The following is a 57,671-nucleotide window of genomic DNA, read 5'->3' as shown; positions in this document are numbered from 1 at the left end:
CAAAAGCATTAGTTGTTGATCGTAGTTATTTAGCACATTTTTTTGATACAGTTAAGCGTGAATATGGTCAATTTGAGACATATTTGCGTGAGGGGCTTCAGTTAGAACCTGGTTACGTCGATCAGCTACGATCTTTATATGTCACCGAATCTTTTTGATGAGTTAACTTCCGAGTTCAAATGATTGCTTGAAGTGACAACTGGCACTAAAATGACCTTACTTAAGTGAAGTGTGTCATCGATAATGAGTTGTCGAGGCATGTTTTAAATTTAAAAGGGGAGTTTTATTATGGCTAAATTAAATCAAGCAATGAAAGACATGATTGCCGGTGAATTATCGTACATTGCCACTGTTGATGGCGAAGGTAATCCGGATGTTGGTCCTAAAATTTCAATGCGGGTCTTAGATGATGAACATTTAATTTATAATGAAATGACAGGTGGTCAGACCCAAGCCAATATTAATAATAATGGCAGGGCAATTGTGGCAACTGCCAACGCAAAAGCTTTAAAGGGATTTCGTTTTGGTGGTCCGGCGAAGCTCTATACTGATGGTCCTTATTATGAGCAAGCCAAAGAATGGGCGACCGGAAAGTTTCCTGTTCCTAAAGCTGCTGGGATTATTACCATTGAAAAGATTTGGACGTTGGATCCAGGACCTAAAGCCGGCAAGATTTTTGAGGAATAACGGTTAAAAAACTGAAGCAATAAAAATACCGTCAAAGTTAAAGTGACTACTTTAATTTTGGCGGCATTTTTCATGTTCGAAAAATTTTTGAGACAGCCAATTTCTTCGGATTTTTAATTTAAAAGTGCCACGCCAAGGGTTAAGTAGGTGGCGAAACAAAGCCATAGAAAATAAGGAATAAGTAGAATACCGGCGGCTTTGCTTACTGAGTAAAATTGAGCCATACAAATCCCAACCAGCAGGTCCATCATTAGGATAATAATCAACCCGATCCAATAGAGGTTACCGTTGAAGAAGATAATACTCCAGATGAAATTTAATAGGAGTTGAGAATAAAAAATAATCAGATTCGGAGTTCGAAGCGAGTGAGCCGATCGATAAATTAAATAACCTGAAATGGCAATTAGCAGATATAAAATTGGCCAAATAATGCCAAAAACAACGTCAGGTGGTGAAAATGGCGGTAATGCCAAATCATGGTAAACGGTCTTAATGTCTCCAGCAAGCAATGATGAAAGAATTCCCAAGCCCTCGATTCCGACAATCGATCCGACCATGATTCCGAAATTCTTAATCTTTCCTGATTGCATCAAATCGCCTCCCTTTGTAAATCTATCGTAGCAAATGTACCGACTGAGCCAAAATTTGACGCTTCGAGGTATTATTTTCAGATTGGTGATATGACAATGATTAAATTTTGATGTTGGTGTCCTGATTACGCCGATAATAACAATGACGATTTTGGGGTTTTGTTCCTAGTGTAACGAAAAAGATCCAATCAAAAGCTGATTTTTGTCAGTTTCTAACTGGCTCTGATATTAGATTGGTTATAATCATATTAATCCTAATAAAAACATGATGCAACACCCGTGGTCATTACATTTCTGATTGATTAATCGGCCAACGTAAATCTGCTCTTGAAGGTGCCACAGTTACAAGCAAAACGATGATTGGGCCAAGAATTGGAATAAGACTGACTAAGACCAGCCAATTGCTGATCCCAACATCATGAAAACGACGAGCTCTTAGCGTAAAGTCTGCGATTCCTACAAACACAATAAATGTAAAAAATAACAAAAGCAAAATGCTGTGCCAGATAGAATCTGGGATGATCCCGAGGTGACACTTGAGGGGTTGGAGCAGTAATCCAGATCGCCATTGATGGGTGACAAAACAGTACGTTTCAAAAATGCCTGTGTTAATTATCCATGGGATAAAATACTGTAAGCGAGTGGCTTTGCCGGTAAAGACGAATGCCGTCGTCCAAAATTCTATGTAGCTGCGAATCATAGTTATTCCTTTCTTGGATCAAATGCGTTTGACATTATTTTGAGGCCAAGTGATCCCAATTACTTATTTGTGAGCTGCTTTGCCTGAGATTAAAGTGGCATCGTCCATAATCCAACCGTGTTTTTGAACATAAAGCCAATGGACATTTTTAGTGTCAATCTTTTTGGTTATTTTGTAAGTGGTATGCGTCTTGGTAACATTATTCGTAAAACTAATGGGCGTAAACGTCACTTTTTTTGAATGATCAAAGAGGTGAGCGTTATAGAGAATAAAATGGCTCTTATTAGAATGAACGAGTTTTGGTGTTTGATAAATTTGGTGTTTGGTTACAAAAAGAGTCACAGATCCCAGCGCGTTTGTCCGTGAACTTGATTGTTGGGCAGCCTTTGCTGATAGTGGTGTCACTGCAAAGGCTGACAGGGTGAGCGTAGTAAGGATAAGTAATTTAGCGGCTTTCTTCATTATTTGACGTCTCCTTTAAAAACAATTTCCTTGAAAATGTTAGCGCATTAAGTAATTGCTTCTATTAGCATATGATTGATCAATTTAATTGTTAAATTCGTTTGGAAATGATTAGCAATTCAGCTATGAATCATTAATGGCACGTCAGGACGAAAAATAGTCAATCAGGCAAACCGCATACTTGTTGGCTGGTGAGCAAGGATAACTTTCAGTTATTACAGTAGATGTGCTGAAAGTATTAGATAGGGTGACTTTGTAAAGATAAACTGAATGTGTTAGGAGATACTGGGTTCAATGAATTGGCATATCTGTTGTTCCCACTTCCTAACCCTGTCACTAATTAATTAAAGGAGAGCTATCAAGAATGAAAACAACATTATTTGTAAAACCAGGAAAAGTTGAAATTGAGAATACTGATAAGCCAACGATTCAAGCTGAGGACGATGTTATTCTCCGCGTTGTCCGGGCGTGTGTCTGCGGTTCGGATTTATGGGCATATCGTGGATTGGAAGATAAAGCTGCCAACTCAATGAATAGTGGTCACGAGGCCATTGGCATTGTTGACTCGGTGGGTGATGCGATTACCACCGTTAAACCAGGCGATTTTGTGATTGCACCATTTACCCACGGTTGTGGTCATTGTGCTGCGTGCTTAGCTGGCTTTGATGGTGACTGTCAAAGCCATTCAGATAATTTTAGTGTCGGTGATCAAGGCGAATATGTCCGTTTTCAGCATGGTGAATGGGCGTTAGTTAAAATTCCAGGTCAACCTGAGGATTATAGTGATGGGATGCTTAATTCGTTACTAACGTTGGCTGATGTCATGGCAACCGGATACCATGCTGCTCGGGTTGCCAATGTTAAGTCGGGTGACACGGTGGCCATTGTCGGCGATGGTGCAGTTGGCCTGTGTGGTGTCATTGCTGCTCGAATGCGTGGTGCAAAGCGGATTATTGCAATGAGCCGTCACGAAGACCGACAGAAGCTTGCCCGTGAATTTGGCGCAACCGATATTGTCGCTGAACGTGGTGATGAAGCTGTTAAAAGGGTGCAACAACTCACTAACCAGTCCGGTGTCGATGCCGTTCTTGAGTGTGTCGGTTCGGCTCAATCAAACGATACGGCCATGAAGATTGGTCGACCGGGGGCGATTGTTGGCCGGGTTGGATTGCCTCATGAACCTAAAGTCGATTTAACCGATTTGTTTTATGGCAACATTAGTATTGCCGGAGGACCAGCTTCAGTAACGACTTACGATAAAAGCATTTTGTTGAAGGCGGTTTTAGACGGTGATATTCATCCTGGAAAAGTCTTTACGAAACGATTTGGGCTTGATCAAATTGATGACGCTTATCAAGCAATGGCTAAGCGTGAAGCAATTAAATCATTGGTGATTGTAAGTAACTAAAACTGATTGTCATTAGATCGGATTAATGGAACTGGGACATGTATTTTTTGTTTCAGTTCTTTTTCTTGTTCAATATGGGTTTAATAAATGATTTTCTCTATAAATTCCTAATATACTATTCCAAAAGGATATCGAAATAAATATAATTCGTTAAGTTTTATAAAAGCGACCGAGATTTTCAAAGCATTTTGACACAATATCCAGTCTGGACGCAATATGCTATTGAAAATATATAAATTAATAAATAGTACCATTCACTTTTATATATCAGTATTTACAAATTTAATATTCATTGGGCACATGATCCTCATGAATATCATAGGTAAAGTAATGATTTGTCGATTGCAATTTTGAGAGATTATTTTTTCTATGATAATCTTTTGATTGTAAAGTGTGTGAAAGGTTGAACAACTATTATGCTAGCTGCTAGTCAGTTTACCGATATTACATACCATACAGCAAATTTGAGTTTAACTTATCTTTTTAAAGTGAGGAGCATGACTATGACTAACGATTATACAAAAGAAAATTCAGGTTACACAATGACCACGGTCGCTGAAGAAGCTGCTCGTTGCCTTCTATGCCACGACGCCCCATGTTCAAAGGCCTGTCCAGCACATACCGATCCAGCAAAATTTATTAGAAGTGTCCGATTTAGAAATTTTAAGGGTGCTGCTGAAACAATCCGTGAAAATAATGCCTTGGGCTCAATTTGTGCACGAGTTTGTCCAACTGAAAAATATTGTGAGTTGGCCTGTTCTCGTAGTGGTATTGATTTTCCAATCGACATTGGTGGGATTCAAAGATTTGTTACCGACTTTGAGCAAAAAGTTGATATGCATATTTTAAAAAAGGGTAAATCTAATGGTAAAAAAATTGCGATTGTCGGTAGTGGTCCTGCTGGTCTTCAATCAGCAGTTACTTTGCTTGAAAAGGGGTATTCGGTAGATATCTTCGAAAAAAATACTAAGCCCGGTGGCTATCTAACATATGGAATTCCAGAATATCGACTTCCGAGTGATATTGTTGATTATGAAGTTAAACGAATCACGGACATGGGGGCCAACATTCATCTTGATACCTCAATTGGTGAGGACATCACGATGGCTGATTTAAAATCAAATTACAAAGCTGTTATTTTAGCAATTGGTGCCAGTGAAGCAAAAATGTTACCTATGTTTGATAACAACAAGTTTACAGAATCGGCAGTTGATTTTTTGGCCCATGTTAAACAGACTAAAGGCAAGGTAACCCTACCTGATAATATCGTTGTTATTGGTGGTGGCGATGTTGCAATGGATGTTTCAACTACCTTAAAGCGACTTGCCGTCAAGAATGTGACGGATGTTGTTTACGAGGAGTTTGATGAATTTAAGGCTTCCAAGAAAGAGTTAGCCGGTACTAGGAATGCCGGTGTTACAATTGTTGACGGCTACATTCCTGACAAGGTTAATGGTAACGAAGTAACTTTTAAACATCGTAAAATTGATTCAAAGTTAACTATCAAAGCAGATAAAATTATTATGGCCGTTGGCCAGCAGGTTAATCCAGATAGATTAGGAATTACGATCGAGCATGGTGAGGTTCCATTTATTGGTTATCGCACTGAGGATCCACAGGTATATGTAACTGGTGATATTGCCCATGGTGATAAGACCGTTGTTTGGGCAGTCCGCAAAGGAAAAGAAGTTGCCGAAGAAATTGACAGCGTATTAGGAGGTAGCAGTAATGATTAATAAAGATTTATCAATTGATTTTCTGGGTGTCCATTTTGAAAATCCATTCTGCCTGTCTTCATCACCAGTCGATAATTGTTACGAAATGTGTGCTAAAGCATTTGACGAAGGTTGGGGTGGGGTTGTTTTTAAGACAATCGGTCCAGCACATTTTGAAGTTGACGAAGTATCACCTCGATTTGACGAATTAACAAAAGAGGGAACACCGTTTGTTGGATTTAAAAACATGGAACAAATTGCTGAACATAGTCTTCAAGAAAATCTGGATGACTTAAAGAAGCTTAAGAAAAATTATCCCCAAAAAATTGTTATTGCATCAATCATGGGAACTAATGCTCAGGATTGGGAAGATTTGGCAGGCTTGGTAACAGAAGCCGGTGCAGATATGATTGAAATGAACTTATCATGTCCACAAATGACTTCCCATGAGATGGGATCAGATGTTGGAACTAATCCAGATCTTGTTCAAAAGTACTGTGAAGCTGTTAAACGGGGGTCCGACTTGCCGATGATGGCTAAAATGACCCCAAATATTACTGATATGATACCTGCAGTCAAGGCAAGCCTAGCCGGTGGCGCCGATGGCATTGCGACAATTAATACGGTTAAATCAATTGCCAACGTTGACCTCGATAAAAAAGTTTGCTTGCCTATCGTGAATGGTAAATCGTCAATTTCTGGATTTTCAGGAAAAGCAGTCAAGCCAATTGCACTCCGATTCATTCAGCAATTGCGCGCTGCTGCTGGTTTAGAACAGTTAGCTATTTCAGGAATTGGCGGCATTGAAACCTGGGAAGATGCTGTTGAATTCATTTTGTTAGGATCAACAACATTACAAGTGACTACAGCGGTTATGCAGTATGGTTATCGCATTGTAGAAGATATGAAAAATGGTTTGATGCATTACATGGAAGAACAAGGCGTTGATCACTTAAAAGACTTAGTCGGCTTGGCAAACAAGAATATTATTCCAGCGGAAGATCTTGATCGTGATTACAAAGTTTATCCAAAAATTGATTGGGATAAATGTATTGGCTGTGGCCGTTGCTTCATTTCTTGCTTTGATGGTGCTCATCAAGCGATTACTTGGGATGAAAAGTCTCGTCGACCATCTGTTGATTATAGTAAGTGTGTTGGATGTCAACTCTGTAATTTAGTTTGCCCGGTTGGTGCAATTTCGACTGGTAAAATTGAAATGAAACCTGGACGTAAGGGTGATCCTTCGAAAGTTGATATTGAATCAGTCAGATTAACTCATTAATCACTAGTACGTTGAGGCAAAGAATAGAATAAACTTATTAGGCTCTTTTCTTAATCACAAAGAACAGCCACCGAAGTGCAGGGACTCCGGTGGCTGTTTTTACTTTGAATTTACGTTTTTGTGATTTTGCAGCGCTCGTTTGGTTTCGCATTCATACTGACAGGCTTTGCAGCGCCCCTGTTTAGATAATCGAATTAAGCTAATCACCTGATAAAGTGCAAATAAAATAACGATAATTATAATAGTAAAATTAGCAATTAAAACCATTTTGAAAATCTCCTTTCACATGAATAAAGAACCAACTTGATAGATTAGAAACGCAATTGTATAAGCAATGGCAAAACTGGAAATTGCAGAATAAAATGACCACTTTATGGAACCGGTTTCAATCTTAATTGAAGCAAGCGTGGAGAAGCAGGGAATATAAAGCAAAATGAAGACTAGCAAACTATAAGCAGAAAGGGGAGTTAACAGCGAGCTAAAAGTGGCAATTAAATCAGTAGAGGCGGATAAATGAAATAAAACAATCATACTTGAACTGATAACTTCCTTTGCAACAATACCGGTCAATAATGCACTCACAATTTCCCAAGATGTCACACCGATCGGAATGAATAATGGCAGCAGCGCCTTTCCAAGGTATGCAGCCCAACTATGATTAATCATGGGGGTTGGACCTTGAAAGTTGAGATTAGAAATTAGCCAAATTAGGACAGTTCCTGCAAAAATAACTGTGCCAGCTTTTCTGATAAATCCTTTTCCTTTATCCCATGTTCCTTTTGCAATGATATCCAATTTAGGTAAATGATATTCAGGCAATTCAATAATAAAATCAGAATCACCCTTTATCTTGAACGTCATTTGATAAATTTTTGCCATTATAAGTGCGATAATAATTCCCAGGAAATATAGTGATAATACAATAAGTGCTTGATTTTTATTGAAAAAAGCGGAAACAAACAAGCTGTAGATTGGAAGTCTAGCAGAACAACTCATAAATGGTGAAATCAGTGTTGTCACTAATCGCTCCTTAGGTTGCTCAATTGTTCTGGCGACCATAATTCCAGTGACATTACAGCCAAAACCGATAATTAAAGGAATAAATGATTTACCATTTAAGCCGATTAATTGCATGATTCGATCCGTGACCAGTGCCGCTCTGGCCATATAACCAGAATCTTCTAAAATTGAGATACACGCAAATAAAACAAAAATTTGTGGAATGAATGTTAAAACGCCACCAACTCCCGCAATAATGCCATTAACAATTAGTGATCTTAAAAATGGTATTGCACCAATAGTCATCAGAAAATGTGAGGCGAAATTTGAAACTGGTCCGCTCAAGAATATATTTAATGTCTCAGATAGTGGCGTCCCCAGCCAATCAAAGGATAGTTTGAACATCAGATAAAAAATTCCGGCAAAAATTGGTAATCCTAAAAATGGATGAGTAACGATGCGATCAATTTGATTAGTGAGTTGGTTTGATGACTTGAACTTTGTTTGAAATCTCGCTGACCTTAATGTTTCTTCGATAAATGTCATTCTTGTTGCAAAAATTTGGGATTCAAATTTTTGCTGATCATAGAATTCCTCTTGATCAATCAGTGGCTTCAGTTTATTCTTCGCCGCATATTGCCTGATGGGTTCATTCTTATTCATAAACTGAATGGTAATCCATCTGGAAAAATCGGCAGTCATTTGAAATTTTGTCGTGAGTTGACTAACTGCTTTAAAAATTCCTTCCTCAACTTGATTTGAGTAGTTTAGTTTGAGTGTTTGAAATTGCGATGATCCGGAAATCGTTGTAAGAACCTCTTCGCGTAATTGACCGATTCCTTTCTTGTTTCGGGCGTTGGTCGTTGTAAGTTGACAATGTAATCGATCTGACAGAGTCGTTAAGTGATAACCAGAGCCTGTTTTTTTTAAATCATCAATCATATTTAAAGCAATCACGACCGGTATTCCTGATTCTAATAGCTCAATTGTGAGTAACAGATTTCGTTTCAGTTGACTAGCGTTGGTCACATTTAAAATCAGGCTTGGCTTGTGGTTTAGTAGGTATTCAACGGCAACATCTTCATCTTTTGTGATTGGGTTCAGTGAATATATGCCCGGTAGGTCGACGACTGTCGTTTTGGAATGGCGTAGTTTACCAATTTTTTTTCGACGGTGACGCCTGTCCAATTTCCGACATAGGCGTATTTATCTGTTAATTCGTTAAATAATGTTGTTTTGCCTGTGTTTGGATTTCCGAATAATGCCACAGTGGTCATTAAGAGTCTCCTCCTATGAGTGATTTAAAAATAGGATACCGAAGCGCAATCCGTTGTTGGTCCATCTTGATAACTACCGGGCCATGGAAGGGGTAGACTGAAACAACTTCAATTCGACTGCCGGATTGAATCCCAAGGCTGTGGAGTCTTCTGGTTGTGGGGCTATCTAATTGATTTAATGACTGAACAGTAAATCGAGAATGGGTGACTTTTTCAACAGATAATTGCATATAATCAAGACCTTTCTACTTGGAATATTTTTATCGTAATATTCGTTAATAGTTTAACATGCAACCAATTTATGAAATATTAGGGGAATGCCTAATATTAATTGACTATCATTCCGGATTACAATAATAGCGTGCTTAGTTAAGCTCATTGGGAGTTAATTAGAAGCATATTTAGACGAAATATAACATGCGTATATAATCACATGGATATGCCGACCAATCCTAAACATAATTACAAAAGGAATATTCCTATGGAATAAAAAATGACTAATGGGGGTCAAATTATGTCAACACTCGAAATAAAAGATTTACATGTCGAAGTTGAAGATGAAGAAAATCAAGAGTCCAAAGAAATTTTGACAGGCGTTAATTTAACAATGTCAACTGGTGAAATTCATGCCATTATGGGACCGAATGGAACTGGTAAGTCTACTTTATCGCAGACAATTATGGGGCAGCCTGCTTATCATGTTACCCAGGGAGATATTTTGCTGGATGGTGAGAGCATTATTCATATGCCTGTTGATGAGCGTGCGCGTAAAGGGTTGTTTTTGGCCATGCAATATCCAGCCGAAATTCAAGGTGTTACCAATGCTGAATTTTTGAGGGCAGCAATTAACGCACGACGACCCAGCGATGATCAAATTTCAGTTATGTCATTTTTAAAATTGCTTGATGAAAATTTAGCGTTATTGGATATGAACGAATCGATGACTGAGCGTTATTTAAATGAAGGTTTTTCCGGTGGTGAAAAGAAGCGCAATGAGATTCTTCAATTACTAATGATCAAGCCAAAGTTTGCTTTGTTGGATGAAATTGATTCGGGACTTGATATTGATGCACTTAAAGTTGTTTCAAAAGGCGTTAATTCGATGCGTGGTGCCAACTTTGGTTCTTTGATTATTACTCACTATCAACGACTGCTTAACTATATTACCCCTGATGTTGTTCACGTAATGATGGGGGGTCGAATTGTCAAAACCGGTGATGCGCAGTTGGCCAAGACTCTTGAAAAAGAGGGTTATGCTGGATTACGCGATGATTTGGGAATTAACGTCGCCCTAGTGGATGATAATTAAAGGGAGGGTGAAAAGATGCAAGCCATTAAGAGTAAAGATATTGAAGCACTAATTTCGTTTGCTAAAGATCAAAAAGAACCAGATTGGTTAATTAAAGAACAAGTTGTTGCACTCGAAAATACAAAAACTGCTTCATTGCCAAAATTTCAACGATTTGATTATCGTGGATGGCAATTAACGCCACGATTGATAAATTATCCGAATCATCAACTTAGCTCTCCAACCGTTGAAACCTCGACCACTGTTACCAAAATCGTCCAATTAGCTGATGAAACGCTTAAAATCGATCTTCCGGAGAAATTGATTAGTCAGGGTGTTATTTTAACTGATATTTTTACAGCTTTTCGTCAACATTCAGCATTGATAAAATCTTATTTCATGAATGTGATTAAAGCAGACGAGAATCAATTGACTAGCTATCATTTGGCCCATTTGAATGCAGGGATCTTTTTATATGTCCCTGAAAACGTAGTGATTGACCAACCAGTCGAAATGGAAATTATTCAAGATAGTAAAAAACAAGTCCCACTGGTTTCACATCTTTTAATTGTTGCAGGACCTAGTAGCAAATTTGCTGTTACTCAACATTTGAGTACGCGTGGGGACCATCGGTGTCTTGCTAATACAATGGTTGAGATTGTTGCTGAGAAAAATAGTGAGGTTAAATTAACGTCACTAGATGAGCTTAGTCAACGAACAACCGTGAGCTTCAACCGAAGAGCATTTGTTAGAGATAATGCAGAGGTTGATTGGACAATTGGTCTAATGAATGCGGGAAACACGATTGGTCAAACTGATACGGATTTAGTGGGTGAAGGATCAAAAACTGACACAAAGGTCATTGCAATTACTGGGAAGGATCAGCGAGTCGGGATCAATACCAAAATTACGAATCGTGGCAAACATTCGGTTGGGAATATTTTGCAGCGGGGAGTGTTACTTGGGCAATCGGAATTGATTTTTAATGGGATTGGCGACATTATCCATGGTGCATCTGGTGCAAATGCCGAACAAGAAAATCGAATTTTAATGATGTCACCAGGAACACATGGTGATGCCAATCCGATTTTATTAATTGACGAAAATGATGTTTTGGCAGGTCATGCAGCCAGTGTTGGTCAAGTTGATCAGCAGCAAATGTATTATCTTATGAGTCGGGGGATCGATAAAAGAACGGCGTCACATTTGGTTATCCGGGGATTCTTAGGTGCAGTATTAACTGCAATTCCATCGAAAAATGTTAGAAAACAGTTAATTGAAATAATTGAAAGGAACTTAAAAAATGGCTGAGGGATTTAATCAATTTCGAGCAGACTTTCCAATTTTGCAGCAGACAGTCAACGGAGAACCGTTGACTTACCTTGATAATGCTGCCACAGCGCAAAAGCCAAATCAGGTGATTAGCGCACTGACCGATTACTATCGATCTGATAATGCAAACGTTCATCGTGGTGTTCACACATTGGCAGAACGTGCTACGTTAAAATACGAAGCAGCTCGAAAAAAAGTGCAAACATTTATTAATGCCGACGAATCAGCTGAAGTCATTTTCACAAAGGGAGCTACTGACGGGCTAAATCTGGTTGCAAGTACGTATGGAGAAGAAAACGTTCATGAAGGTGATGAGATTGTGATCTCAATCACGGAGCATCACAGTAATTTGATTCCCTGGCAGCAATTAGCACTTCGAAAAAAGGCAACACTAAAGTATATTGGGTTAACCCCAAATGGAGAAATTGATTTAGATGATGCTGCCCGTCAAATAACAGATCAGACAAAAATTGTTGCAATTACTCATGCTAGTAACGTAATGGGAACAATCACACCTCTCAAGAAAATTGGTGAACTTGCCCATCAACATGGGGCGATTTTAGTTGGTGATGGTGCCCAAGCAGTTCCCCATATTAAAGTTGATGTTCAAGATCTTGATGCTGATTTCTATGTATTTTCCGGACATAAAATGATGGCACCAACCGGCATCGGGGTTCTCTATGGGAAACGGCAATTATTAGAAGAGATGCCACCCTATCAGTATGGTGGTGAAATGATTGATTTTGTTAATTTATTTGATAGTACTTGGACTCAATTGCCTTGGAAATTTGAAGCTGGTACCCAAAATATTGCTGGCGCAATTGGTTTGGGAATTGCGATTGATTATCTAAATACGATTGGCATGGCGCAAGTAACGGTGCATGAGCAGCAATTAGTTGATTATGTGTTGCCAAAATTGGTAGCAATTGACGGTGTTACGGTATTTGGGCCACATGATCCCAGCAGACATACAGGCGTCATTGCCTTTAATATTCAGGGAATCCATCCACATGATGTTGCAACCGCGTTTGATATGGACGGTGTAGCCGTCCGTGCAGGACATCATTGTGCTCAGCCATTAATGAACACACTTGGGCAGGTTGCTATGGTTAGGGCCAGTTTTTATCTATATAATACCCAGACAGATGCTGATAAATTATTGTCGGCAATCAAAGATACAAAGGAGTTCTTTAATTATGGGGCTGTCAAAGCTTAATGGATTATATCGAGAAGTTATTTTAGATCATTCGAGTCATCCTCACCACAAGCATCATCTAAGTCAAACGACTAATAAAATTACCATTAAGAACCCGACTTGTGGCGACGTCATCAATATAGAAATTAAATTAAGTAAAACTGGTTTGATTGAAGATATTGGATTTACCGGGGATGGGTGCACGATTAGTCAGTCTTCAGCAAGTATGATGACGGATGCAGTTATTGGAAAATCCCAAAGTCAGGCGTTGCATATGGCAAAAACCTTTTCAGATATGGTGATTGGCAAATCGCATTCTCAAACTGATTTAGATCAACTGCAAGACGCTGCCATTTTGTCCAGCATTATGAGTTTTCCTGCAAGAATTAAATGTGCAACATTAGCTTGGTGGGCGTTGCAACGTGTATTACTAGGTGAAAAAAATATTAATGAGAAGGGGGCGTAAGATATGCAAAAAGTACCTGATATCGTGAAAAAAGATGATGATTATGAGTTCGGTTTCCATGACGACATTAAACCAGCTTTTTCAACGGGAAGGGGGCTGACTGAGGAAACTGTTCGTGAAATTTCTGCGGCCAAGCATGAACCTCAGTGGATGTTGGATTACCGGTTAAATGCATTCAAGATTTACCAGAAATTATCATTACCAAAATATGGTCCGGATCTGTCTCAACTTAATTTGAAAGATATGCATTATTACCAGAAAATGACGGATAAAAAATATCGGGATTGGAAAGATGTTCCCGATAATTTGAAAAAGACATTTGATCGACTTGGTGTTCCTGAGGCCGAGAGAAAATATTTAGCCGGTTCCTCAGCTCAATATGAATCAGAAGTTGTTTATCATAATATGAAATCTGATTTTGAAAAATTAGGAATCATCTTTACGGATACAGATACGGCATTAAAAGAGTATCCGGAACTTTTTAGAAAGTGGTTCGGTAAACTTGTTCTACCAACTGATAACAAGTTTGCAGCCTTAAATGCCGCAGTTTGGTCAGGGGGTTCTTTTATTTATGTTCCTAAGGGAGTACAAACCAAAACACCAATTCAATCATATTTCCGACTGAATTCGGAAAATTCAGGACAATTTGAAAGAACGCTAATCATTGTTGATGAAGGTGCCAAGGTCGATTATGTTGAGGGATGTACTGCACCTAATTATTCTTCTGATAGTCTTCATGCTGCTGTTGTTGAAGTGAATGTTCTAAAAGATGCCTATTGTCGTTATACGACTATCCAAAATTGGTCGGATAATGTCTATAGTTTAGAAACCAAGCGGGCGGCTGCTTCAGAGAATGCAACGATGGAATGGGTAGATGGTAATTTAGGCTCAAAAGTAACGATGAAATATCCAAGTGTGTATTTGAATGGTGAGGGTGCAAAGGGAACCATGTTGTCAATTGCCGTGGCAAGTAATGGCATTCACCAAGATTCTGGGGCTAGAATGATTCACAATGCTAAAAACACTTCAAGTTCAATTGTTTCAAAATCAATCTCGAAAACGGGCGGATCGACTGATTACCGGGGCACAATTCGTTTTGGTAAACATTCTGATGGATCTAAAGCCCATGTTGAGTGTGATACGATTATTATGGATGATCAGTCATCATCCGATACAATTCCATATAATGAAATTTATAATTCAAATGTTTCTATGGAACATGAGGCAAAGGTTTCAAAAATATCTGAGGAACAATTGTATTATTTAATGAGCCGAGGAATTTCTGAAGCGAAGGCAACCGAGATGATTATTATGGGGTTTGTGGAACCATTCACTAAGCAGCTGCCAATGGAATATGCAGTAGAGTTAAACAGATTAATTAGTTTTGAAATGGAAGGATCAATCGGCTAATATTTGGTGTTTTAAAATTATGAAGAATAGGGGGTTATAGCGTGACAGAAAAGATGGCAAAAATTTCATCATCTCTAGAAGATCAGGTAATTAACAGTCTTGAGGAAGTTATTGATCCAGAATTGGGAGTTGACATTGTCAACTTAGGCCTGATATATCACGTTAGTGTTGTGGACCAAAAGTGTACGCTTTCAATGACATTAACAACGATGGGGTGTCCCGTGGGTAATTTATTAGCTGACAGTATTCGTCAAGCAGTTATCGCAGTTGAAGGGATCACAGCGTGTGACATTAAGTTGGTTTGGGAACCAGCATGGGATATTGGCAGAATGAGTCGGTACGCAAAAGTGGCACTAGGACTACACGAATAGGTGGGTTGGTCTAATGGATATTAGTGTTTTTATTAATCGCCGTAAGGAACTGAAATTATCACAGGTTAAATTGTCTGAAGGAATATGCACACAAGCAACGTTAAGCAAGTTTGAAAACAGTGATCAGGTTCCTTCATTATCGATCTTAAGTAAATTATGTGGGCGATTGGGAATCACCGTTGACATGCTCTATCAAGGGGAAGATGATCTTTCTAAAGTAAGAAAATCACTTGATATGATTGAAGGGCAACTGATGACTGAAGACTATCGGCGTGTTTTAAAGGGTTTATCAAAGATTAATATTTCTAAGGTCGAATCAATTCCCATTAGAATGCAATATTACTATCTACGAGGAATTTTAAATACGTTGATTAATCGAGATCCGGAAAAAGCACTGTTTGATTTTTCCCGAATTCTGAATGATTTGGATGAAAAACATCAAACCATTTTAACTCAGCTGGCGTTTGTGGGATCGGGTATCTTGTATTCCCGACGTCAAGATTATGAAGCAGCCCAGTTCTACTTCAATAAAGTTCGTCGTTATATCCAACATGTTTATTCAATGGACAAGGATGTCATGGAAAATAATTATGATCTACGAATATTAACATTAATTTACTTTACCAGCGAATTCTTTGCGATTAATGAAAATTATCCATTAAGCAACCAACTCATTAATACTGGATTGGCATTGTGTTCTGAGGACCACGTTACTTTTTACTTACCAAGGTTTAAATTTCTTGCTGCCGAAAATGCAATTAAAGAGCATCGCCCTCATGAAATGATTGATCGATTAATGGATGAGGCATTGGCGTTTGCACGAATTAACAATAATGAGGTCATTGAGGTTAAGGTTGCGGCATTAAGGAAAAAAACTGCGAATCAAAATGGTTAGCGTCCCCCAAAAAATAAACCAACCTAATATTCCGTAATTAGAATATCGGGTTGGTTTATATTAATTTCTGCACCCATTCGAAGTTAAAACTTTACTAGGTGGTGTTTGACAGCATAGTGAATCAAATCTACTTGGCCTTTTAATGATAACTTATGCATAATTTTAGCTTTATGGGCTTCAACGGTTTTAATTGAAATACAAAGTTTTTTAGCGATTTCTTTATTACCGTATCCAAGCGTAATTAGTGGGAAAACTTCTTTTTCTCGTTTGGAGAGAATATTATAACCTAATTTAATGGTGGTTAAACCATGACTGTTTATCCGTTCAATATCTCTTTCTGAAAGTAAGATGTTATGGTCAATATATTTTTTTCCTTTTGCGACAACATTTAAAGCGTTAATGAGTTCACAATTTGGGGAACTTTTCAGGATATAAGAATCAGCTCCGTTTTTAACGCAATCATTAATTAAATCTCGTTCCTCGTGTTTTGACAAAATAAAGATTGAAATATTAGGAAACGCCTCATGAAGACGTTTTATTTTTAGAACGCCGTTTTCTCCGGGCATGTCTAAACCGGTAATAACGATATTCACTTCATTCTGTTCAACTTGTCGAATGGTGTCGGCCCAACTAGAGGTTTGAGTAACCACCTTGAATTGATCTTGTTCATTAACGAGGTAGGTGACACCTGTTCTGATAATTTCATACTCATCTGATACAAGTACGTTATACATAATAAAACTTCCCCTTTAAATTTAGTTCAATTGTTGGCGATAAATGCACTTTTTATTAAGTGGAGATTAGTAATTTATCGCTAAGCAGGTAGTGTTAATACGGTAAGCGTTTACAAAATCTCTTTTAAAAAAGAATTGAAAATCGATAAACTTTCCCTAGTTGAAAAGCATTTTTGTAAGTTAAAAAATTCACTACTAGTATACCATAAATGAATTAGTACGGTTATGATAAAGAAATTAGAATCGCCAAAGAGATTAGAGTAAATTTTAACGAGGCTCTTAATGTTGCTATCAAAGGGGGAAGGCAACTGTCCTCTTTGTTAATATTGACAATTAGAACATTTTTTAATTCGAATTGATGAAAGAGAGATAAATATCAGGTATAATAAAATCAATAAGTTTGTTCAATTCTTTACAAGACGATATAGAATTAATGAGTCACATAGGGGAGTGACTTAATAATGAAGCGTGTTAGTAAAGAACTTTGGTTTTCATCTGTTGGGGTCGGGCTGTTCACCTTGTTTTATAGTCTGATCATGTCTTCATTTCAGTTGTGGATGGGAGCGGCTGCTTTTATATCTGCGTCATATTTTTTTGGAATTGGTTGCCCAGACGATAAATTATGGCGAATTATCGGCAGCTTTATCATGGGAATTATTTGGGCGTTGATTTCTTTTCAGTTGCTACAAATTCCTTTAATTTCCCAGTTATGGCCTTCTGCAATCATGTTTGGGTTAATGACATTTTTGGCCTTATTCTTGCAAGGAACGATTATGAAATTTACAATTGTCCCTTCATGGTTGATTGCGTGGGGGACATCAATGTTAATCATTTCGAATGTTGCGATTACGAATTGGCCGTTATTTATCGTTGAACTATTTTTATCATTACTAATGGGAATTTTTGTAATTGCGTATGGTTCGAATATTTTTAGTAAAGTCATGTTTAAACTATTTCCTAAAAAGAACCCCCAAAAATTGGTTGACCATTCAGTAACAGATCACGAAAAGAGTCGAGAGACAGAATAAATTTGATCAAAATAAACCTCACTGGCATTTGAAATCATTTGCCAGTGAGGTTTATTTTCATGAGTTGGATTATTTTTTGGCAATCACCAGTCCCTGCAAAAGATCATTTGTATCGTAGGGATGTTTTAAGTTAAAATTACGAATCACAATGCCAATTTCGTATTGATCATTTAATTTATTTCCAAAGTAACCATGATTCTTGAGAATCTCCCGAATCTTTGCTAACCGCTGGGGACTCGTCAGCGTGTTGGGTGTGTTCAAGAAGCGTTGCATGTCCGGCATAGATGAGATTTGTTGATAACTTTTCTCGCCAATGGCCAGACTGTTTCCTAATGCGTATTGACTCATCGGTTGGGTCACTTTGCTATTCGGAAACAATGCCAAGACTTGTCGGGTCAATCGTTGCGTGGGTGACTTCTGAATAAATTGTTGATATTCATTAGTGGTCATTAAATTGACAGTTACGTCACTAATCTTAGTGTAATTTGGATTATATCCCTTTTTTAAATAGCCCCGCCAGATATAGCCGCCTTTGACACTGTTATTTTTGGGAGAAATTCCCTGAACACGATAGCAAACAGCGTTTTTTCCGTTATGTTTGATCACGTATTGACGTGAAACTTGCCACGTTGTGTTGGGGTATTTTTTAATATTATGGCCAACTTTTGAATGATCAATCGTTTGCCAAACGTAACCGTTTTTTCCAGGATTTCTGGGGTGGTAGGCAACGTTAGCCATATAGGAACGCTTAACAATTTGATAATTGGTTTTTGCTTGAGCTAATTGTGGCGATTGACAGAAAATAATGCCAGCTAGCAAGAAACCAATCGTCATTGTGAGGAACGCATACTTTTTCACTTTTGAGAACTCCTTAAATTTACTGCGTTGAACTTGTTGAATCGTTCAGCTGCCTTAGTTCTGATAAGAGTTGCATTAACTGGGCATGATAGATGTCAGATCGTAAAGCCTGATTTTGCTCACTAAACCAGTATTGTTTAGCTGGGGCGACGTAATTTTCGGGAATCTGATATTTATTAGCGATTGATTGAAAAGTAGCCGGATTGTCAGCAGCTTGTTGTAGGCGATAAAGCGGTTCTTTTTGGATGATTTGAACAACTTGGGGACGAATCTCTTCAGGGAGTTTTGGTTCCACAACTTTAACTACAGTATTTTTGATTGGTTTATCTAAAATCGTATTGGTTCGCCGTTGCGCATCCCCCAACTCGTGAACCTGATGGCCGATATATAATGCACCAAATAAAATGACTAGTAAGACAATGATCAAAGCAATCAGTTTAGTATGTTTTGACTTTTGGTTCTTTTGATCGGATTGCTGCCGTTGCATGCGTGACGGCGTTTGGTTTTGCATGAAATTACCCCCTTTAATGCACATTGATTGTTTCAAGTATAACATTTTTCCTTGATCTACCGTTGCTGGAGTGGCATTGGAAGGCTTTATGTTCCGAGTCTGATGTATTTCTTAATGGAAAATCAATTATTTGATCGTTTTTTTAATAATAACCAGCCAACTATGAGACATAGAAGAATGACGGCACACTGGAACCAATTACTGTCAATGTTTTGATTGTGCATAATTGTCAGCAGATCCATCCAACCAAGGTTGGGATAGCCAAGACAGAGTGCAAAGTAAACGGTCGGTATGAGATAAGCAGTTGCTAATGATGTTTGAACGCTATCGCTGGCAAAGCTAAGAGATTAAATAAAAATAGCACTAACCAATCCCGCTTTTCGATTCAAAGCGAGAGTTGATTGGTGCTATTGAAGACAATTAAAATTGACCCGAAATTAATCACTAAACATTTCGACATTTTGCAGATACGTCATTTCATCAATTGAAATTCGTTGCTGGAGCTTTTCTGCCAGACTAGAATTAATTTTGCCGGAACTTAATGCATCTTGAATTAATTCATATTCGCTATGGAAGGCTCGCATAAACATTTGATAAACAATATCTGCATTAACATCTTTTCCGTGAATCCGACGATGACGAGTCCGATAAAATCGTTTAACCATGTTAGACTCGACACCATTGTCGGCATCTTTGGTTTTTAAGAAAGCCATGACGGCATCAAAGCCAACTTGCTCAATTGGCAAAATATCCTCGCCATGTTTCTGGAATTGTTCACGCCAGTAGACCTCTTCCAGGACGACCGGGGCGGTCAGAAAAGCATCTTGAGCCCGGCTCATATCTTTATATAACGTTCCAATGTGTAAACTAAATCGAATCCGTAAGAGAATGTTCTTCCAAATTTTTTCGTCAGCCGAAAAGTTGTTTAGCTGGAGAAACTTACCATAGTAAAATTGTTCATCCTTCGTAATTTTACCCTCATCATACATTTTTTGAATAGCGGCTCTTTCAACTTGATGGCTCTCGCTCATTAATTGTCGACGCAATTTAAGATTGGGAGCGGCGTCTAAAACCAATTGCTGTTGCAAAGAATCAATCACAATTTGAGCTTCTTCTGGATACTCTTTTTCCTTAACCAGATCAGTGATGGCAGCTTGAATCATACGACGAACCCAACGATATCTTGGTTGGGCCGCATCCTGACTTGGTAACAATAATGGCACAAAAATAGTTGGCATAATGAGACTAATGAGAATCACAACAGCTGCTAAGAAGATTAGCGGACCGCGAAATTCAAATGGTTGGCCATTAACGACTGTTGGAATTGAAAATGCCAAAGAGAGTGTAATCGTTCCATTGGCGCCACTAAAGGCCATTACCAGACTATCACGCCACTCACGGTTGGTTTGAACACGCCGCTTAATCATGTAGCGGCTCCAAACTAGACGAATAACCCCTTTGACAAAATAAATCAGAAGGCCAATTCCAATTAGTTTGTAGATGCCGAAGTTGGGGTTGGGTGACTGATGCATTGCGGTAATAACTTCAGGTAACGAAAGCCCCAGTAAAACAAAAACCATCCCGGATAACATCCCTGAGACAATTTCCCAAACATTGCTGGTAATCAATTGCATCCGCGACGAGGTTAACCGAAGCTTCTCACGCTCAGACCCTTGAACGAGTCCAGCGGCAACAACGGCTAAGATTCCTGATAGGGCCAGCTTCTCAGCAAGGAGATAAACCAGGAATGGTGACAGTAGTTGAATGAGAACCATGATGAGTGGGGTATCGTCATTGTATCGGATTAAAATTAACCGGGCACTTACGATCAACACCCCAATTAGACTTCCAAACAATAGGCCACCTAAAAATTCCCATAAAAATGTTCCGATTGCCACTTCCATCGAAAATGTGCCCGAAATAAAGGCGGTTAGTGACATATCAAAGATCACAATACCGGCAGCGTCATTAAATAGTGATTCATGTTGCAAAATGCCAGCTTGTTCTTCAGTAACCGGATTTGACTCAAAGATGGAATTGACTGCGGAAGCATCCGTTGGTGTGACAATTGCCAGTAACGCAAAAGCCAAACTGATTGGCATGATTGCATAGACCAGATGCAGGCCAAAACCAACAACCAAGACACTGACAATGACTAGACCAACCGCCAGCGATAAAATATTAGTAATTGAGCGGCCAATCCACAAGCGCGAGCTGTTTTGGGCTTCATTGAACAGCATTGGTGCAATGACGGCCAGTGCAAACGTCGATGGGTCAAGATTAAAGTTGTTATAAACTGGTAATCCTGCTAATAAAATGCCCAGAAAAATTAAGAAAAACGGCAGCGGTATTTTGGTGATGTGACGCGCTAAAATGTTGGCCAGCACGACAGCTGCAAAAATAATTGCCAGAAGTAATACTTCATCCATTTGGGCATCCCCCTTTCTGGTTTCTTAACGGTCCTAGTTTAGCACTTACAAGTCTAAAAGGTGCTGGGGAGCACTTGGCCGATTACAGGTTGAAATCGATAACCGATTTTGACGACAAAAAAATGGCGAGCCGCTTCGACCTTCTGAACGCTCTCGCGCCGATCGTTACGAACTCACCGTGGTTTGGCACCGCTAAGCAGTATAGCATGAAACTGCCTAGGATGACAAGAGGAAAACTGATAGAATCAGTTTTGTCAATTAGTTATTTGTTTATTAAATTGTGTAAAATTCGGATTTTTAAAGCTGAATTTGCTAGCTTGTTAGCCAGTTGCCTACAAAAGGGGACCAGTTTGGCCAGTTAATGCAGCAGATTGCCAGTTATCCCAAGTGATATGCTTATATGAGGCATCCCAGAAATACCATTCAAGTAGGCAACTTTTTAGAAAGGTTGCTTTGGCTTGTTGCTGTTCTCTAATCGACGCTTTTTCAGCTTCCTGATCAATGATTTCAAAAAATTGTTGAATGAAGCCGGTTGGCCCTAAGAAGTCTTGGTTGCCAAGAGTTAAGAAGCTCCGGAAAGGTTCCTGGTCGACTCTGGTTTGATGCTTTAGATATTTACCGAGTTCAATGTATAGCCATTCACCAGCAGCGAAGGATGGCAGAATTTGCAAAACACTGTGGGTTTGAATGGTTGCTGCCATATGCTGACGATATAATTGATTGATTGGCTGGATTGGTGTCCATTTAAGACTTTTCCAATCGTGTGGCATCGAATCTGGTTCTCGTTTTAACCAGTCGCGTAGCATGTTCAATTGTAAGGTTAATCGTTTATGAAATAATTGGACTTGATCTGTTGTGGTGCCATAATTGATAAGTGCGTTGATCACAGCCACTTCGTTGTATTCAAAAGCAATATCTTGTTCATCGTAGTAACGAAGTTGTTGAGGCGATAATGTGCCATTGATGATTCCCTGAACGAATGGATGCTTTTCATTTGCAGTTAAGTAAGGTTGAGCTTCAGTGATCATTTCTTCAGATAGTGACATAAAAAGTCCTCCTAAGATTTCGTAAGAGGGGGCCAACTTAAGCAAAAGAAAAGTCCACTTAAAAATCAAGCGGACTGGTAGTGCCTGATCTTCCTTCGACAGTATTAACTGCATCAGGTTCAATGGGTATTTCTCAGCCATTTGGGCACCCCAGATCACGAAATCATATTATTTTTGTTTTAATTATAACAGTTGGCTGGTGGATGACAACATTGAGTAACAATCCAAATATTTTAATGATGATGGCAAGGCTCGTTAAGGTTTAACGATGAAAAAAGAACTATCAACTTGACAGATATTTACTTTTGCCGTGTCAATCAAATCAAATTGAGAATGACCAAAGTTGTACTGAAAACATTTGAAAATCCATGAATGAGCCAGCTGGGAATAATTGAGCCGTTTGCCAACCTTTCATCAATGTAGCATAGCAAAAAACCAATCACGCTGGTAAAAGTAAACACGATGATGACGACACTGATGGTGGCGATGGGTGCAAAAAAGACAACGTGGAGTGCGCCAAACAACAATGATTGAATGATATTACCTATTACAAACCCCAAGTGGGAAATTAATCGTTTTGCTAAAAAGCCTCGAAACAGAATTTCTTCCGCGAGACCGGTCTGGAAAAAGGCATAGAGGATGATACTAATGACAGTCGGAAAATTAAAGTTTGTAAACTTGGTGCTCGCCAAAACTGAAGAACTGGGCAGTGTTTGAAAAACAAAATAGCCAGTGCTACAAAATAACATCAGTGCAACAAGACTAACCAAGCTTAAAGAGAGTTTAACGGGGATAACCTTTTTAATTCCGATCCATCCCAAAAATTTGTTCTGGCGATACCAAATCCACCACCAGATAAAAGGAATCAATATAAACAATCCTAACTGAATAATCGACGACAGTAACGAGCTAAATAAAAGAGTCATTTCATTCCCTCCTATGCCAAAAAAATAATTAAATGATTAATTAATATATTATATTTATTATAGCAGTAATCAGTTTGTTTGTAATTAAGAACACGCCATAATGCCATTTTTTAAAGTCATAAATGCGAGAATTGGGCTGGAATTTGCAAAAATACTCAAAAAAAGGACCAGAAATAAGTCATCGCGGCTTTTCCTGATCTGTTTTAACTGAGAGATTGATATTAAATTTCTTGATTAGCCCTTATTCGCTTGCCAAATTCAGTTTCATCAAAATGGTCAATCACGTTTTTAAGATCCGAACGGGTGAGACTGGCACCAAACAAGGCACTGCCAGGTTCGGTCATGATGCCGTCTGCCAAATGATAGTGAACAACCGTATCAAATCCCATGCTGTCAACGAACTTGGCAACTTGATCCACAGCTTCCGGATTGTCGCCGGTCACAAATAGGGCTTTGCGGTTCTCTGTGCCTGCAGGTCGGGCTTCTTCCTGAAGATTATGGTAACCCATGTGATTAAAAGTTTTGACGATCGTACTTTTATTAAAATATTTTTGAACCTGTTCGCTGGATGTTGATAACGGATCCAAGACTTCTTCGCGAATGCCATCCGTTTCCCACCAGTAATTCATCGCATCGATGACCAATTTGCCCTTAAGCAGTTTGGGATTAATATTTTTGTAACGGCTGAGGGGAATCGCTAAAATGATCAAGTCACTTTTGCTAATTACCCCCTGATTGGTAGCCGCCGTGGCGCCCGGGACCAACGTGTCGATGGTTAACGCAATTTTTTGAACGGATCCTGATCCGGAAATTCTAACGTTGTAATGAGCTGCTAAGGCCAATTGTGCCAAAACAATGCCAACTTTTCCTGCTCCCAGGATGCCGACGGTTTTAATTTCACTCATTATGAGACCACCTCTTTAGTTAAAATTTCTTTAACCCGTGGAATCACTTTCGTTGCGTAAAGCTCAATCATTCGTTCTCGTTGAGCAGCTGTTTGGTTGCCAGCACCATAAACAAGATCAAAACGACCAAGATCAAGTAGTTTAATCGTCCGGGCAATCCGTTGCGCAACGTGTTCCGGATTACCAACATAGAATGACCCTGACTTGGTTTCACCGTCAAACTGCTCGCGACTCATTGGTGCCCAACCACGGGTTAAACCAATCCGGTCAAAGTTGGCCTTAATATTTTTCCAAGCAACGGCCACAGCTTGCTCCTCATCGTCAGCGATAAAGCCATGGGAATGAACTGCAATTGGTTGAATCGGCATTTTATATTGAGCGGCCGCTTTCTTATACAAATCAATGTAGGGCACGAAACGATCGGCTTGGCCGCCAATGATTGCTAGGATCACTTTGTAGCCATATCTAGCGGTTCTGATAATGGATTCGGGTGAGCCACCAATGCCGATGTAAGTCTCCAAGCCAGCATAGTCAGTTTTAGGATAAACGTCCTGATCTTTAAGCGACGGTGTAAATTTACCATGCCAGGTGATTGGCTTTTCTTTGATCAGTTGGCTATATAGTTCAAGCTTTTCATTAAATAAGTCATCATAATCAGTTAAATCATACCCAAATAGTGGAAATGATTCTGTGAAGGAGCCACGGCCAAGCATCACTTGTGCGCGACCGTTTGAGAGGCCTTCAAGAGTTGCGAAGCGTTCGTATACCCGGATTGGGTCATCAGAACTCAAGACTGTAACGGCGGTTGCTAGTTTAATATTTTGAGTAACGGAAGCGATTGCACCCAGTACAACCTCTGGACTTGAGACACTATAATCTGGTCGGTGGTGTTCACCAACGCCGATTACATCAATACCTAATTTATCAGCTAGCTCGCCTTCCTTAACAATTTGGCGGATTGACTGACCTGCTGTTAAGAGGCTGCCGTCTTCAGCTGAAACAATGTCACCAAAGGTTTCAATGCCGAACTGTAAATTATTTACGTTGACCATGTTGTTCCTCCCTTGCTTACTTTTAGTAAGTTTAATATCAATATATTATAGATTGATGGGGAAAGCAACTAAATAGATGGGGTGAGAGTAACCTAGATCGGTATCTGAACAAAATATTGGGTTAGATTTTAGCTACAGGAGGTATTAATGACAATGAGAAAATATGTTTTTATTTGTACATTATTTAATTCCATTGGATTAAGTTAAATGGTGATTACATATAGCTCTGATAGCTCTGAGTTTCCATTTTTCACCAATACAGAGACAACATTGCGTTGGTGAAAAGGAGGGATAACTTTAACACGGGATGGACTATTTGATTTGCTGTAAGGCAATATCATACGATCCATACGTTATTTTGGGTATTGCGTTTCCCAATCAGGCAGAATGTTCTCTTGGATTTGTTTGAAAGCTGAAAATGTTTTTAATTGTAATCCTAATTTGGGGGTTGTATTCTCTAATTGTGAAGCATTGATTAGGCACATAACGGCTTCACAATTTGTTAACACAGATCGCCAACAATATTAAGCCGCTCTAAGTATGTCTTAGGGTGGCTTAATTTATGCATTAAAATGCGTCGCTTTTCTTGTAGATAAAAATAAAAGTGATAATCTTACCTTGTCGTAAGGAAAGTTCCTTGCGATCTTGATACGCATGAGGTCTTCCGTCCCCCCCAACGGGAGACTTTTTATTTTCAAATTAACGAAAGCGCTTTATAATAATGCTGTAAAATAAATAGATTTCGGATTAAGAGACTTTTTGGTCTGGGGGTATCTTGATTGAGGGGGAAACATAATGACAAATAATTCGAATAACTGGTCAACTGATCTTGAAAAAGCTAAGGCCGTCATTAATAGTGATTTGAGCCTGGTAGAGATTTCTCAATTAACCGGCATTGATATTGCTTCGCTTTCGGGATACGATGCAGACCAAAAAAGCCTTAATTGTGCGAGTTGGACAACAATCAACAAATTGGCACAACTGTGGCAAGTGAGCCAAATAACTGCAACTCAAGTAAATACGCCGGCCTTTTTCTATTTTGTTAGTATGCTGAGCGATTGGTTTGAGAGTGTTAAAAGAAATAATACTGATGGTCCGTTAAAAGATGTTTTGGATTCCTTAAGCAAAATGGTTATGTCAAATCCGGCCGTGATGTATGAACTATTTAAAGTTTTCGATGAAAATGGATTGAGAAAAAATAGCAATTTAAAAGGGGCAGCAAAAGACAATCAAAGCTATAGAGTGTTTAAAAAGAAGCTTGACAATAGTTTTCAGGCTAGTTTAGAAAGTCTTCCGGCTGCTCAAACTAATCAAAATGGTGTCCCTAAAGACTGGCAGATGGTCAAAGTATTCGAAAGAATATACAGCAATATCATTCAGGATCCGACAGAAATTTCCAATTTAAAAAAGATTTATGAAGAATATTGATATTATTTTTAAGTTTGATTTTTAAATCTGTGACGAGGAGAATATGAAATCCAGCCACATATCTGGGGTGCAACTGTGTAAGGGAATGTATGTTTCTGGGAATAAACTAATTAATAAATTCTAGAGTAAAAATGAAGCCCTTTAATCTGAAAAATGAGTTGAGGGTCTTTTTGCTGTCTGATATACTCATAATATTCTATTTATGGAAGGATATTATGAAAAAGTATTTGTTAGAGGGGACACTCCTAATTACTATGATCTTAGGGAGCAGTTTGTTCACTCAATCGGAAGCTTCTGCTAGCCATGCATATTCAACGATGCCTATATCTTTTAGAAAAACTTGGTATCATTATGAGGGACACAGCAATTATAGTAAGTTAGTTTTTTCAAAGCACAGAATGTCATACACCGAAAAGATTGAAGGGCATATTGTACATTCGTCCAATAAAGTTAAAGTATATAAATTATCCAATGGATGGTGGCAAGTATATGGAGCTAATCAAACTGCTGGAGCTGGTAACAATTACAAAGTAGCATACTCAACAGTTGGTGGCAAAAAACGGTTAACAATGTTTAACTATTACGGTTATCAGAAAAATGAAATTGGACATTACTATACTTCAAAGGTGGCACATTATTAACAACTCATTCACACAACCTGTCAATTATTAATTGAAATAAATTCAAATCTGCATTCTTCCACAAAAAGAAATAACAATCATGGTGATAAAATAAAAAATCGCCAGATAAAATCACATGATAGTCTTTACTTTTATATTCGCAATGCATAAAAAAATACCCTCCTTCATGATGTCTAATAATTAGATGCGTGAAAGAGGACTATTTTGTTTTTAAACAGCAAAATATAAAATTATAACTAAATATACAAAAAAGCTAACCGATTTCTCGATTAGCTTTCATCCGCCCCGGGGCTATAGTATTTTGTGCTAACTTTTACTGCAAGCGAGTGACAGTCAGTGACAATTAAGAAAATCAAGAATGCCTTTATATCAGCATTTTGACATCTTACAGTATCTCCTGAAACCCTATCAATGGAGTCGGCGGGAGTCGAACCCGCGTCCGAGCATATCGCCACCTAGACCTCTACGTTCATAGATCTATTATTTGAATTTCACCATTTGAAACGCCACAAATCAAGGCAACCACAGATGGCTAACCTGATTGGTCTCTTCAGTTGACTTCAGGTGGGAGCCAACCGCGTGAGCCCACTAAATTTAAGACCCAGATCTAACCCATGGGCGAGATTAGGAGGATCTACGTTAAGCGCTTATTAGGCAGCTAAAGCGTAAGAATTGTTATTATTTTTTGCAGTTATAATTTAAACTGGACGGATTAACGTGACGCCGCACGGAACGCAGTCCAAGCTCAACCTATACCCGTCGAATCCTTAACGACCCCGTATAGATACATAATGTATTGTATCATACATCGACTAGGGTTAGAAGTAATTAGATTAGATCATAGTGTTTAAGACCATTCACGATACCGTGGTCGGTATTTTTAGTGGTAATAAACTCCGCATATTCTTTGACTGCAGGGAGCCCATTGCCCATAACAACTGCATGATCAACGTATTCGAGCATGGGAATATCATTATTGCCATCACCAAAGCCATAAGTCGGAATGCCTTCAAGATGGGCATTCTTGATTAATTCTTGAATGCCGCGTTTCTTTGAGCCGTCTTTAACAACAACATCCATACTAAAAGGTGTATTTCGGTAGAAGGTCAGCGTATCCTTGAAAGTATCAATATACTTTTGATCGCGGCCAACCGTGCTGACAACCATCATATAAATTTCGTTGTTCTTAATAAAGTCACGGGCACCGAGTGGTGGGATTCGGGTGTTGATTGACTTGTAGTTACTTCGGGTATCGTCAGTAACGTAATCAATTCGAGCGCCTTCATTATTCATCACCGTTGTTGTATCCTGATGGGGCTTTGCGAAGCCCATAAATTCTGTGATAATAGTTGGTTTAATGATTGCTTTATAAACTGGTTGGTTCTCAAAAATAACATAGTCGCCATTTGCGGAAACAACCGTATCAATCCCAGTGACCGCCAATGTCTCTGGAATTTCGAAAATGTTTCGGCCGGTTGAGATGACGGGTAAAACATTATTTTGTTTCAATTGGTGCATGGCGTCTGCAACTTCAGGGTCAACGCGTGTTTGCTCATTAAATAATGTGTGGTCTAAATCGAAAAAAGTAATTGCTTTATACATGAATTAAAACCATCCTATCCTAAAAGTGGTTGATAATAAAACCAACACTATAATATCATAACAATCTTTCTTGTTTTCAAGCAAGTTTCTCATTTTCTTGGTAAAATAGAATACATATGAGGTGAGACGAAATGGAAAAAACAACCATTGCCAACGAAAGAACCAAACGTTTTTTCGTTCGATTACGAAGAATTCCAGGTGAACACTGGTATTTAGCAACTGATAGTGAAAAAAATGTGGATTCCAGTGATCGAACCAAAATTCCTGATGATCTTAAAACTCAGGATTTTTTAATTGATCAAATCAGTTTTTTTAATAAACAAATTTGGTATCATTTTTCCTGTGAAGGGTTATCAGGATGGCTGCCAAAGCGAAATATTCGCAAAACTTTTCGGAGACTGGACGTCGAGCCCATTAAACAAGCAACTCAGGCTGATATCGATAATCAGTGTGCGGCCCTTAAAATGTTGTTGCGGGATGCCGGTAGCCAAATTTCCGATCAGGCATTAAAGCAAGCTGTGCAAAAGTGGCGTGATTCAGCTGAACCATTGATTGGGTTACGAGATTTGATTATTTCAGAAACTCATTCGATTAAGGACTTAAACCGAGTAGACTTTCGCCAGCTTAATAAACAGCTGCTTCGTCGTCGGCCAATCGTTGTGCGAGTTGCTGGAGTTGATAATTTGAAATCCAGTTTTATTATTTTAACAGGATTTAACCGCAAACTATACTATTACAACGATCCGTGGACTGGCCGCTTGGAATCGGTTTCGCAGAATCATCTTAAGAAACATTGGCACCACGGCAATTTAGAAGCGATTAGCTATTAAAAGTGGGGGTTACAAAACAAATGAAATTACTAATGATTGAAGATAATAAATCTGTTTCAGAGATGATGCAGATGTTTTTCCAAAAAGAGGGCTGGGATGTCTCGTTTGCTTATGATGGCATTGAAGCCGTTGACATGTTCAATGAGGATCCAGATAGTTGGGACATGATTACGTTGGACTTGAATTTGCCCAAAAAAGATGGCATGGAAGTCGCCAAGGAAATCCGGCAAAAGTCCAAAACAGTGCCAATTATCATGTTAACTGCTCGGGATTCAGATAGTGATCAGGTTTTAGGATTTGAAATGGGTGCTGACGACTATGTTACTAAGCCGTTTTCACCAATCACCCTGGTTGCGCGAATCAAAGCACTTCAACGCAGAGCTCATGCTGAGAAGCAAGCTGATTCGGAGTCAGGCGCCGAAAAGCTGGATGACGGCATTATTACGACCGATCACTTTAAGCTTAATAGTAACACCCGTGAGGCATACTTGGACGGAAAAATGATTCCAGAACTAACGCCTAAAGAATTTGAACTGCTTAAAACGTTGGCTCAAAAACCGCGTCAGGTCTTCTCCCGTGAGCAATTACTTGAGTTGGTTTGGGGATATGATTATTACGGTGACGAGCGAACAGTTGATGCTCATGTCAAAAAATTACGACAAAAAGTTGAACGGGTCGGTTCTCAGGTGATTCAAACCGTTTGGGGTGTTGGTTACAAATTTGATGATAGTGAAGTGGATAATCAACAATGAAGATGATTTATCAGCAACTTCTGTCATTCTTTCTAGTCATTGCGGTGACCATCCTATTGTTGGGCTTTTCATTTTCTAGAATGTCTAAAACGTTTGTGTATGATAATACTTGGCGAAACTTGGAAAAATATTCGGATAGTTTGGTTCAGCAATCGCTCACCATCAACTCAAAGGGTCAAAATAAAATTTCGTTTGATGTCCCCACGCTTAAGACAACTGAAGCTTTATTAGAAAATCAATCGGTTCATTTTACGGTATTTAACCCTAAAAACCAAGTCATTTATCCAAATAACGGCATGTCACCCAAAATCACTAAAAATGACTGGAAACACTTACGTAAAGATCAGATTGTCAGAAAAGTAAACAATAAGAATTTTCGATTAACCAACGGAAAAACGCGACCAGCGATGATTGAGGTGCTGAAGCCCTATTATTATAAGAAGAAATTAGTTGCGGCAGTCAGTGCCGGTGCATTTATTTCTGATGTTAATTCTAATGTTGACCGAATTAACCGGGATTTGCTAAAGGGATTGGGTGTTTCGTTAATCATTTCAATGGTGATTAGCTTTTTCATTGCAAGTCGTTTAAATCGCCGAATCAGCCGATTACGGAACGCGGCCAATCAGGTTGCAAATGGTAATTATCAAATCAGAGTTAAAACCAGTGGTAAAGATGAAATTGGTGAACTGATTAACGATTTTAATCATATGACGGAATCGTTGGATAAAGCTGATAAGGAAATTCAACGTCAAGAGGAACGTCGCCAGGAATTTCTAGCTGATGCTGCCCATGAGATGCGGACACCGTTAACGACGATCTCAGGGATTCTTGAGGGTATTAAGTACGATGTCATTCCGCAAGAATCTCGAACAAAATCAATTGATTTGATGAGTAGTGAAACGCAACGGTTAATCCGTTTAGTAAATGAGAATCTGGATTATGAAAAAATTCGCTCAAATTCAATTCAGTTGGATAAACGTCACTTTAATGCGACTCAAGTTTTAAATAATTTAGTTGAGCAACTAGAAAATAAGGCTGCGGAGTCAAAGGATAAGATTGACCTGCATGCGCCTAAGGATCTACCTATTTACGCCGATTACGATCGGTTTGTCCAAATCGTTTTTAATATCACTAATAATGCCATCCAGTTTACTGATAAGGGAACGATTACAATTACTGGTGAACGTGGGTATAACGAGACGATCGTTCGGGTTGCTGATACCGGCATTGGGATGACAGATGCCCAGCAGAAGAATATATTTGAACGGTATTACAAGGCCGATGCCTCCAGACGAAGTGGTAAGTATGGTGAATCCGGCCTTGGTCTGGCAATCGTCCACCAATTGGTTAAGCAGCACGGGGGTAATATTACTGTTGAGTCTGCACCTGGAAAGGGCACGACATTTACAGTTATTATTCCAGACCAGACGAAAGCGGAGAAACAAAAAGATGAACAATCTGCGGATGCTGATCAAAATTAGTGTTTATTTTTTGGAAGAACTAAAAAAGTCAGCGGTTGAGGTAAGATGTTGAACAATCCCCCTAAAGTTATGATTTTAGCTTTAGGGGGATTGTTCATTGTGGCCCTCAGTCGCTGACTTTTTAATTGAGATTAATTATTTGGACAAAATTTAACCTTTATTTAGATTGAATTTAAGGTCAATTTAAACTACTTTTGGAATAATATCATTGTATTCATAATTTGAAAGTAGAGGAGAGATTTCGAATGAAACAGCTACTTGATGATACTAAAATGATTAAAAATATTACTGCTGCACAGTTAGTTAAGGTTTTCTTTCCATTTGTAATTGTTAAAACGGAAGATCATCAATATTGGAAACTTAATTTGTCGGAGAAGGAAAGCCAAGATCCATTATTTTGGGAGTCAATGAAGAAAATTTTACAAGAGAAAATTTGGGTTCCAGTTGGGCGTAAATATCATCAGATGTTGGACAACGGCTGGGAACTTAGCCAAGAATCATAGTGTAACTTAGAATAAATGGTGATTTTAAGAGAGTGGGACGAAAGGCGGTTAACTTCCAGAGCGTAATCTGATTGTCCGAATATTCCGGGCTTGAATGTTTGGATAATTCGATTACGCGGCAGGAAGTTGCCTTTTGGCGCACGTTTTCCACTTGGTAATAATCGTGATTACACAAGCGGGGCTGGACAAAATTACTTTTGTCCCAGCCCCATTTGTGTTTTTCTGAAATTAAAGACTTAATAATTAGCCTAAGTTTAGTTGATTGACTTCCGAACGTTTATGGTCGGGCGTATTGGTTTCCTCGAGCAGCTCTTGTTGCACCACTTGTTTGAGCTTTTGATTCGCTCATATATTGATAATTACCGGGATTGGTTACTTCTGAATAGAATTTGTTACTATCTGATACGAATACCATCCCAGCACCAGCAACCGTCCATTGGCCTTGCTTGGTCGTTGAATGTCCGGTTTGATTGTTTGGACTATGACGGGTGCTTTGATTCTTATGTCTGGTGTCGCGATTCCCATAACCATAACTTGTTGAGGATTTATGATGATGCATCTGGGGACGCATGTGCGTGATTGGTTTTGCATTACTGCTCCCAGTATCATAGTTAATCTTGATTCCCTCAACCGAATTAATGACTGCAATCGAGGTATTGATGGCACCATCTGAAGATTTAATATTAACAATTGATCCACGTGGAATTGTTTCGGTTCCTTTATAAAGCGGGAGGGTCTCATATTCAATTGTGCTGCTGGTTCCAGGATTGTTTTCCCAGTAGTTTTCAGCCGTTTCTTCGGCATATCGCATACCGCCTCCCTGATTGGCGCCAACGTTTTGAGGACGGGTTCCGGTTGTAAAATTATACTGAGAGGTGTATGACTTAGTGCCTAACAAGCTATCGCCGATCGAATGACTTCGATTGTATAGATAGCCGTGATAGGTACGACCTGTTAAGCTGTAATGAATTGCAACCTCGGGATTATCTGACGGCCACGAAGGCGGTGCAAGGGGATCGCCCTGACGTGACCCCTTGGATGATTGATATTCGGAATAAGTTAGAACGGCGCGAGCGGTTGAAGACCGCCCTTGACTGTCACTAGTGAAATGATATTCGCCACGTTTAAGATCAGCAAAGCCGGAATCTTTAGCTTTGCCGATTACATAATAATAATTACCAGTTGGACCGGCAGATTCGTGATTGGTGTCGTAAATCATCTTTTTTAAAATAGTGTTATTCCGTTGTTTTACGGCATGATATGTATGTGAAGCAACCTGTTTATGATGTGATTTTGAGGATGATTTGTGAGTCGATGATTCATTGTTACTGGTTGCGGTGACCTTGGTGGCACTTTCCTGTGAAGATTTCTTATCATTATTATTGCCACACGCGGCTAAGCTCAATGTGACTAAAAGTGCAGCCCCGATGGTGGTTAACTTCTTGAATTTCATAAATTTATCCCCCTGAATGTCGTAATGCTTTTAATGTTTGTGCAACTGGTTCCCAACATAATCGTGTGTAAACATCACCCCTCGCGATATTTTAAAACAACAATTAGTATCAAGAAAAGATCTTTGACATGACCTGAATGTTGGCAATATGCTGCTAGATGGTAGTCATTAAATGACTCAATTAAAATTTAAACCTTTGACGAACGAGTCATATTCGTAGGAATGATAGCGTTTTCTAAAACGTGTGCAAAACTGGCTTTAGAAAACGCTAGGACTCCTTAAAATAATTTCTAAGATGACTAGCAGCAATATGGTTTGTTCGTAATTATTAACCCCTTTCTCAAACGCTTCAATTAGCAAGAATATTTTAATTATAATATGTGGTACGGATTTTGTGTCAATAAAAATTAAAATTATTCAAGGAGCGTTTTATATTAAAAAGGTATTCGAAATTATTTAGCTGATATCACGATCTCGATTGAGAAAGATGCGGATAGGTGATGATCATTCCATAGTAAAAATAATCATGATGAAATTAGAGGCACTATCAGACAAAGTAGGACATGTGTTGCAATCAGTCCCGATTTATTTTTCTGTGTTTTTGAGGATAAAGAAAAATCCCCTAAATGCCTTAAAATCAGCACTCAGAGGATCTCATGTTTTTCCATATTGTTCAAATAATCACCCGCACGGGGCTCGAACCCGTAACTCCGCCTTGAGAGGGCGACGTCTTAAACCAGTTTGACCAGCGGGCAATACTCTCAAACCACTATAATAGTATATGAAATTTGGAAACGTTTGTCAACAACAGATCCTAAATAATCTAGTAACGTTGGTTTGCCTAGCTAATTAAGAAAGGGAGCTACTCGACATAGGTGGTTTTAACGTTAATCAATTCATGCTGATCATTATAACGAACTTTAAAGCGGAGGTGGTCATCGATTTGAATGGTATTTCGTAAAATTAGCGCGTTCTTTTCTTGAATTGTTAGCTCATGGAATGTCTTTATCTTTTCAATAATTTTTTTATTAGATTTTTTATCGGGCATAAAAGTCATCCTTTAATCTAGGATAATTCTTACTATCATTAAAATAGTAGTGGATAGCCGTGAATTTAATGTGATAAAAATATGATGAAACCGTGAAATAATTGATGGGGTATCTTGATATTATTGTAAAAGAAAACCGTTGTTTAAGCGTCTTCACACTCGCAACAACGGTTAAATTAGTATTGGGTATACTGGGCTCGAACCAGTAAATTACGGATTCAGAGTCCGCTGCCTTACCAATTTGGCGAATACCCAATGAAATATTACAGTTAATTATATTATCGAGTTTTGCGCCACTTGTCAATACCAATTTTGTTAATGATTGCGTATTAGGCAGCTTTTATGAACCTCATAACAGTTGACCAGCCTTTTTACCAATTCTTTCTAAAAAATTTGTCCGGGATCGTTGCCGACAATGTTCAGCGTTGTATAAGATGTCCAGCTTAACAGGCTTAACGCCACAGAGTTTCAGAATTTGTCGCTGGAGAACTCGGCCGTAGTCGGCCAAGAATGGCTTAAAGATAATTGGTGAGTTGCAAGTTGTAATAATCCAAGCTTTCTTGCCGGAAAGCATTCCAACCATTCTTTTGCCGTGGTATTGATAAGCAAAACCACACGTAAAGACACGATCGATGAAGCCCTTTAATATAGCCGGCATCCCTGACCACCAAATCGGAAAAATAAATAGGAAGTCGTCTGCCCAAGAGATCAGGTCTCGGAAAGGTTTCATTTGAGAATTATCTTTTAGGTTTCGCCGTGGATGGTTAGCATCAAAATTTAAGAGTGGGTTGAAATCTGTTTTATATAAATCTAAAATTTGAATTTCATTTCTGGAATTTAGATGTTGTGAGACCGACTTTAGAATTTCATGATTAAAGCCGCTATGGTTGGGATAAGCGTAGATGATGAGAACTTTCATTTTGGCGTTGCCTCCAGTCGAAGCTGATTTCCAATAAGGCTTATCTTTTGAATGAGGTGAGGGACATTTGCAAACGCTTGCTGCCGTGCCGAAGTTTCGATATCTTGTGCGATTAAATCTAATGATTGATAGAATTGCGCCTTTGCTTGGAACAATTGTCGCTTTTCTTGTAGAAATGAAAGTGTGCTTTCTTTACAACTCTCAGAAATAGGCGAGTTCATCAGATTAATAATCATTTTTATTTCTACTAACTTAAGTCCGGCAAGTTTTAAATTTTGAATCGTATTGATTAGACGAATGTCCGAATTTGAGTAGTCGCGGTATTGATTCGAATTTCGTTTAGGGGAAACAATGTGATGTTGATCGTAATATCTTAAAGTATCTTTACTGCAGCCTGTTTGTTTGGCACATTCTTGAATATTCATCATTATTCACGACCTTTGACTATTATTATCAATTTTAAATGGATCATTAAACGATTCCGTAATGTTACTAGGCGGTCAATGATTGTCCCGATTGATTAAAAACATCTTAGCATTTGACCTAGGTCGAAGGTCAAGATTTATTTGACTATCGAAAATGTCCTTGCTTTTTAGGGTGATAAAAAGTGCGCCGCTGGAGGCTGAATGATTCACCCCTTAACGGCGCACATATATTAATCAATTAAATGTCTTACCAATAACCCAGAGCGCCTGTTAATTTAGCGCGGTCAACATCACGTGATGATAATTGACCTGTTTGATAGGCCTTGGGGTCATTTGGATCCACTGGACTGGTCCACGAATATTTGACTGGACTTGGTGTTGCATCAGGTTCGTCACTGACAGGCGCATACATGACGTCATTTTGGTAAGGCGTGTGGTATAAGCCGAGTGCATGCCCAAGCTCGTGCATAATCACTGTTGCCCAATAATTGGTAATTTGTTGATTTCCAGCTGACGTTGCAGCATCTTGATAAGCATATTGGACAGCTTGCCGAAGTTGTTCAATTTGATCATTGTATGAATCTCGAAGTGATTGGTCTGTCTGTTCGTAAGTTGATTTCAAAACTGCAAGCTGTCTTTGTACAGCGGCTTTTGCAGCACTCGTTGTGGCACTGGCTAATTTTTGCTGAAGCGCCGCGTACTGATTCTCGTAGTTGGTACGGTTCTTTTTAATTTGAGCATTTGTATCAGCTGTTAACTGAGCTGACTGGTTAGAAATACTACTCAGTTTTGCAGCCAATTGAGGTGATAGTGAAATACCGCTTCGACCATAAGTAGGGTCATTAAAGTTATTAGTATCAACCTCAACGGTATTACCACTGAACAAACCATCCCAGCCTTGTGCACTACCATCCCCGAATTTAACTGTTAAGGTGTGGTTGGCCTGAGTTCCCAAAACAAAGACTTGTCTTCCAAGTGCATTATTCCAATTATTGATGGCCGTATCAACATAGTTAACTAATTGGCTGTCAGCAACGTAGATCGTTGCTTGGTGATTGACAAAAACACCACTATCAGCAAATTGTGATAGGTTAAACTGTGTATTAAATGTGCTGGGGTACTTTGCATAGGTTGCTGCACTTAAAGTTAATAATTTGCTGTTAGGATCCAAATCCGGTGAAGCTGTGATCAGGTCATTTAAATCCGGTGCAGAAAGGGCAATGCTGTTATCCATGACTCCGGAATTTGAATTGTTGTTGGATTCATTATTATTGGTAGCGGATGAATTGGATTGATTAGATGAAGAAGATGCTGTTTTCTGAACCTTACTGAGGTATCCGCGCCAAATCCAACCAGCAATTTTTTTGTTAGACGAGTTTTTTGCATAGTAATATAAACGGTATTTCCCGTTAATGCGTATTTTTTGCTGGTAACTCACTTTAAAAGTTTTATTTGCATATGCAGCAAGTTTGAATTTCTTTGATCCAAGTTTTGCTGAATAAGCATAGGCCTTTTTAGCTTTGGATTTATCAATTTTATAAGACGTCTGTTTGGTCTTATGCCGCCAAATAACCTTGATACTTGTCTTAGCTTGCGTTGGAGTGGTTTGCTGAAATAAAAACCCAGTGGAAAATGCCATTGTTGCAATTAGAAGGCTCGAGAGTACTTTTTTGTTGACGTTCATTGGTAACTTCCTCCAATAATTGTTTACAAGTTAATGCTTCTTAATTCATGATAACAGAGAATTTGATACACACAAGCGATTAAATAAACTCATTGATTAACTAAAGTATAACTCGAAGTAACGGTAATGGTGGCATTATCCATCCACTTAATTATTAAGCGCATGCTGAATATGATGCCAAATGATTAAAAATCACGTACTTCTGTATATCCGTTGTGTAAATTTATCAATCTAATAAAATAGAGAGGGGCCAGTATGCGCGTTTTATGTCGATACTGTAGTCACGGCCAATTATAAAAAAAGTGGAATATGGTGCCATTCCCATTTGGATGGGGAACAGACCATTATCCACGCTGACGATTGATTATTCAAATGATAAATCCACTAGATATTTTCCTTTATTTGCCAGATGAGAGGTTGTAATCCACAACTCATGATAGCTGGTGTCTTTCACGGCAGTTTTATCATGAAAGTAGTCCAATAACTCATTATTCATTGAAATAAACTCTGAGGCCATTCGATTCACTTCGAGTTTTTGGTCTGGAAAATAAATTTCTGGATTGCCTAGCTTCACATCATCATCCAAATACATTTCAACAACATTGTCATACCTGTCTGGATTAATCATAACTTTATTGGGATGGGCCTTAATGTATGAAAGAACATGATAAATTGTATCGGAATTACTAGCCAAAGGATGATTCCTCCAATCATTCTAATCTTCTCTCAATTAGTATACCATGAAAGATTTATCAGAGTTTGGTTGGCTGCCAACTAGTACGCTTAGTTGCTTTATCTTAGGAATGATAAGGGTTACAATTAATAGACAAATTGGTTGCAGTATTTTGGGGAAGTGGGGATCGAGTTGATTAAACTAATCAGAAGCCGGATATCATACCTAGCTGTTTTGGGGGCAGTTTTGTTTTTAGTGTTACAAGTTATGAGCGATTTATATTTACCGACTGTTACGTCAAATATCATTGATAAAGGGATTGCTCAAAATAACATTAGTTACATATGGCAGGAAGGATTCAAAATGATCCTGGTTTCTTTTTTAGGTGTCGCTGCTGCGGGTGGCAATATCTTCTTTGCCGCAACCCAATCAATGAAAATGGGCCAAAAAATTCGCGACGACATGTTTGATAAGGTGACTCATTTTTCAGAAGCCGACATGAACCGATTTGGAGCGGCTTCTTTAGATACGCGAACAACAAATGATGTTGTCCAAATTCAAAACGTGATGGTTCAAATTTTGCGAATGATGTTAATGGCACCTTTTATGCTGATTGGTGCTTCCACGATGGCATTTGTTAAAAGTCCCCGGCTGACGATTATTTTCCTGATTACCTTACCAGTGATTGCTTTGATCGTTGGGGTGCTGATGTATTATGTGGTCCCTTTATTTAAAGTTCTTCAAAAGAAGACTGACCGCATTAATTTAATTTTTGGCGAGACATTGACGGGTGTTCGGACAATCCGGTCATTCAATCAAGATCATTATGAAAATCGTCGTTTTGATGCAGCAAATAAAGATTTTGCAAATACAGGGATTAGGGCATTCACAATTGTGTCGTTTATTATTCCAATCGTGACAATTGTCTTCAGCTTTATTAATGTTGCAATTATTTGGTTTGGCGGTCAAATGGTTTCAAATCAATCACTGGCAGTCGGAAACCTGGTTGCATTTATGACCTATTCAGGTCAAATTCTTTTTAGCTTTATGATGTTATCAATGATTTTCGTCTTTCTCCCACGGGCTTCAGCATCGGCCACTCGGATTAACGAAGTCTTGTCGGTCAAAGATACCATCACCGATCCTGCAATTCCGGTTGATTTTCCGGTTCAGCAGAGCGGAACATTATCCTTTGAACACGTTTACTTTCGTTATTCAAACGCGGAACAACAGACGCTGCAAGATATTAATTTTTCGGCCCATACTGGTCAAACGGTGGCAATTATCGGTGGCACCGGATCTGGTAAATCAACTTTAATTAATTTAATTCCAAGATTGTTTGACCCTGAAAGTGGTGTTGTAAAAATAAATGGTGTCCCAGTTAACCAATTAACCCAACATGACCTTCACGAACAAATTTCAATTAATCAACAACAGGCAATTCTGTTTGCAGGAACCATTAGAGAAAATATGCATTATGCGAAACCGGATGCGACCGATGACGAAATTTGGTATGCACTAACAATTGCCCAGGCAACAGAATTTATTACGACTGAAAACGGTGGTCTTGATTATCACGTTGAACAGAATGGCGACAACTTTTCCGGTGGTCAAAAGCAGCGATTGGCAATTGCTCGAACGATTTTAAAACCGGCTGAAATATATATTTTTGACGATTCTTTCTCAGCACTGGACTTTGAAACCGATGCCAAATTGCGGATGGCCCCTAAAGAATGATCCTCAAATCAAGAAAGCAATTACAGTCATTGTGGCCCAACGGATTTCAACGGTTGCGGATGCAGATCTCATCATTGTTCTGGATGATTGTAAGATAAGTGGCATCGGCAGCCACAAGGAATTAGCCGCTTCCAATGCTGTTTACCAGGAAATCTTGAGTTCACAGATTGGCCAAGGGGGGAATGAATAATGCGAACACCACCGATTAGGGGCGTTGTGACTAAGCCAAATGATTTTTGGGGTGCCACGCGGCGGCTGATTCGATATACGCGGCGTTGGTTACCGATAATTATTCTGGCAATTTTTATGGCAATTGGTTCAGTTATTATGGACATTGTTTCGCCTAAAATACTTGGGCAGGCAACAACCGAAATTTTTAAAGGCGTTATGATTGGCATTCGTAAAATGCGTTCTGGAAATCCAGTTCAGTCGTTTCCAATCAATTTCGACAAGATTATTCAGATTTTAATTATGGTCGTGATCCTGTATGTTTTCTCAGGAATTTTTCAGCTGGTCCAGCAGGTTGTAATGACCCGGATTTCTCAAAACATTGTTTACCAGATGCGAAAAGATTTGAAGGAAAAAATGACTCGGTTACCGGTGTCTTTTTATGATTCGCATAACAAGGGTGATATTTTATCACGGGCCGTGAATGATATGGATAATATCAATACCATGCTGCAGTCCAGTCTAACGCAGTTGATTACCAGCTTCTTCATGTTCTTTGGCGTGTTATTCATGATGTTAACAATTTCTTGGAAATTAACATTGGTTGCTTTGCTGACATTACCACTTAGCTTACTGGTTGTTAGTTTTTTCGCACCAAAATCGCAAAAGTTTTTCAGGACCCAGCAGCGTGAACTTGGCATTTTAAATGGTCAAGTCGAGGAATCCTATAACGGCCACAATGTCATTAAAACATTTAATCGTGAAGAGCCAACCATCCATGATTTTAAGCAAAAGAATATTCGTTACTATCAGGCATCTTGGAAGGCACAGTTTGTTTCCAGCTTCTTGTTTCCACTAATGAATTTAATTAAAAATCTGGATTATGTATTTGTTGCTATTATTGGAGGTATTCAGGTGATGCAAGGGCAAGTCACGTTGGGAAATGTTCAAGCATTCTTGCAATATACAAATATGTTTTCGCAGCCAATTACCAGGATGGCAAATTTAACAAATACAATCCAGTCAACCATTGCTTCTGCTGAACGAATTTTTGCCATTTTTGATGAATCTGAGATGGATCCAAACCAAACCGATTATCCGGTTGATCCGAATGATCACACAGCTGTTAAGTTTGAACAGGTTAACTTCCAATATGTTCCGGATCAGCCACTCATTAAAGCCTTTAATTTAGTTGTTAATCCAGGCGAAAAAATTGCAATCGTTGGGCCAACAGGGGCAGGGAAAACGACCATCATTAATTTATTGGAACGGTTTTATGAAGTAAATTCCGGATCAATTAAAATGGGTGGTGAAGATATTCGTAATCGAAAACGGCCGCAGATTAGACGGAAGATGGCAATGGTGCTGCAGGAATCGTGGCTATTTAACGGTAGTATTTACGATAACATTAGTTACGGTAAGGAGAACGCCACGAAGGACGAAGTGATATCAGCTGCCAAGGCGGCACATGCTGATTTATTTATTCGTGAACTTCCGGATGGCTATGATACGGTCTTAAATGAAGATGCAACCAATATTTCTCAAGGCCAAAGACAATTGTTGACAATCGCCAGAGTTTTTCTCGCCAATCCCGAAATTATTATTTTGGATGAAGCCACTTCCTCTGTTGATACGCGGACTGAAAAGTTAATTCAAACTGCAATGGATAAATTATCTGCTGATCGAACCAGCTTTGTGGTGGCCCATCGCCTGTCAACAATTAAAAATGCTGACAAAATTGTCGTGATGAACCGTGGCCAGATTGTCGAAATCGGCAGTCATAAAGCGTTGATGGCTAAAAATGGCTTCTATGCAAACTTGTATAATTCCCAATTTATTGGTAATACATTATTAAGCAGTTAATTTGGCAGAAAGGCTGGATTCGGTTTAATGAAATATGCAAAAACGATTGCAACAATGTATCAACTTGTCGCTGACGGTATCGTGCCAGGGGTGACATACGGGATTATTAATCATGGCGCCGTTTTGTCTGACAATTTTGGTCAGCAGGAATTGGTTCCTGAGCGTTTGCCGTTGCACACTGGGGAGACCTATGATCTAGCATCTTTGACAAAAGTCGTTGGGACAACCAACTTGATATTGCGCTTACTTGTATTAGGCAAGCTGTCATTAAACGATTCGATTAGTCAATACTTGCCTGAATGGCAATCGCCCCAAGTGACAATTCGGCACTTGCTGACCCATACTTCTGATATTGTGGGATATATTCCGCATCGAAATGAGTTGGCTAAACCCGATTTAATTTCCGCGTTATTAAATTTAAAGAGTGGTCCAGACATTGGCAAAGTCATTCACTATCAAGATTACAATTTTATTTTTCTGGGTTGGATTGCCTCTAAAATTTTAGGAGAACCGGTTCAACAATTAATAGCTAAGGATGTCTTGCAACCATTGGACATGTTAAACACAACTTTTCATCCTTGTAACATTTCTAACGTGGTCCCAACTGAAAATCTTGTTGGCAAAGGTCTTTTACGAGGGAGTGTTCATGATCCAAAGGCACAAATTTTAGGTGCCGATTGCGGTTCGGCAGGCTTATTCTCTAATTTAAGCGACTTGCTTCACTTCAGTAAATGGTTACTTGGTGAAGTGAGGTATCCGGAATTCTTGTCAGATGAGTGGCTCGATCAGTTCTTTATTGATCAAACACCCGGCCAACTAAAAAGTCGATCTTTTGGTTGGATTCTAAGACAGTATAAAGATCATCCGTATATTTTGCATACTGGATATACGGGAACAATGATCATTATCGACAGGCAAGCTCAGCAAGCTTTAGTATTCTTGTCGAACCGGGTTCATCCACATCCGACCAATCAGTTGTTTTTACCAAGACGGAGCCAATTAATTCAAACATTTATTCGTGAAGCAAATAATGATTATCATTAGCCGATGTGAATGAAATCGATTTTCGGCCGCAGTGCCAACTATAACAATAAGCGCTGAATGTTGAAATCACAGCATTCACATTGTTATGGTTCTAGATGACTGCTTCAAAAATGAGATCATTTATGGTGAAGACTATTAATTAAAAAAATAAAAAGGATTCGCGTTTGGCAAATTTAATTGCCGCGCAAATCCTTTTTGTAGTTGACAACTAGTTTGCAGCGACTAATTGTTATGATAGTTAACTAAAATGTTGGCGTTACTTTCAGTGTTTCTTGTTGTGTTAAATCTGCGTTCGGATATTTTCGTTTGAGAGCGTTCATCAAAACGTGTTTCGCAATTTGATTATTTCTGGCCAAAATTGGGCCGTGGAAGTAGGTACAGTACACATTTTTATAAATCGCACCTTCAGTTTTATCTTGACCGTTATTGCCATGGCCTTCCAGAACTTTTCCTAGTGGTCGCTCACCTTTACCAAGAAATGTAATGCCTTGGTGATTTTCAAATCCATGATACTTTTCGCCGGTTTCTTCATTTTCGATGGTAATGTTACCGATAAATCGATGATCCTTTTGTTTGTCAGTATGGTGGTCAAGTGCGCCAATGCCTAATAACTTTTCACCATTGGCACCAATATAATAATGGCCTAGCAATTGATAACCACCACAAATTGCAACTACGGATCCATCGTCCTCGATGAAGTTGGTCAACGCCTTTTTCTTAGTTTGGATATCCTGGGAAATAATAGATTGTTCAAAATCTTGACCACCGCCAAATACAACAATATCATACTTTCCTGCGTTGAAGTCTTGATCGAGACTAACCACTTCGGATGATAATTCGACACCCATCTTGTTAGCCATATATTTTAAAACTAAAATGTTTCCCAAGTCACCGTAAGTGTTCATTAAATCACCATACAAGTGACAAACGTTTAGTGAGTATGCCATTATCCCATGCCTCCCTTGATAAATCCCTTCTGGGCAAATGTTTTTCGTAATCGCAGCATCGCAGTATACGTGGCTAAAATATAAACTTTTTTGGTTGGCGCGTCGGGGATCATTTCAACTACCTTGTCCAAATCCGGTTCAACTAAGTGCTTTTCAGGATTAACACCGGCAACTTGCAGTCGGTAAGTGATATCTTTGTAACGTTCACCACCGGTAATGAATTGTTTAATGTTCATTTTAGGGAGTCGTTCAAAGTCACCGTCCCAAATCCAACTGGTGTCAATCCCGTCTGCATAATTTGCATTGAGTAAGCCAATGAATGTAAATGGATCTTTATCAGTTGAAATCATATCAATGACTTGATTTAATCCCACCGGATTTTTAACCAGGATAAGTGTGACCAGTTTGCCGTCAACGTTGATTTCCTCTTGACGACCAAAGATATGTTTCCCTTGTTCAAACGCCTTCTTGGTTTGTTCGGGAGTTACGCCCATAAATCGGCCAACTGTGTAAGCTGCCAAGGCATTATAAATATTGTAAATTCCCCCGATTTCAATTTTAATCGATTCGCCATCAATTTCAAAGGTAGATGACTTGGGGGTTAAGTGGGTAATTTTGTTTAGTGCAAAATTCAGCTTTGGCCGTTCAAATCCGCAGTTCGGACAAAAATATTTACCGAGGTTTGAATAACTGATGAAACGATAGTGGAGAATGTGTTGACACTGTGGACACAAGACCCCATCAGTATTTGGGGTTGCTTTAATGTCTTCGTCCGGTTGATTATCAAATCCATAGTATACGATGGGATTAGGTAATTGTTTACTATGAAAGATTGGGGCGTCACCATTTGCAATAATGGTTGCGTTTGGTGCCAGAGCAACACCGTTCAAAATCTTTTGATACGTTGTATAGATTTCACCATATCGATCCATCTGATCACGGAAAATATTTGTGAAAACAAATGCCTTGGGCTTGATGTATTGGGTAACCTTGATGACATTAGCTTCATCGACCTCAAGAACAGCTAACGGCCGTTTGTTTCGGCTGGGTGCTGCGTGTAGGAAGGTGGTGATAATGCCCTGTTCCATGTTCGAACCAGTCGGATTGGTCAGGATGTTTTCGTACTTTTCCTTTAGTACTTGAACAGTCAGCGCTGTAGTTAGAGTCTTACCATTTGTACCGGTGATGACAATCACATCGTAGTTTCGACCTAAAGTTGATAAAATATTTGGATCAAGTTTTTTGGTGATCTTACCGGGTAAGGAACTGCCACCCTTAAAGAATGTGTGTAAGAACCAGTAAGAGGACTTACCGGCAGCTGTTGCAATTGAACTTCTTAATGACATAAAAAATGACTCCTCTGAGATGAAGTATCGGACTAATCAAACATTAAGTTTATCATATGCGTGCCGATTAGCGTTAAGATTTTACCGTAACTATCGAATTTCTCAATAATTTCTGTATAATAGAGAAGGATCTCTTAAGGAAAAAGGTGGAAAATTTGGCACAACTCTTTTATCGTTACGGTGCAATGAATAGTGGCAAGACGATTGAAATCATCAAGGTCGCTCATAACTATGAGGAGCAAAATAAAAGTGTTATCATTATGACCAGTGCACTTGACACCCGGGAAAAGCAGGGGATGATCGAATCCCGAATTGGTTTGGAACGTCAGGCGGAACCGATTTTTGATCAAACCAATATCTTTGAGCGCGTTCAAGAGTTGGATCCTCATGCAAGCTGCGTGTTAATTGACGAGGCACAATTTTTGAAGAAGAAGCATGTGTTTCAATTAGCGGAAATTGTGGATGAACTTCATATTCCCGTGATTGCGTTTGGCTTAAAGAATGATTTTCAAAATCATTTGTTTGAAGGTTCTGAATACTTACTATTATATGCTGACAAAATCGAAGAAATGAAAACGATCTGTTGGTTCTGTGGTAAAAAAGCGATCATGAATCTGCGGTTTCACAATGGTAAGCCTGTTTATGAAGGCGAGCAAATTCAAATGGGGGGTAATGAGTCTTACTACCCGGTTTGTCGCCGCCACTACTATAATCCACCTATTAAGTAACGAAGTGAGGAATTATTAATGGACGAAATATTCGACAAATTACAAGCAGTCGTCGATCGTTATGATGAATTAAATGAGTTAATCAGTGATCCAGAAGTGATTGCTGATACTCAAAGGTTCATGAAGCTTTCAAAAGAAGAAGGCGAATTGCGAGATACGGTTGCTGCATATAATAAGTACAAAAAAGTTACCAAGCAACTTGATGACGATGAAGAAATGTTGCGTGGCAAAATTGACGATGCCGAATTGGAGACAATGGTTAAAGACGAAATCTCTGATTTTAAGGACCAAAAGGCGAAGCTGGAAGAACAGCTGAAGGTTATGTTGCTACCAAAAGATCCTAATGATGAGAAAAACATCATTATGGAAATTCATGGTGCAGCCGGTGGTGATGAAGGAAGTTTGTTCGCTGCCGATCTTTTTAGTATGTATTCGAAGTACGCAGAACGCCAAGGTTGGAAAGTCGAAGTTATTGATAAGAACGAGACCGAAGTTGGGGGTTTTAAGGAAATTGTTTTAATGATTTCCGGCGATAAAGTTTATTCAAAATTAAAATATGAAAATGGTGCTCATCGGGTTCAACGAGTTCCCGTCACTGAATCTGCAGGCCGGGTTCATACCTCAACAGCAACTGTTGGTGTTATGCCGGAAGAAGAGGATGTCGATATTGATATTGATCCAAAAGACATCCGGGTCGATGTTTATCGGTCTTCTGGTGCCGGTGGTCAGCATATTAACAAAACGTCATCTGCTGTTCGAATGACCCACTTGCCAACTGGGATTGTCGTGGCAATGCAGGATGAACGATCACAACAGCAAAACCGTGCCAAGGCAATGAAAATTTTGAAGGCTCGGGTTTACGATTACTATGCGCAGCAAGAACAGGATCAATATAACGCAGAACGTAAATCTGCGATCGGAACCGGTGATCGTTCAGAACGAATTCGAACTTACAATTATCCACAAAATCGGGTAACTGATCATCGAATTGGTTTGACGTTGAATAAATTGGATCGCATCATGAATGGTGAACTTGATGAAATTATTGATGCGTTGATTTTATCGGATCAAGCAAAGAAACTTGAAAATTTGACTAATGAAACCAATTAAACCGACTTACTTTGAAGCCCGCAAGTGGGCTTCTTTTGCTATTAAAGATAGATCAGAAATTGATATGTATGACGTTGACTTTTTGTTGGAACAACGTTTTAATTTATCAGCAACCGATTTGCTGATCCGGTATCAAAGGCCAATGCCACTTAAGCAGTGGCAACAATTTCAAAACGATATTAGGCAATTAATCAGCGGAATGCCACCACAATATATTGTTGGCAGAGCGGATTTTTACGGTTTATCATTGCACGTTACTTCAGATGTGCTAATTCCGCGAGTAGAGACTGAGGAACTGATTGATTGGATTTTAGCGACATTTCCAACGTCTTCTGAGCAACCTATGCGAGTTCTTGATATCGGGACCGGAAGCGGGGCGATCGCAATTGCCTTGAAAAAGAACCGGCCAACATGGAATTTGGTCGGCAGTGATATCTCCGACAAGGCACTTAAAATTGCGATATTAAATGCACAAAATCAGAACGTGGCGGTTTCATTCTTAAAAAGCGATGTTTTTGATCAAATTCACGGCAAGTTTGATTTGATTGTCTCGAATCCACCATATATTTCAATGGATGAAAAGGCTGATATGGACCAACGGGTGATTCATTATGAACCTAAATTGGCACTGTATGCCGAAGATAGGGGACTTGCGATATACAAACGATTAGCACGGGGAGCTGCCGATCATTTAACAACAGATGGCCGATTATTCGTTGAAATTGGTTTCCATCAGGAACAAGCCGTAATTAAGCTTTTTCAACAAGCCAATCCCCGTGCAGTTGTCATTGGTAGACACGATGTTTCTGGTAACCAGCGAATGGTTCAATTAAAAATGAAATGAGGATGACAGAATGAAAACGTTAATTTTAAAAGCGAACGAAATCGATCAAGCAGCTGCCTTTATTCGAAAAGGTGAGTTGGTATCGTTTCCGACCGAAACGGTTTATGGACTTGGAGCTGATGCAACCAACGAAGCCGCAGTTAAGAAGGTCTATAAAGCCAAGGGGCGACCAAGTGACAATCCATTAATTGTGACCGTTTCATCCGTGGAGATGGTTGAAAAATATGTTCAAAAATTAAGTTCCGACGCTCGGAATTTAATTAAAACATTTTGGCCGGGATCACTCACCATGATCTTTAAATTAAAGCCGGATGCATTATCTAAAACTGTTACCGGCGGCCTTGATACAGCAGCTTTTCGTTTTCCAAACAACCAGATGACCTTGGACCTGATTACCAAAGCCGGCGTCCCAATTGTTGGCCCGTCTGCTAATACTTCAGGCAAGCCCAGCCCAACAACTGCACAACATGTTTATCATGATTTAAAAGGGAAGATAGCCGCAATCCTTGATGATGGTCCAACAACGGTTGGCGTTGAGTCAACGGTGTTGGATATGTCGGTTGAGACACCGTCAATTTTACGTCCGGGGGCGGTTACCAAGGATGATATTGAAGCCGTCATTCACCGTCGGGTTATTGATGAATTACATCATGTGGGTGCCAAACAAACACCCAAGGCTCCCGGAATGAAGTATAAACATTACGCACCGGATGCCCAAGTCTATATCGTGGATCCGGACAGTGATTGGCATGATGTTGCCCAATGGATTGCTCAGCATCCACAACCGGTTGGCGTTATGGCATTTGATGACACGATCAAATCAATTGAATGGCCGGATAATGCTCATGTAATCTCACTGGGAAATGACGCCACGACGGCTGCTCAAGATTTGTTTGCTGAACTGAGGGACTTTGACAATCATCCGGAATACAAAACAATCTTTACCCAAGGGATTGATCCGGTTGGCATTGGCGAAGCGTATATGAATCGGCTTAATAAATCCGCTGGGCAAATGCATTTTAAGCAGTTATAATCAATTTGTACCATAAAAACTTAGTGAGGTGTTGCAGTTGAAATACGATTATAAACAGCAAGATCCTGAACTCTGGGATGCAATTGCTAACGAGGAAAATCGTCAGGAACATAATATTGAGCTGATCGCGTCTGAAAACATTGTCTCAAATGCCGTTCGTGCTGCTCAAGGATCGGTTCTGACCAATAAATACGCTGAGGGATATCCCGGCCGTCGATATTATGGTGGTTGTGAGTACATTGACGTTGTCGAACAGTTGGCAATTGATCGGGCAAAGGAACTTTTTCATGCTGAGTATGCAAATGTGCAGCCTCACTCTGGTTCACAAGCTAATCAGGAAGTATATGCCGCCTTATTGAAGCCTGGTGACAAGATCCTCGGTATGGGGTTGGATGCTGGTGGTCATTTGAGTCATGGTGCAAGAGTCAGTTTTTCAGGAAAACTATACGACTCATTTTCCTATGGCTTGGATCCAAAGACCCAGCTCATTGACTATGATGAGGTTGCCAAAATTGCTCAGGATGTGCAGCCTAAGTTGATTATTGCCGGTGCATCAGCATACAGTCGAATTATTGACTGGGATAAGTTTAGAGAAATTGCGGATTCGGTCGGTGCTTATTTGATGGTTGATATGGCGCATATTGCGGGGTTAGTGGCTGTTGGCTTACATCCAAATCCAGTTCCAGTGGCCGATGTTGTCACAACCACTACCCATAAAACATTGCGGGGACCACGTGGCGGCTTAATTTTGGCAAAGGCCAAATATGCCAAAAAAATTAATTCGGCTGTTTTCCCAGGTAGCCAGGGTGGCCCGCTTGAACATGTTATTGCCGGAAAAGCTGCTGCATTTTATGAGGACTTACAACCATCATTTAAAGAGTATGGTGAACAAATCATCAAAAATGCGAAAGCAATGGCAGCTGTTTTTCAGTCCTCATCAAAGGTGTCTGTACTAACTGGTGGCACAGACAATCATTTGATGACGATTAATTTAACCGAGACTGGTTTAAATGGAAGAGATTTACAGAACATTTTAGATACAGTTCACATTACTACTAATAAGGAAGCAATTCCTAACGATCCTTTGCCACCTTCGAAGACAAGTGGACTGAGGTTGGGAACACCTGCTATTACAACTCGGGGCTTTAAAGAAGAAGATGCCAGCCAAGTTGCTAAACTCATTTTGCAAGTGATTAATGATCCACAAGATGAAAGTAATTTACATGAGGTTGCCGACAAAGTTGAAAAACTAACACAAGCTCATCCGATTGCCGATTAATATATGGTAGTTTTACCAGCTGAATTGCAGTAATTAATTTTGCATTTAGGTTCAAATGAAGTTAGATTGAATTTAATTTTTAAAACCAAGAGCCGGGAGTTAGCAAATGCTATTCCGGTTTTTATTTTGGACGATTAAAGGTACGGTTGGCATATCGATTTTATGCCATTATTTATTTGGGATAAAGTCGATTGAGACAAAGCGAAGAGATGAATTTACCTTAAATCGGAATTGGAACGTGGATGTCTCATTGCCTTTTTCGGATTGGGACATTTTCCTATCAATATATGTGATACAATTATTTCGAAATAGAAAAAGGAGTGGGAAATAATGGGTAAGTTTCAAGTTATGGATCATCCGTTGATCCAGCATAAGCTCACAATTATTCGTGATAAGAACTGTGGGACAAAGGAATTTCGGGAAATTGTCAATGAAATCGCCAATTTGATGGCATTCGAGGTTACACGTGACATGCCATTGGAAGATGTCGATGTTGAAACACCGGAAGGCATTGCCCATGCCAAACAAATTTCTGGTAAAAAAGTGGCAATTGTGCCGATTCTGCGAGCTGGAATTGGAATGGTTGACGGAATCTTGGATTTAATCCCAGCTGCCAAGGTTGGCCATATTGGTATGTATCGTGATGAAAAAACATTGGAACCGCATGAGTATTTTGTTAAGTTACCTTCAGATATTGGGCAACGTCAGATTTTTGTTGTTGACCCAATGTTGGCAACGGGTGGCTCTTCAATTATGGCAATCGACGCACTTAAAAAACGTGGTGCTTCAAATATTAAATTTGTTTGTTTGGTTGCTGCGCCAGAGGGTGTTAAGGCACTTCAAAAAGCGCATCCGGATGTTGACATCTTTACGGCAGCACTTGATCAAAAACTTAACGATAAAGGTTACATTGTTCCAGGACTTGGCGATGCTGGCGATCGGCTCTTTGGGACAAAGTAACACGCGACATGTGGAGAGTGGGACGAAAGGCGGTTACACGGTAGGAAGTTGCCTTTTGGCGCACGCTTCCACTCGGTAATCATCGTGATTACACAAAAGGGGATTGGGACAAAAGTAATTTTGTTCCAGCCCCCTTTTTTCTAACTAAGTCCTTGATAAACATATCTACTGGTGGTATGGTCATCTTCATGCTCATTGAAAGGGATTATCATGGTGAGTCATAATTGAGTTGTTCATGAATGATGAACAACTCACATCCTTTTGGCAGATGTGTTCATAACGGCATTTTAATGGGACATTATCTATCAAGATTGTTTTGAATTTTAGATTGATTGGTGGTATAGTTTCAATTGTATTTGGATGCTGATATGTATTCATTACCATCGCAAATTTCACTTTGGTATTGATGTCTTCCTGACCAGATGACCAGATTGATTCGCTTGCGTAGATTATGTCGTGGAAAGAGGTGAGATTTTAATGACCATAGGAGGGTCCACTTCTACTTTTAACTTCCTAGGACTGACGTTTAACTTGGGCAATATCATTTCAGTAACCATTGCTTGTGTGATCGTGTTAGCCTTAGTCTTTGCTCTTTCTAGGCATTTAACTATGAAGCCGGGGAAAGCGCAAAACGTTTTAGAATATGCTGTTGACTTTACTAACGGCATTGTGAACAGTTCAGTTTCCGGTGAAGCAGCTAAAAGTTTAGGTTTATGGGGCTTTTCATTATTCATGTTTCTCTTGGTTGCCAATTTGCAAGGTTTGTTTCTGCATGTTGACATTTCGGGAATCACATTTGTAAAAAGTCCAACTTCCGATCCGGTTGTGACAATGACCCTGTCTCTTATGACCTTGACGCTTGCCCAATTCTTGGGAATTCGAACACTTGGTTATAAGGGACATTTTGAGAATTACCTTAAACCATTTTGGCCATTTATTATTGTTAATTTGTTTGAGGAGTTTACTAATTTCTTAACATTAGGTTTGCGTCTGTTTGGTAACATTCTGTCAGGGGAAATGCTTCTGTCAATGATTACCAGCATGGCGATGAATGGTGGCCCTAAGATGTGGATTGCTGCATTTCCACTGGAGTTGGCTTGGCAAGGTTTCTCAGTCTTTATTGGATGTATCCAGGCATATGTTTTCGTCGTATTGTCTTCGGTATACATTTCGCGAAAGATAGAATTAGAAGATTAGCAAGATTATTAAGGAGGATTATTAATTATGGGAGCAATTGCTGCAGGTATTTGTATGGCTGGTGCCGCTATTGGTGCATCAATCGGTGATGGTTTATTAATCGCCAAAATGTTGGAAGGTATGGCTCGTCAACCTGAATTGTCTGGTCAACTTCGTAGTAACATGTTTATCGGTGTTGGTTTGATCGAAGCTATGCCTATCATCGCCTTCGTTGTTGCTTTACTAGTTATGAACAAGTAATTGACTAGTTTAGTTAAATATACAAAGAAGGAGGTGCCAATTGATGTTTTCATATTCGGTAGTTGGAGCTCAGCTTTATGTTGGTGACATGATATTTGTTATGATTGCTTTCATCGTTTTGATGTGGTTGATCAAGCTTGTAGCGTGGAAGCCAATTACTAAGATGATGCAGAACCGTTCAGATAAGATTGCTAATGATATAGATTCCGCTAAGGATTCACGAACTAAGGCAGCTGAACTTGCTCAACAGCGTCAAGTTGAATTAGATAAAACACGTGAAGATGCCAGTGGCATTATTAATACCGCAAAGCAAAATGGACAACAGCAGCGTGATCAAATTGTTGAAGATGCACGTAATGAAGCATCTAACCTTAAAAGTTCTGCCGAAAAGGATATCGAGCAACAACGACAAGAAGCTTTGGCTAATTCTCGAAAAGATGTGGCAAGCCTATCAATTGAAATTGCATCCAAGATCATTTCAAAACAATTAAATGAAGATGATCAGAAAGGGCTTGTCGATTCTTATATTGAAGGGTTGGGTAAGCAAAAATGACATTAGATAGTCTCTCAGCTGCAAAAAAGTATGCAAAAGCAATGTTTGAAGTTTTGAGTGATTCTGATGATCTTGAAACCGGCTACGCTGATCTTCAAGAGATCAGAAAGATTTTTGCTGCTAATCCAAAGTTGATTGATGTTCTTGATGATATGCGAGTTTCTGATGATCAAAAAAAGTCATTATTAACGCCAATCACAACGAATGCATCCGACTTCATCAACAATTTTTTAAAGGTGGTTGCGAGTTACCGGCGTTTTCCAGATATCTTGACCATTATTGACCAGTTTCAGAATTTGTATGAGAACGATAAAAAGATTGTTCGAGCAGATCTGTATTCTGCGACAGAGTTGGATAATGATCAACGCGACCGGTTAGCAAAAGCTTTCGAAAAACGGGTTGGCGCTGCAAAGGTTATTTTTAACATCAAAGTTGATAAATCATTAATTGGTGGGATTGTCATTAAATCATCTGATGTGATTATCGATGGTAGTGTTAGAACACGAATTAATAAAGTTAAAGAATTATTGTTGAATTAACGATATCTATTTAAAGAGGTGAATCTTATGAGCATTAAAGCTGAGGAAATCAGTGCTCTTATTAAGCAACAGTTACAAGGCTATAAGAACGAGCTCGATGTTAAAGAAACAGGTATCGTTACATATGTTGGTGATGGTATTGCGCGTGCTCACGGTCTTGAAAATGCGTTGTCAGGAGAGTTGCTCGACTTCGGCCACGGCGTTTTCGGAATGGTTCAAAACCTTGAAACCAATGATGTTGGTATTATGATTCTGGGTGATGACACTAATATCCGGGAAGGCGATTCTGTAAAAAGAACCGGTCGAATTATGGAAGTCCCTGTTGGGGATGATTTGATTGGACGAGTTGTTAATTCACTTGGTCAACCAATTGATGGTAAAGGTTCTATTAAAGCTGACGGGCACGCCGCCATTGAACACAAAGCACCTGGTGTTATGGAACGGCAATCCGTTTTTGAACCATTACAAACTGGAATTAAATCAATTGATTCGTTGATTCCAATTGGTCGTGGACAACGTGAGTTAATTATTGGTGATCGTAAGACTGGTAAAACGTCAATTGCGATCGATACAATTTTGAATCAAAAAGATCAGAACATGAAATGTATTTACGTTGCCATCGGACAAAAGGAATCAACTGTTCGTGCGCAGGTTAATACGCTTGAAAAGTACGGTGCAATGGACTATACAACAGTTATTTCTGCCGGCCCATCCGAACCTGCTTCACTCTTATACATTGCACCGTATGCTGGTGCAACCATGGGTGAATACTTCATGCACAAGGGTCAACATGTTTTGATTGTCTATGATGACTTGTCAAAGCAAGCTGATGCTTATCGTGAGTTATCATTAATTCTTCGTCGTCCTCCTGGTCGTGAAGCTTATCCTGGTGATATTTTCTATACCCATTCACGATTACTCGAACGGGCTGCCAAGTTAAGTGACAAATTAGGTGGTGGTTCAATGACTGCTTTACCAATCGTTGAAACCCAAGCCGGTGATGTTTCTGCATACATTCCTACCAACGTTATTTCGATTACCGATGGCCAGATTTTCTTGGATGCCGATAGTTTCTATTCTGGTGTTCGTCCAGCCGTTGATGCCGGAACTTCTGTTTCACGGGTTGGTGGTGATGCGCAGGTTAAGGCAATGAAGAAAGTTTCTGGTACATTACGTATTGATCTTGCTTCTTATCACGAACTAGAATCATTTGCACAATTTGGTTCTGACCTTGACGAAGCTACTCAAGCGAAGTTGAATCGTGGGGCTCGAACAGTTGAAGTTTTGAAGCAACCACTTCATTCTCCAGTTCCAGTTGAGAAACAAGTTATTATTCTCTATTGTTTGACTCACGGATTCTTGGATAAAGTTGCCATTGATGATATTTTACGATATCAACAAGAGATTTTTGCCTTCTTTGACAATTCACATAAAGAGTTACTCGATGAAATTGCAAAGACTGGTAATTTACCAGATGAATCTAAATTAAATGCTGCAATTAAAGAATTTGAACAAACATTTGAACCAAGCAAACAGGATGATGGCCAAAAGTCAACGACCTCAAACCAAGATCAAACATCAGCTACTTCAAATGACTAGTTTTTAAGGAGGGTGAGATTACATGGGTGCTTCGCTGAACGATGTTAAACATCGGATTACTTCTACAAAGAAGACGCGCCAAATTACAAGTGCAATGGAAATGGTCTCACAGGCAAAGCTGAATCAAATCCAAAAGCACACTAAAAATTACGCGGAATATGCAAGCCAAGTAAAATCTGTAGTATTACATTTAGCCCAGACTCACATTCTGGATGGGTTAACTAAATCCTCAGGTCATTCAGCCGATAATGATCAATCTAAACCTAAGAGAACTGCTTATTTGGTTATTACGTCTGATCGTGGCATGGTTGGTAGTTATAACAGTAACGTTATTCGGGAAACCAATCAGTTTATTAACCAACATTCTGGTAAATCCAAAGATTACCAGATTTTAGCTGTTGGTGGTAATGGATCGGAATTTTATAAGAAACGTGGCGAAAACGTTTCTTATGAGTACCGTGGCGTTAGCGATGTACCAACTTTCGTTGAAGTTCATCAGATTGTCAAAACAATTACATCAATGTATGATGCTGGCAATTTTGACGAACTCTATGTTTGCTATGAACATTTTGTTAACCGGATGGTATCTCGATTCCGGGCTGAAAAAATGCTTCCAGTTGACGATGAAGCAATTCAAGGTCAGGCGAGTCAAGATATCGAAGTCAAACCGATGACTGCTGAGTATGATGTTGAACCATCAGAAAAAGAAGTATTAAACGTCGTATTACCGCAATATGCTCAAAGCTTGGTTTATGGTGCTATTTTGGATGCTAAAACGTCGGAACACGCATCAAGTTCAACCGCAATGAAGTCGGCTTCTGATAATGCCGATGATTTGATTTCCTCGCTTGAACTACAGTATAACCGGGCTAGACAAGCAGCGATTACGACCGAAATTACCGAAATTACCGGTGGTCAAGAAGCTCTTAGTAAGTAGATAATAATTTAGATGGAGGAATTAACTAACATGAGTACTGGTAAAGTTACACAAGTTATTGGACCAGTTGTTGATGTTGAGTTCTCCTTGGACGATAAGTTACCAGAAATTAACACTGCATTGGTTATCCACGTTAGCGACAAGAAAAATCTTGTTGTTGAAGTTGCCCTTGATTTAGGTGATGGGGTAGTTCGGACCATTGCGATGGACGGAACTGACGGTTTACGTCGTGGAATGGAAGTTGAAAATACTGAATCATCCATTAGTGTTCCGGTTGGTAAAGATACTCTTGGCCGAGTATTTAATGTTCTTGGAGATACAATTGACGGCGGCCCTGAATTTGGCCCAGACGCTGAGCGTTGGCCAATTCACCGTGATGCTCCGAAGTATGATGAATTAAATCCATCAACTGAAGTTCTTGAAACAGGAATTAAAGTGATTGATTTATTGGAACCATACATTCGGGGTGGTAAAGTTGGATTGTTCGGTGGTGCCGGGGTTGGTAAAACCGTTTTAATTCAAGAGTTAATTCATAACATTGC

General features: G+C 39.2%; 55 protein-coding genes, 2 tRNA genes, 1 other RNA gene, 2 pseudogenes and 1 riboswitch (2 of these 61 running past the window's edge). Of the genes and pseudogenes, 35 read left to right on the top strand and 25 right to left on the bottom strand.

Going from position 1 to position 57,671, the window contains the following annotated elements:
• Both FC85_RS02215 and FC85_RS02210 read left to right on the top strand, forming a co-directional pair.
• Positions 1–158, top strand: the end of a protein-coding gene (locus tag FC85_RS02215) for a tyrosine-protein phosphatase (RefSeq protein WP_057863937.1). It extends 595 nt beyond the left edge of the window; only the last 158 of its 753 coding nucleotides appear in the window; its start codon lies off the left edge, out of view; the stop codon is at positions 156–158.
• 130 nt (positions 159–288) lie between these two features.
• A complete protein-coding gene (locus FC85_RS02210; RefSeq protein ID WP_057863936.1) occupies positions 289–687 on the top strand; it encodes a pyridoxamine 5'-phosphate oxidase family protein in 399 nt (132 codons plus the stop codon).
• A 113-nt stretch (positions 688–800) separates the two neighbouring features.
• Here FC85_RS02210 and FC85_RS02205 read toward each other — a convergent pair whose 3' ends face one another.
• From FC85_RS02205 to FC85_RS02195, 3 genes are all read right to left on the bottom strand, one after another.
• The gene (locus FC85_RS02205) at positions 801–1,277 is read right to left on the bottom strand and encodes a TspO/MBR family protein (protein WP_057863935.1); all 477 of its coding nucleotides are present in this window, start codon (positions 1,275–1,277) and stop codon (positions 801–803) included.
• 286 nt (positions 1,278–1,563) lie between these two features.
• Positions 1,564–1,977 (bottom strand): DUF805 domain-containing protein, encoded by a 414-nt coding sequence (locus FC85_RS02200; RefSeq protein ID WP_057863934.1) that lies wholly within the window; start codon positions 1,975–1,977, stop codon positions 1,564–1,566.
• 63 nt (positions 1,978–2,040) lie between these two features.
• Positions 2,041–2,439: a hypothetical protein gene (locus tag FC85_RS02195; protein WP_057863933.1), complete on the bottom strand. Its 399-nt coding sequence runs from the start codon at positions 2,437–2,439 to the stop codon at positions 2,041–2,043.
• A 364-nt stretch (positions 2,440–2,803) separates the two neighbouring features.
• On the opposite strand from FC85_RS02195, the gene FC85_RS02190 reads away from it, so the two are divergent.
• The 3 genes from FC85_RS02190 to preA all read left to right on the top strand — a co-directional run bounded on the left by FC85_RS02190 (position 2,804) and on the right by preA (position 6,844).
• Positions 2,804–3,847 (top strand): zinc-dependent alcohol dehydrogenase family protein, encoded by a 1,044-nt coding sequence (locus FC85_RS02190; protein WP_057863932.1) that lies wholly within the window; start codon positions 2,804–2,806, stop codon positions 3,845–3,847.
• A gap of 503 nt (positions 3,848–4,350) precedes the next feature.
• The gene (locus FC85_RS02185) at positions 4,351–5,583 is read left to right on the top strand and encodes an FAD-dependent oxidoreductase (RefSeq protein WP_057863931.1); all 1,233 of its coding nucleotides are present in this window, start codon (positions 4,351–4,353) and stop codon (positions 5,581–5,583) included.
• Complete coding sequence (preA, locus tag FC85_RS02180; RefSeq protein WP_057863930.1) at positions 5,576–6,844, top strand: NAD-dependent dihydropyrimidine dehydrogenase subunit PreA; 1,269 nt, start codon at positions 5,576–5,578, stop codon at positions 6,842–6,844. The genes FC85_RS02185 and preA overlap by 8 nt, the downstream gene beginning before the upstream one ends.
• 282 nt (positions 6,845–7,126) lie before the next feature.
• On the opposite strand, the pseudogene feoB reads toward preA, so the two are convergent.
• Both feoB and FC85_RS02170 read right to left on the bottom strand, forming a co-directional pair.
• Positions 7,127–9,120: pseudogene (gene feoB / locus FC85_RS02175) on the bottom strand (ferrous iron transport protein B).
• Complete coding sequence (locus FC85_RS02170; protein WP_057863929.1) at positions 9,120–9,350, bottom strand: FeoA family protein; 231 nt, start codon at positions 9,348–9,350, stop codon at positions 9,120–9,122. Before FC85_RS02170 ends, feoB begins: the two are co-directional and overlap by 1 nt.
• 284 nt (positions 9,351–9,634) lie before the next feature.
• Here FC85_RS02170 and sufC point away from each other — a divergent pair, with 284 nt between their 5' ends.
• From sufC to FC85_RS02135, 7 genes are read left to right on the top strand one after another with little or no spacing between them, the layout of a single operon-like run.
• Positions 9,635–10,429 carry a Fe-S cluster assembly ATPase SufC gene (gene sufC, locus FC85_RS02165; protein ID WP_057863928.1) on the top strand — a complete coding sequence of 265 codons (795 nt, stop codon included), beginning with the start codon at positions 9,635–9,637 and terminating at the stop codon, positions 10,427–10,429.
• 15 nt (positions 10,430–10,444) lie between these two features.
• Positions 10,445–11,719, top strand: a complete 1,275-nt coding sequence (gene sufD / locus FC85_RS02160; protein ID WP_057863927.1) for a Fe-S cluster assembly protein SufD — start codon at positions 10,445–10,447, stop codon at positions 11,717–11,719.
• A complete protein-coding gene (locus tag FC85_RS02155; RefSeq protein WP_057863926.1) occupies positions 11,712–12,956 on the top strand; it encodes a cysteine desulfurase in 1,245 nt (414 codons plus the stop codon). The genes sufD and FC85_RS02155 overlap by 8 nt, the downstream gene beginning before the upstream one ends.
• Positions 12,937–13,401, top strand: coding sequence for a Fe-S cluster assembly sulfur transfer protein SufU (sufU, locus tag FC85_RS02150; RefSeq protein WP_057863925.1), 465 nt, complete (start codon positions 12,937–12,939; stop codon positions 13,399–13,401). Before FC85_RS02155 ends, sufU begins: the two co-directional genes overlap by 20 nt.
• A 3-nt stretch (positions 13,402–13,404) precedes the next feature.
• A complete protein-coding gene (gene sufB, locus FC85_RS02145) occupies positions 13,405–14,811 on the top strand; it encodes a Fe-S cluster assembly protein SufB (RefSeq protein ID WP_057863924.1) in 1,407 nt (468 codons plus the stop codon).
• A 53-nt stretch (positions 14,812–14,864) separates the two neighbouring features.
• Complete coding sequence (locus FC85_RS02140) at positions 14,865–15,182, top strand: metal-sulfur cluster assembly factor (RefSeq protein ID WP_057863995.1); 318 nt, start codon at positions 14,865–14,867, stop codon at positions 15,180–15,182.
• Positions 15,183–15,195: 13 nt separating this feature from the next.
• Positions 15,196–16,077 (top strand): helix-turn-helix domain-containing protein, encoded by an 882-nt coding sequence (locus FC85_RS02135; RefSeq protein WP_057863923.1) that lies wholly within the window; start codon positions 15,196–15,198, stop codon positions 16,075–16,077.
• Positions 16,078–16,160: 83 nt separating this feature from the next.
• On the opposite strand, the gene FC85_RS02130 is transcribed toward FC85_RS02135, so the two are convergent.
• On the bottom strand, positions 16,161–16,811 hold the full coding sequence (locus tag FC85_RS02130) for a LuxR C-terminal-related transcriptional regulator (RefSeq protein WP_057863922.1): 651 nt from the start codon (positions 16,809–16,811) through the stop codon (positions 16,161–16,163).
• A gap of 461 nt (positions 16,812–17,272) precedes the next feature.
• Between FC85_RS02130 and FC85_RS02125 the strand changes: the two genes are divergently transcribed.
• On the top strand, positions 17,273–17,839 hold the full coding sequence (locus tag FC85_RS02125; RefSeq protein WP_057863921.1) for a DUF1097 domain-containing protein: 567 nt from the start codon (positions 17,273–17,275) through the stop codon (positions 17,837–17,839).
• A gap of 69 nt (positions 17,840–17,908) precedes the next feature.
• On the opposite strand, the gene FC85_RS02120 is transcribed toward FC85_RS02125, so the two are convergent.
• The 7 genes from FC85_RS02120 to FC85_RS02085 form a co-directional block, all read right to left on the bottom strand.
• Entirely contained in the window at positions 17,909–18,697 is a 789-nt protein-coding gene (locus FC85_RS02120) for a hypothetical protein (RefSeq protein ID WP_057863920.1), read from the bottom strand.
• 19 nt (positions 18,698–18,716) lie between these two features.
• Complete coding sequence (locus tag FC85_RS02115) at positions 18,717–19,208, bottom strand: hypothetical protein (RefSeq protein ID WP_057863919.1); 492 nt, start codon at positions 19,206–19,208, stop codon at positions 18,717–18,719.
• 437 nt (positions 19,209–19,645) lie between these two features.
• Positions 19,646–21,637: a cation:proton antiporter gene (locus FC85_RS02110; protein WP_057863918.1), complete on the bottom strand. Its 1,992-nt coding sequence runs from the start codon at positions 21,635–21,637 to the stop codon at positions 19,646–19,648.
• A 332-nt stretch (positions 21,638–21,969) separates the two neighbouring features.
• Entirely contained in the window at positions 21,970–22,683 is a 714-nt protein-coding gene (locus tag FC85_RS02105) for a TenA family protein (RefSeq protein ID WP_057863917.1), read from the bottom strand.
• Positions 22,684–22,756: 73 nt separating this feature from the next.
• A riboswitch (TPP riboswitch) is annotated at positions 22,757–22,846 on the bottom strand.
• Positions 22,847–23,000: 154 nt separating this feature from the next.
• The gene (locus tag FC85_RS02095) at positions 23,001–23,609 is read right to left on the bottom strand and encodes a CPBP family intramembrane glutamic endopeptidase (protein ID WP_057863915.1); all 609 of its coding nucleotides are present in this window, start codon (positions 23,607–23,609) and stop codon (positions 23,001–23,003) included.
• 221 nt (positions 23,610–23,830) lie between these two features.
• Positions 23,831–24,514, bottom strand: coding sequence for an NADPH-dependent F420 reductase (locus FC85_RS02090; RefSeq protein ID WP_057863914.1), 684 nt, complete (start codon positions 24,512–24,514; stop codon positions 23,831–23,833).
• The gene (locus FC85_RS02085; RefSeq protein ID WP_057863913.1) at positions 24,514–25,566 is read right to left on the bottom strand and encodes an LLM class flavin-dependent oxidoreductase; all 1,053 of its coding nucleotides are present in this window, start codon (positions 25,564–25,566) and stop codon (positions 24,514–24,516) included. The genes FC85_RS02090 and FC85_RS02085 overlap by 1 nt, the downstream gene beginning before the upstream one ends.
• A 795-nt stretch (positions 25,567–26,361) precedes the next feature.
• On the opposite strand from FC85_RS02085, the gene FC85_RS02080 reads away from it, so the two are divergent.
• Both FC85_RS02080 and FC85_RS02075 read left to right on the top strand, forming a co-directional pair.
• Positions 26,362–26,994, top strand: coding sequence for a hypothetical protein (locus tag FC85_RS02080; RefSeq protein WP_057863912.1), 633 nt, complete (start codon positions 26,362–26,364; stop codon positions 26,992–26,994).
• 215 nt (positions 26,995–27,209) lie between these two features.
• Positions 27,210–27,635, top strand: coding sequence for a hypothetical protein (locus FC85_RS02075; RefSeq protein WP_057863911.1), 426 nt, complete (start codon positions 27,210–27,212; stop codon positions 27,633–27,635).
• Between the two features lie 409 nt (positions 27,636–28,044).
• Here FC85_RS02075 and ssrA read toward each other — a convergent pair.
• Both ssrA and FC85_RS02070 read right to left on the bottom strand, forming a co-directional pair.
• Positions 28,045–28,413: a transfer-messenger RNA gene (ssrA, locus tag FC85_RS15345) on the bottom strand.
• A gap of 50 nt (positions 28,414–28,463) precedes the next feature.
• A complete protein-coding gene (locus tag FC85_RS02070; RefSeq protein ID WP_057863910.1) occupies positions 28,464–29,237 on the bottom strand; it encodes a Cof-type HAD-IIB family hydrolase in 774 nt (257 codons plus the stop codon).
• Between the two features lie 131 nt (positions 29,238–29,368).
• On the opposite strand from FC85_RS02070, the gene FC85_RS02065 reads away from it, so the two are divergent.
• The 4 genes from FC85_RS02065 (at position 29,369) to FC85_RS02050 (ending at position 32,803) form a co-directional block, all read left to right on the top strand.
• A complete protein-coding gene (locus FC85_RS02065) occupies positions 29,369–30,067 on the top strand; it encodes a cysteine peptidase family C39 domain-containing protein (protein WP_057863909.1) in 699 nt (232 codons plus the stop codon).
• Between the two features lie 20 nt (positions 30,068–30,087).
• Entirely contained in the window at positions 30,088–30,819 is a 732-nt protein-coding gene (locus FC85_RS02060; protein ID WP_057863908.1) for a response regulator transcription factor, read from the top strand.
• The gene (locus tag FC85_RS02055; RefSeq protein ID WP_057863907.1) at positions 30,816–32,300 is read left to right on the top strand and encodes a sensor histidine kinase; all 1,485 of its coding nucleotides are present in this window, start codon (positions 30,816–30,818) and stop codon (positions 32,298–32,300) included. Before FC85_RS02060 ends, FC85_RS02055 begins: the two co-directional genes overlap by 4 nt.
• Before the next feature lie 245 nt (positions 32,301–32,545).
• The gene (locus FC85_RS02050) at positions 32,546–32,803 is read left to right on the top strand and encodes a hypothetical protein (protein WP_057863906.1); all 258 of its coding nucleotides are present in this window, start codon (positions 32,546–32,548) and stop codon (positions 32,801–32,803) included.
• Positions 32,804–33,080: 277 nt separating this feature from the next.
• Here FC85_RS02050 and FC85_RS02045 read toward each other — a convergent pair whose 3' ends face one another.
• From FC85_RS02045 to FC85_RS02010, 8 genes are all read right to left on the bottom strand, one after another.
• On the bottom strand, positions 33,081–34,256 hold the full coding sequence (locus tag FC85_RS02045) for a DNA/RNA non-specific endonuclease (RefSeq protein ID WP_057863905.1): 1,176 nt from the start codon (positions 34,254–34,256) through the stop codon (positions 33,081–33,083).
• A gap of 681 nt (positions 34,257–34,937) precedes the next feature.
• Positions 34,938–35,011, bottom strand: a tRNA-Glu gene (locus tag FC85_RS02040).
• A 107-nt stretch (positions 35,012–35,118) separates the two neighbouring features.
• Positions 35,119–35,304, bottom strand: coding sequence for a hypothetical protein (locus FC85_RS02035; protein ID WP_057863904.1), 186 nt, complete (start codon positions 35,302–35,304; stop codon positions 35,119–35,121).
• Positions 35,305–35,486: 182 nt separating this feature from the next.
• Positions 35,487–35,559: transfer RNA gene (locus FC85_RS02030), tRNA-Gln, on the bottom strand.
• Between the two features lie 94 nt (positions 35,560–35,653).
• A complete protein-coding gene (locus tag FC85_RS02025) occupies positions 35,654–36,223 on the bottom strand; it encodes an NAD(P)H-dependent oxidoreductase (RefSeq protein ID WP_057863903.1) in 570 nt (189 codons plus the stop codon).
• Positions 36,220–36,651: a MerR family transcriptional regulator gene (locus FC85_RS02020; RefSeq protein WP_057863902.1), complete on the bottom strand. Its 432-nt coding sequence runs from the start codon at positions 36,649–36,651 to the stop codon at positions 36,220–36,222. Before FC85_RS02020 ends, FC85_RS02025 begins: the two co-directional genes overlap by 4 nt.
• A gap of 244 nt (positions 36,652–36,895) precedes the next feature.
• Positions 36,896–38,332 carry a matrixin family metalloprotease gene (locus FC85_RS02015; RefSeq protein WP_057863901.1) on the bottom strand — a complete coding sequence of 479 codons (1,437 nt, stop codon included), beginning with the start codon at positions 38,330–38,332 and terminating at the stop codon, positions 36,896–36,898.
• Positions 38,333–38,696: 364 nt separating this feature from the next.
• Positions 38,697–39,026 carry a hypothetical protein gene (locus FC85_RS02010; protein WP_057863900.1) on the bottom strand — a complete coding sequence of 110 codons (330 nt, stop codon included), beginning with the start codon at positions 39,024–39,026 and terminating at the stop codon, positions 38,697–38,699.
• A 171-nt stretch (positions 39,027–39,197) separates the two neighbouring features.
• On the opposite strand from FC85_RS02010, the pseudogene FC85_RS02005 reads away from it, so the two are divergent.
• From FC85_RS02005 to FC85_RS01995, 3 genes and pseudogenes are all read left to right on the top strand, one after another.
• Positions 39,198–40,932, top strand: a pseudogene (locus FC85_RS02005) (ABC transporter ATP-binding protein).
• Positions 40,932–42,773, top strand: coding sequence for an ABC transporter ATP-binding protein (locus FC85_RS02000; protein ID WP_057863899.1), 1,842 nt, complete (start codon positions 40,932–40,934; stop codon positions 42,771–42,773). The pseudogene FC85_RS02005 and the gene FC85_RS02000 overlap by 1 nt, the downstream one beginning before the upstream one ends.
• A 27-nt stretch (positions 42,774–42,800) precedes the next feature.
• The gene (locus FC85_RS01995; RefSeq protein WP_057863898.1) at positions 42,801–43,817 is read left to right on the top strand and encodes a serine hydrolase domain-containing protein; all 1,017 of its coding nucleotides are present in this window, start codon (positions 42,801–42,803) and stop codon (positions 43,815–43,817) included.
• A gap of 242 nt (positions 43,818–44,059) precedes the next feature.
• Here the strand turns inward: FC85_RS01995 and FC85_RS01990 are convergent, their stop codons facing one another.
• Both FC85_RS01990 and FC85_RS01985 read right to left on the bottom strand, forming a co-directional pair.
• A complete protein-coding gene (locus tag FC85_RS01990) occupies positions 44,060–44,764 on the bottom strand; it encodes a type 1 glutamine amidotransferase (protein ID WP_057863897.1) in 705 nt (234 codons plus the stop codon).
• Entirely contained in the window at positions 44,764–46,110 is a 1,347-nt protein-coding gene (locus FC85_RS01985) for a Mur ligase family protein (protein ID WP_057863896.1), read from the bottom strand. The genes FC85_RS01990 and FC85_RS01985 overlap by 1 nt, the downstream gene beginning before the upstream one ends.
• Before the next feature lie 155 nt (positions 46,111–46,265).
• Between FC85_RS01985 and FC85_RS01980 the strand changes: the two genes are divergently transcribed.
• From FC85_RS01980 to atpD, 13 genes are all read left to right on the top strand, one after another.
• Positions 46,266–46,838 carry a thymidine kinase gene (locus FC85_RS01980; RefSeq protein ID WP_225427537.1) on the top strand — a complete coding sequence of 191 codons (573 nt, stop codon included), beginning with the start codon at positions 46,266–46,268 and terminating at the stop codon, positions 46,836–46,838.
• An 18-nt stretch (positions 46,839–46,856) separates the two neighbouring features.
• Positions 46,857–47,948, top strand: coding sequence for a peptide chain release factor 1 (gene prfA / locus FC85_RS01975; RefSeq protein WP_057863894.1), 1,092 nt, complete (start codon positions 46,857–46,859; stop codon positions 47,946–47,948).
• Entirely contained in the window at positions 47,935–48,792 is an 858-nt protein-coding gene (prmC, locus tag FC85_RS01970) for a peptide chain release factor N(5)-glutamine methyltransferase (RefSeq protein ID WP_057863893.1), read from the top strand. The genes prfA and prmC overlap by 14 nt, the downstream gene beginning before the upstream one ends.
• Before the next feature lie 10 nt (positions 48,793–48,802).
• A complete protein-coding gene (locus tag FC85_RS01965; RefSeq protein ID WP_057863892.1) occupies positions 48,803–49,825 on the top strand; it encodes an L-threonylcarbamoyladenylate synthase in 1,023 nt (340 codons plus the stop codon).
• Between the two features lie 28 nt (positions 49,826–49,853).
• Complete coding sequence (gene glyA / locus FC85_RS01960; protein WP_057863891.1) at positions 49,854–51,104, top strand: serine hydroxymethyltransferase; 1,251 nt, start codon at positions 49,854–49,856, stop codon at positions 51,102–51,104.
• Positions 51,105–51,434: 330 nt separating this feature from the next.
• Positions 51,435–52,064, top strand: coding sequence for a uracil phosphoribosyltransferase (gene upp, locus FC85_RS01955; RefSeq protein ID WP_057863890.1), 630 nt, complete (start codon positions 51,435–51,437; stop codon positions 52,062–52,064).
• A 477-nt stretch (positions 52,065–52,541) separates the two neighbouring features.
• A complete protein-coding gene (atpB, locus tag FC85_RS01950) occupies positions 52,542–53,261 on the top strand; it encodes a F0F1 ATP synthase subunit A (RefSeq protein WP_057863889.1) in 720 nt (239 codons plus the stop codon).
• Between the two features lie 27 nt (positions 53,262–53,288).
• A complete protein-coding gene (atpE, locus tag FC85_RS01945; protein ID WP_057863888.1) occupies positions 53,289–53,501 on the top strand; it encodes a F0F1 ATP synthase subunit C in 213 nt (70 codons plus the stop codon).
• A 43-nt stretch (positions 53,502–53,544) separates the two neighbouring features.
• A complete protein-coding gene (gene atpF / locus FC85_RS01940) occupies positions 53,545–54,054 on the top strand; it encodes a F0F1 ATP synthase subunit B (RefSeq protein WP_057863887.1) in 510 nt (169 codons plus the stop codon).
• Positions 54,051–54,593 (top strand): ATP synthase F1 subunit delta, encoded by a 543-nt coding sequence (atpH, locus tag FC85_RS01935; protein ID WP_057863886.1) that lies wholly within the window; start codon positions 54,051–54,053, stop codon positions 54,591–54,593. Before atpF ends, atpH begins: the two co-directional genes overlap by 4 nt.
• A 27-nt stretch (positions 54,594–54,620) precedes the next feature.
• Complete coding sequence (gene atpA, locus FC85_RS01930; RefSeq protein ID WP_057863885.1) at positions 54,621–56,192, top strand: F0F1 ATP synthase subunit alpha; 1,572 nt, start codon at positions 54,621–54,623, stop codon at positions 56,190–56,192.
• Positions 56,193–56,214: 22 nt separating this feature from the next.
• The gene (locus FC85_RS01925; RefSeq protein ID WP_057863884.1) at positions 56,215–57,129 is read left to right on the top strand and encodes a F0F1 ATP synthase subunit gamma; all 915 of its coding nucleotides are present in this window, start codon (positions 56,215–56,217) and stop codon (positions 57,127–57,129) included.
• 30 nt (positions 57,130–57,159) lie between these two features.
• A protein-coding gene (atpD, locus tag FC85_RS01920; protein WP_057863883.1) for a F0F1 ATP synthase subunit beta crosses the window boundary here: on the top strand, positions 57,160–57,671 show its 5' end (the start). It continues 931 nt past the right edge of the window; the window shows 512 of its 1,443 coding nt (coding positions 1–512); it begins with the start codon at positions 57,160–57,162; its stop codon lies off the right edge, out of view.

Source organism: Lentilactobacillus diolivorans DSM 14421 (assembly GCF_001434255.1).
Taxonomy (GTDB): Bacteria; Bacillota; Bacilli; order Lactobacillales; family Lactobacillaceae; genus Lentilactobacillus; species Lentilactobacillus diolivorans.
This window is presented reverse-complemented; position numbering and strand designations above follow the sequence as displayed.

What these genes read in the sequence shown, in the direction of transcription:
- FC85_RS01965 (WP_057863892.1), top strand. Translation starts at nt 48,803, where the DNA reads ATGAAAACGTTAATTTTAAAAGCGAACGAAATCGATCAAGCAGCTGCC.
- FC85_RS02185 (WP_057863931.1), top strand. Translation starts at nt 4,351, where the DNA reads ATGACTAACGATTATACAAAAGAAAATTCAGGTTACACAATGACCACG.
- atpE (WP_057863888.1), top strand. Translation starts at nt 53,289, where the DNA reads ATGGGAGCAATTGCTGCAGGTATTTGTATGGCTGGTGCCGCTATTGGT.
- upp (WP_057863890.1), top strand. Translation starts at nt 51,435, where the DNA reads ATGGGTAAGTTTCAAGTTATGGATCATCCGTTGATCCAGCATAAGCTC.
- FC85_RS01925 (WP_057863884.1), top strand. Translation starts at nt 56,215, where the DNA reads ATGGGTGCTTCGCTGAACGATGTTAAACATCGGATTACTTCTACAAAG.
- atpF (WP_057863887.1), top strand. Translation starts at nt 53,545, where the DNA reads ATGTTTTCATATTCGGTAGTTGGAGCTCAGCTTTATGTTGGTGACATG.
- FC85_RS01990 (WP_057863897.1), bottom strand. Translation starts at nt 44,764, where the DNA reads ATGGCATACTCACTAAACGTTTGTCACTTGTATGGTGATTTAATGAAC.
- atpH (WP_057863886.1), top strand. Translation starts at nt 54,051, where the DNA reads ATGACATTAGATAGTCTCTCAGCTGCAAAAAAGTATGCAAAAGCAATG.
- FC85_RS02065 (WP_057863909.1), top strand. Translation starts at nt 29,369, where the DNA reads ATGGAAAAAACAACCATTGCCAACGAAAGAACCAAACGTTTTTTCGTT.
- FC85_RS01985 (WP_057863896.1), bottom strand. Translation starts at nt 46,110, where the DNA reads ATGTCATTAAGAAGTTCAATTGCAACAGCTGCCGGTAAGTCCTCTTAC.
- prmC (WP_057863893.1), top strand. Translation starts at nt 47,935, where the DNA reads ATGAAACCAATTAAACCGACTTACTTTGAAGCCCGCAAGTGGGCTTCT.
- FC85_RS02055 (WP_057863907.1), top strand. Translation starts at nt 30,816, where the DNA reads ATGAAGATGATTTATCAGCAACTTCTGTCATTCTTTCTAGTCATTGCG.
- FC85_RS02080 (WP_057863912.1), top strand. Translation starts at nt 26,362, where the DNA reads ATGACAAATAATTCGAATAACTGGTCAACTGATCTTGAAAAAGCTAAG.
- FC85_RS02000 (WP_057863899.1), top strand. Translation starts at nt 40,932, where the DNA reads ATGCGAACACCACCGATTAGGGGCGTTGTGACTAAGCCAAATGATTTT.
- FC85_RS02155 (WP_057863926.1), top strand. Translation starts at nt 11,712, where the DNA reads ATGGCTGAGGGATTTAATCAATTTCGAGCAGACTTTCCAATTTTGCAG.
- FC85_RS02070 (WP_057863910.1), bottom strand. Translation starts at nt 29,237, where the DNA reads ATGTATAAAGCAATTACTTTTTTCGATTTAGACCACACATTATTTAAT.
- FC85_RS02045 (WP_057863905.1), bottom strand. Translation starts at nt 34,256, where the DNA reads ATGAAATTCAAGAAGTTAACCACCATCGGGGCTGCACTTTTAGTCACA.
- FC85_RS02060 (WP_057863908.1), top strand. Translation starts at nt 30,088, where the DNA reads ATGAAATTACTAATGATTGAAGATAATAAATCTGTTTCAGAGATGATG.
- FC85_RS02110 (WP_057863918.1), bottom strand. Translation starts at nt 21,637, where the DNA reads ATGGATGAAGTATTACTTCTGGCAATTATTTTTGCAGCTGTCGTGCTG.
- FC85_RS02170 (WP_057863929.1), bottom strand. Translation starts at nt 9,350, where the DNA reads ATGCAATTATCTGTTGAAAAAGTCACCCATTCTCGATTTACTGTTCAG.
- FC85_RS02115 (WP_057863919.1), bottom strand. Translation starts at nt 19,208, where the DNA reads ATGCAAAACCAAACGCCGTCACGCATGCAACGGCAGCAATCCGATCAA.
- sufU (WP_057863925.1), top strand. Translation starts at nt 12,937, where the DNA reads ATGGGGCTGTCAAAGCTTAATGGATTATATCGAGAAGTTATTTTAGAT.
- FC85_RS02090 (WP_057863914.1), bottom strand. Translation starts at nt 24,514, where the DNA reads ATGAGTGAAATTAAAACCGTCGGCATCCTGGGAGCAGGAAAAGTTGGC.
- FC85_RS02210 (WP_057863936.1), top strand. Translation starts at nt 289, where the DNA reads ATGGCTAAATTAAATCAAGCAATGAAAGACATGATTGCCGGTGAATTA.
- FC85_RS02075 (WP_057863911.1), top strand. Translation starts at nt 27,210, where the DNA reads ATGAAAAAGTATTTGTTAGAGGGGACACTCCTAATTACTATGATCTTA.
- FC85_RS02095 (WP_057863915.1), bottom strand. Translation starts at nt 23,609, where the DNA reads ATGACTCTTTTATTTAGCTCGTTACTGTCGTCGATTATTCAGTTAGGA.
- FC85_RS02105 (WP_057863917.1), bottom strand. Translation starts at nt 22,683, where the DNA reads ATGTCACTATCTGAAGAAATGATCACTGAAGCTCAACCTTACTTAACT.
- FC85_RS02035 (WP_057863904.1), bottom strand. Translation starts at nt 35,304, where the DNA reads ATGCCCGATAAAAAATCTAATAAAAAAATTATTGAAAAGATAAAGACA.
- FC85_RS02085 (WP_057863913.1), bottom strand. Translation starts at nt 25,566, where the DNA reads ATGGTCAACGTAAATAATTTACAGTTCGGCATTGAAACCTTTGGTGAC.
- FC85_RS02200 (WP_057863934.1), bottom strand. Translation starts at nt 1,977, where the DNA reads ATGATTCGCAGCTACATAGAATTTTGGACGACGGCATTCGTCTTTACC.
- FC85_RS02020 (WP_057863902.1), bottom strand. Translation starts at nt 36,651, where the DNA reads ATGATGAATATTCAAGAATGTGCCAAACAAACAGGCTGCAGTAAAGAT.
- FC85_RS02195 (WP_057863933.1), bottom strand. Translation starts at nt 2,439, where the DNA reads ATGAAGAAAGCCGCTAAATTACTTATCCTTACTACGCTCACCCTGTCA.
- FC85_RS02025 (WP_057863903.1), bottom strand. Translation starts at nt 36,223, where the DNA reads ATGAAAGTTCTCATCATCTACGCTTATCCCAACCATAGCGGCTTTAAT.
- prfA (WP_057863894.1), top strand. Translation starts at nt 46,857, where the DNA reads ATGGACGAAATATTCGACAAATTACAAGCAGTCGTCGATCGTTATGAT.
- sufC (WP_057863928.1), top strand. Translation starts at nt 9,635, where the DNA reads ATGTCAACACTCGAAATAAAAGATTTACATGTCGAAGTTGAAGATGAA.
- FC85_RS02140 (WP_057863995.1), top strand. Translation starts at nt 14,865, where the DNA reads ATGGCAAAAATTTCATCATCTCTAGAAGATCAGGTAATTAACAGTCTT.
- atpA (WP_057863885.1), top strand. Translation starts at nt 54,621, where the DNA reads ATGAGCATTAAAGCTGAGGAAATCAGTGCTCTTATTAAGCAACAGTTA.
- FC85_RS01995 (WP_057863898.1), top strand. Translation starts at nt 42,801, where the DNA reads ATGAAATATGCAAAAACGATTGCAACAATGTATCAACTTGTCGCTGAC.
- FC85_RS02135 (WP_057863923.1), top strand. Translation starts at nt 15,196, where the DNA reads ATGGATATTAGTGTTTTTATTAATCGCCGTAAGGAACTGAAATTATCA.
- sufD (WP_057863927.1), top strand. Translation starts at nt 10,445, where the DNA reads ATGCAAGCCATTAAGAGTAAAGATATTGAAGCACTAATTTCGTTTGCT.
- FC85_RS02130 (WP_057863922.1), bottom strand. Translation starts at nt 16,811, where the DNA reads ATGTATAACGTACTTGTATCAGATGAGTATGAAATTATCAGAACAGGT.
- FC85_RS02205 (WP_057863935.1), bottom strand. Translation starts at nt 1,277, where the DNA reads ATGCAATCAGGAAAGATTAAGAATTTCGGAATCATGGTCGGATCGATT.
- sufB (WP_057863924.1), top strand. Translation starts at nt 13,405, where the DNA reads ATGCAAAAAGTACCTGATATCGTGAAAAAAGATGATGATTATGAGTTC.
- FC85_RS02050 (WP_057863906.1), top strand. Translation starts at nt 32,546, where the DNA reads ATGAAACAGCTACTTGATGATACTAAAATGATTAAAAATATTACTGCT.
- preA (WP_057863930.1), top strand. Translation starts at nt 5,576, where the DNA reads ATGATTAATAAAGATTTATCAATTGATTTTCTGGGTGTCCATTTTGAA.
- FC85_RS02125 (WP_057863921.1), top strand. Translation starts at nt 17,273, where the DNA reads ATGAAGCGTGTTAGTAAAGAACTTTGGTTTTCATCTGTTGGGGTCGGG.
- FC85_RS02015 (WP_057863901.1), bottom strand. Translation starts at nt 38,332, where the DNA reads ATGAACGTCAACAAAAAAGTACTCTCGAGCCTTCTAATTGCAACAATG.
- atpB (WP_057863889.1), top strand. Translation starts at nt 52,542, where the DNA reads ATGACCATAGGAGGGTCCACTTCTACTTTTAACTTCCTAGGACTGACG.
- FC85_RS02190 (WP_057863932.1), top strand. Translation starts at nt 2,804, where the DNA reads ATGAAAACAACATTATTTGTAAAACCAGGAAAAGTTGAAATTGAGAAT.